The following is a 56,179-nucleotide window of genomic DNA, read 5'->3' as shown; positions in this document are numbered from 1 at the left end:
GCCCGGCCAGCGCGTCCGCCACTTCGCGGAACGCGGTCTGGATCGCGCGCTCGTACTGGGCCACGGCGATGTCGCGGCCGGCGCGGGCCGAGCCCAGCACCGCCGTGTTACGGCCATAGTCGAAGATCGGCAGGATGGCCTGCGGCGCGAAGCTCCAGCCATAGGAGCCGCTCTTGAACAGGCCGGACAGCTCGCTGCTGGCGCTGCCCACGCTGCCCGTCAGCGAAATGCGCGGGAAGAAGTTGGCGCGCGCCGCGCCGATGTTGGCGTTGGCCGCGATCAGCTGCTGCTCGGCGGAACGGATGTCCGGACGGTTGGCCAGCAGGTCCGAAGGCAGGCCGGCCGGCAGGTCGGGCAGCTCGGTCGAAGCCAGGGTGGCGCCGCCGGCCACGGTGTCCGGCACCGGGGTGCCGACCAGCAGGGTCAGGAGGTTGATGTCCTGGGCGCGCTGGCGCTGCTGCGCGGCCAGCGTGGCCAGCGCGGTTTCCACCAGCGAGCGCGCCTGCTGCAGCTCGAAGCGCGAGGCGACGCCGTTGTCGAAGCGCAGCTGGGTCAGGCGCAGCGATTCCTGGCGCGTGCCCAGGGTGCGACGCGTGATGTCCAGCAGCTCGTCGTCGGCCAGCAGCTGCAGGTAGACCCTGGCCACCGACGAGACCAGGCTGATCTGCGCCGACTTGCGCGCTTCCTCGGTCGCCAGGAACTGCGCCAGCGCGGCTTCCGACAGGTTGCGCACGCGGCCGAACAGGTCCAGCTCGAAGCTTGTGACGGACAGGCCCGACTGGTAGACGCTGGCGATCGGCTGGTCTTCGCCGGTGGTCTGGCGCGAGCCGCTGATGCCCAGGCCCACCGTCGGCAGGCGATCGGCGCGCTGGATGCGGTACTGGGCGCGCGCCTGCTCGATGTTGGCGATCGAGACGCGCAGGTCACGGTTGTTGGCGAGCGCCTGTTCGATCAGGCCGCGCAGGCGCGCGTCTGGGAAGAAGCGCTGCCATGCGATGCCGGCCGCGGCTTCGCCCGCCACCTGGGCGGAGGGCGCGCTGGCCGCCTTCGGCAGTTCGGGGAAGGCCTGGGCCACGGGTGCCTGTGGCCGCTCGTACTTCGGCGCCAGCGACATGCAGCCCGAAAGCAGCATTGCCAGCGTGAGGGCAAAGGCGGGCGGAGTCAGTGTTTTCATTGTGTGGATCATGGTTGTTTTCCTTCGACGACCGCCGCGTCGGCATGGTGCGCGTACTTGTCCTGCTGGCGCTTGCTGCCCTTGAACAGCTTGCGCACCACCACGAAGAACAGCGGCACGAACAGCACGCCCAGCGTGGAAGCCGTCATCATACCGCCCATCACGCCGGTACCAATGGCGCGTTGCGAGGCCGAACCGGCGCCGCCGGCGATCACCAACGGCAGCACGCCGAGGATGAAGGCCATCGAGGTCATGATGATCGGGCGGAAGCGAAGGTGCGCCGCCTCGATCGCCGCTTCCATCGGCGACTTGCCCTGCGCCTGCAGGTCCTTCGCGAACTCGATGATCAGGACCGCGTTCTTCGCCGCCAGGCCGACGATGGTCACCAGGCCGATCTTGAAGTACACGTCGTTCGGGTAGCCGCGCATCATCGCCGCCAGCACCGCGCCCAGGATACCGAACGGCACCACCAGCAGCACCGACACCGGGATCGACCAGCTTTCATACAGCGCCGCCAGGGCCAGGAAGATCGCCAGCAGCGAGAAGGCCATCAGGATGCCCATGGTGCCGCTGGAGAGCTGTTCCTCGCGCGACTGGCCGGTCCACTCGAAGGCGAAGCCGGCCGGCAGCTTGCCCGCCAGGCGCTCCATCTCGGCCAGTGCGTCGCCGGTCGAATAACCCGGCTTGGCGTCGCCCGAGATGCTCATCGCCGGGTAGCCGTTGTAGCGCAGGGTCTGCATCGGACCGGTCACCCAGCGGGTGGTCGCGAACGCGGACAGTGGCACCGGCTGGCCCTGGACGTTGAGCGCGTTGATGCGCAGCAGGTCGTCCGGCTGCATGCGGTCCTTCGCATCGGCCTGTACCACGACGCGTTGCAGGCGGCCGGCGTTCGGGAAGTCGTTCACGTAGCTCGACCCGAGCGAGGTCGAGATCGCGGAGTTGATCGCGTCGAAGCTGACGCCCAGCGCCTGCGCCTTGTCGCGGTCGATGTCCAGGCGAACCTGCGGCGCGTCTTCCAGGCCTTCCGGACGCACGCCGGCCAGGACCGGGCTCTGCGCCGCCATGCCGAGCAGCTGGTTGCGGGCCGCCAGCAGGGCTTCGTGGCCGTTGCCGCCGCGGTCCTGCAGGCGGAAGCTGAAGCCGGTGCCACGGCCCAGTTCGGGAATCGGCGGTGGCGACAGCGCGAAGATGAAGGCGTCGCGGATGCCAGATAAGCCGCCGATGATGCGGTTGGCGACCGACTGTGCGTCGGAACCTGCGCCCTTGCGCTCGTCCCAGTCCTTCAGCGGGATGAAGGCCAGCGCCATGTTCTGGCCGGCGCCTGAGAACGAGAAGCCCAGCACGCTGACCATGTTGGCCACTTCCGGCTGCTTCATGATGAAGTTTTCGGCCGCCGTCATCACCTCGTTGGTGCGTTCCAGCGTCGCGCCTGGCGGCAGCTGGATGTTGGCGATGACGTAGCCCTGGTCTTCGTTCGGCAGGAAGGAATTCGGCATGCGGGTGAAGAACAGCGCCACCAGGCCGCAGACCAGCACGAAGGCCACCAGGCCGCGGCCCGAGTTGCGGATCAGCTTGCCGACCCAGCCTTCATAGCCCTTGGCGGTAGCGCCGAACTTGCGGTTGAACCAGCCGAAGAAGCCGCGCTTGTCGTGGTGGTGGCCGGCCGCGACCGGTTTGAGGAAGTGCGCGCACAGCGCCGGGGTCAAGGAAAGCGCCAGGAAGGCCGAGAAGGCGATCGACGACACCATGACGACGGAGAACTGGCGGTAGATATTGCCCACCGCGCCGCCGAAGAAGGCCAGCGGCACGAACACCGACATCAGCACCACGGTCACACCGACGATGGCGCCGGAGATCTGGCCCATGGCCTTGCGGGTCGCTTCGAGCGGGGGCAGGCCTTCCTCCGACATGATGCGCTCGACGTTCTCGACCACCACGATGGCGTCGTCGACCACGATACCGATCACGAGCACCATGCCGAACATGGTCAGCACGTTGATCGAGTAGCCCAGCGCCAGCAGCGTGCCGAGCGAACCGAGCAGCGCCACCGGCACCACGATCGTTGGAATGATCGTGTAGCGGAAGTTCTGCAGGAACAGGTACATCACCAGGAACACCAGCACCAGCGCCTCGACCAGGGTATGCAGCACCTGCTCGATCGAGATGTCGATGAACTTCGAGCTGTCGAAGGGCACGGTGGCTTTCACGCCGGCCGGGAAGAACTTCGACAGTTCATCCATGCGCTCGCGCACCAGGCGCGCCGTCTCCAGCGCATTGCCGGACGGCGCCAGCTGCACGCCGATACCGGTGGACGGCTTGCCGTTCAGGCGAGCCGAGGTGCCGTAGCCCTGGGCGCCGATTTCGATGCGCGCCACGTCCTTCAGGCGCACGGCCGAGCCGTCCGGGTTCGCGCGCAGCACGATGTTGCCGAACTGTTCGACGGTGGAGAGCTGGCCGGTGACGACCACGGTGGCGGTGATTTCCTGGCCTTGCGCCAGCGGCAGTTCGCCGATGGTGCCGGAGGCCACCTGGGCGTTCTGGCTGCGGATCGCGTTGTTGACGTCGGCCGGGGACAGGCGGAAGCCCACCAGCTTGGCCGGGTCGATCCAGACGCGCATGGCGCGCTCGGTACCGAACAGCTGCGCGGTGCCGACGCCCTTGATGCGCTGGATTTCAGGCAGCACCGTGCGCGAGGCGTAGTCGCCCAGCGCGATCGGGTCCCACTTCGGATCGCTTGATGAGAGGATGGTAAACAGCAGGAAGTTCGCGCGCACCTTGTCGACGCGCACGCCCTGCTGGTTCACCGCCGCCGGCAGGCGCGGGCTTGCCCTCGACAGGCGGTTCTGGACATCCACCTGGGCCAGCTCCGGATCGGTGCCGGTTTCAAAGGTCAGGGTGATCGAGCCGCTGCCGTTGGCGGTGCTGCTCGATTCCATGTAGACGAGGCCTGGCGAACCGTTCATCTCGCGTTCGATGACGGAGATGACCGAGTCTTCCAGGGTTTGTGCCGAGGCGCCCGGGTAGGCGGCATTGATCACGATCGATGGCGGCGCCACGTTCGGATACTGGGCGACCGGCAGCTGGGTGATCGAGACCGCGCCGATCACCATGATGAACAGCGCGATCACCCAGGCGAAAATAGGGCGGTCAATGAAGAAACGTGCCATGAATTAGTCCTGTTCTTTCCTGACCGCTCAGTTGCGCGCCGGGGCGGTGGCCGGTGCTGCAGCCGGTGCCGCGCCGGCCTTGCCGGCAGCCTGCCAGGGCACGGTCTTGACCGGGGTGCCTGGCGGCAGCATCTGCAGCTTCTGGAAGCCATCGACCATCACGCGTTCGCCTTCCTTCAGGCCTTCGGTAACGATCCAGTTCGAGCCCTGCTGCGAGGCGATCTTGACGGTGCGTGGGGTCGGCTTGTTGTCCGCGCCGACCACCATCAGGGTGTCGCCCTGCGGGCCGCCGCGGGTGACGGCCTGCTGCGGCACCACGATGCCGTTCGGCAGCTGGGCCTGGGCCAGGCGCACGCGCACGTACTGGCCCGGCAGCAGGCTGTTGTCCGCATTCGGGACCGTGGCGCGCAGGGTCACCTGCCCGGTGCCCGGATCGACCGTGATGTCGGAGAACTGCAGGCTGCCCTTGGCGGCCAGCTCGCTACCGTCGTCGAGGATCACGCTGACCGGCGCATCCTTGACCTTGCCGCCAGCCTGCCTGCGCAGGCGCTGCAGTTCGCTGGCCGACTGGGTGATGTTCAGGTACATCGGGTTGGTTTGCTGGATTACTGCCATCTCGGTGGCCTGGGCGCTCGAGACCAGCGCGCCTTCGGTCACCAGCGCGCGGCCGATGCGGCCCGAGATCGGGGCGTACACGTTGGCGTAGCTGGAATTGATCTGGGCGATGCGCACCTGGGCGCGGGCCGCTGCGACGGCCGCTTCGGCCTGCTTCTGGGCGGCCACGGCATTGGTGTATTCCTGCTTGCTGATGGCGTTCGCTTCGACCAGCGGCTTGTAGCGCTCGGCCTGGGCGGTGGCCTGGTTCAGGGTCGCCACCGCGCTGCCGACGTCGGCCTGGGCCGCCGCGAGGCGGGCCTGGTAGGGCGCCGGGTCGATCTGGAACAGGGACTGGCCCTGCTTGACCTCGCTGCCTTCGGTAAACAGGCGCTTGAGCACCACGCCATCCACGCGCGCGCGCACCTGCGAGGTGCGGACCGGCTCGGCACGCGCCGGCAGTTCGGTCAGCAGCGCAACCGGTTCATACTTGGTGGTGATGACGCCGACTTCCGGCGCCGGCATGGCGCCGCCGGCGCCAGCGGCCGGGGCGCCGTCTTTCTTGCCGCAGCCCGACAGTAGCGCGAGCGCGACCAGCGTGCCGGCGGCGATCCGGCTGAGTGAAGGGGTCCTGGTCAGGGAGGATGGGTCTGAGCGCATTTACGTATGCTTCCTTCTCGTTGTTGTTTCGACATCCTGCGCAGCTTCCGGAAGCGTACGCGAAATGCCACTGGCTTTTACGAATGGTTTTATATACTATCACGGCTGTATGTTTATTGCTGGAGCAGCCCCTCAAACGGGAGGGCAGACAAAAAATGGCACGTAAAACCAAGGCGGAAGCTGCTGTGACCCGCGACAGCATTCTTGACGCTGCTGAAAGATTGTTCGCTGAACAAGGCGTATCACGCACGACTTTACAGCATATTGCAACTGCGGCGGGCGTGACGCGCGGTGCGATCTACTGGCATTTCCTGGACAAGGGCGCGCTGTTCAATGCCATGTTCGACCGTGCCAAGATGCCGATGGACGAGGCGATGCAGGTGCTGGACAACCAGCGCGACGTCAAGGATCCCCTGTTGTGCCTGCGCGACGACATGATGACGGTGCTGCGCATCGTGGTCGAGGACGAGAAGGCGCGCCGCGTGTTCGAGATCGCCACGCTCAAGACCGAGTTCATCGACGAAGTCGATTCAGTGCGCGCACGCCGGCGCGAGTCGATCGCCCTGTGGCAGGACCGCATGGAAGGGCACCTGAAGCAGGCGCAGGAGAAGGGCATGCTGCGCGCCGGCGTCGGCACGCTGGCGGCCGCACAGGGCGGCTGGATCCTGGTCGACGGCCTGATCCGCAACTGGATCTTCGAGCCGACCTTGTTCGACCTGCTGGAGCTGGGCGGGACCGTGATCGATACCTACCTGGCCGGCCTGCGCGCGTAACCTGGGCGGCTCCATGGGGGGCGCGATAGCACCTGTGCCGCATGCGCCGCCCACGCTGTGGAAAAGCGCACCGTCGTGCGCTTTTCCTTTACTTCATCATTTCTTCGATCATCTTCTTCAGCTTGAGCGAATCCGCCACGAAGGCGCGGATCCCTTCGGCCAGCTTCTCGGTGGTCATCGCATCCTCGTTGAGCATGAAGCGGAAGCTCTTCTCGTCCACCGCGATCTTTGCGATGTCGGCATTCGCATCGGCCACCAGCTTGCGCTCGACCGGCGCGTCGCTGTCGGCCAGCTTCTGCAGCAGGTCAGGCGAGATGGTGAGCAGGTCGCAGCCGCTGAGTTCGAGGATCTGCGAGGTGTTGCGGAAGCTCGCACCCATCACTTCAGTGTCGTAGCCGAACTTGCGGTAGTACTGGTAGATGCGCTTGACCGACTGCACGCCCGGATCGTCCGCGCCGGTATAGTCGGTGCCGGTCGACTTCTTGTACCAGTCGTAGATGCGGCCGACGAACGGTGAGATCAGCTGTACGCCCGCCTCGGCGCAGGCCACGGCCTGGCACAGCGAGAACAGCAGGGTCAGGTTGCAGCGGATGCCTTCCTTCTCCAGGATCTCGGCGGCACGGATGCCTTCCCAGGTCGAGGCGATCTTGATCAGGACGCGCTCGCGCGCGACGCCGTTCTTTTCGTACAGGGCGATCAGCTCGCGGCCCTTGGCGACGGTGGCTTCGGTATCGAACGACAGGGCGGCATCGATCTCGGTCGAGACGCGGCCCGGCACATATTTCAGGATCTCGACGCCAAAGGCGATCAGCAGGCTGTCGACGATGGCCTCGGTCGAGGCGCCGTTGGCATCGGCGACGGCTTTTTCCAGCAGCGGACGGTATTCCGGCTTCTGCACGGCCTTCAGGATCAGCGACGGATTGGTGGTCGCATCCTGCGGCGCGTAGGCCTTGATCGACTGGAAATCGCCGGTGTCGGCGACGACGGTGGTGTACTGCTTGAGCTGTTCGAGTTGGTTCATGGTAGTGAGGCGGGAAGGTTGATCAGGAAGTCTGCGTGGTTCAATCGAAAAACCGCATGCCGGCGTAGGGCCGGTCGCGGCAAGTGGCCAGGCGGCTGGCGAGGTTGCCAACATGGGCCTCCAGCTGGTGCCCGTCCGGGTCGAGGAAATAGAAGGAATCGCCTTCGCTGCTGTTGCGCTTCCATTCGATTACGCCGGCTTCGAGCAGGCGGGTACGAAAGGGCGTGAAGTCGTGCGGCGCAATGGCGAACGCATAATGCGTGTAATCGGGTTGGGCGGATGATCTGCGTGACCGGTCCAGCGACACGCACAGCCACAGGTCGCCCAGGGTGAGGTAGGCGCCGGTATCCCATCTGGCAGCCGGTTTGAAGCCCAGCAGGCCGACGTAGAAGCCGAAGCTGCGCTCGACGTCGCTCACGGCCAGGGTCAGGTGGTTCAGCGCGGTCAGCATGGCCCGGTCAGCGCAGCGGGCTGCCATGTGCGACGTGGAAGTGCAGGTGTTTCGAGTCCTGGTACTTGCCGAGGTTGGTGACGACCCGGCAGGCGCCGTGGTCATGCTCGACGTCGGCGGCGACCTGGCGCACGACGTCCAACAGGCGATAGACGAGCTCCGGAGAGTGGCCGCCCAGGTCGGTCAGCGAAGGAACGTGTGCCTTGGGCACGACTACGATGTGCACCGGGTAGAACGGACGCGTGTGGTGAAAGGCGAGGACGTCCTCGGTTTCCCTCACCACCTCGACCGGTGTCCGGCCGCTCAGGGCCTCATCGCAATAGAAGTCGCTTGACATCGGTCTCTCAGGCGAAATCGGTGCCATCCATGAACGCGGCCAGCATGCGCTCCAGCCCTTCACGGTCTTCGTCGGAAAAACGGTCCGGCAACGGGCTGTCGATGTCGAACACGCCGAGCACTTCGCCATCCTTGACCAGCGGGATCACGATTTCCGAATTCGAGGCCGAATCGCAGGCGATGTGGCCCGGGAAGGCGTGCACGTCTGGCACCACGATGGTCTTGCGCTCGGCGGCGCTGGCGCCGCATACGCCGCGCCCGAAAGGAATGCGGGCGCAGGCCGGCTTGCCCTGGAAGGGGCCGACCAGCAGGTCCTGGCCGTCGCCCTTGCGCGCCGGGACGGTGAAGTAGAAGCCGGCCCAGTTCAGGTCGGCCAGGGTGTCGTAGACGAGGGCGGAGAACTGGGCGGCGTTCGCCATCAGCTTGCGTTCGCCTTCGAGGACGCTCTCGACCTGGCGCTCCAGCAGGGCGTAGTCGGGACGGGAGCTGCGTTCAGGATTGATGTGCATTGGCGTGGCCCGTGGTGCGATGGAAACCGGGTATTTTACACCTGTGGCGGATTTGCTTCGCGCCGCTTCAGCCGATGAAGGAATCGAACTGCATGTCGAACTCCTGCAGCGCCTTCTGCGCGTTCTGCATCTTCTTGCGGAACTCCGGCCCGCGCCGCAGCGCCAGGCCGACCGCCAGCACGTCGATCACGACCAGGTAGGCCAGGCGCGCCGAGATCGGCGTATACGGGTCGATTGCGAACACCAGGTCGATCGGGATGAACAGGGTGGCCACTTCCGCCAGCGGGGTTCCCGAAGGCGCCAGCACGATCACATCGGCCCCGCCGCGCCGCGCCAGCTTGGCCGAGCGGGTCAGGGACGGGTTGTTGCCGCGCTGCGAGATCGCCACCACGGCGTCGCCCTCGCGCAGCAACGCCGCGGCGATCGAATGGATCGCCGGGTCGGCATAGGCCACGGTCGGCACGCCCGAGCGGAAGAACTTGTGCTGGGCATCGGCGGCAACGAAGCCCGACGAGCCCTGGCCGTAGAACTCGATCTTGTTGGCGCGCGACAGGATGTCGAGCGCTTTCTGGATCAGCTCCGGCTTGAGGTTGTTGCGCAGGTCGAGCAGGGTATTGATCGAGCGGCTGCAGATCTTGTTCACCAGGTCGGCCGCCAGGTCGTCCGGCGCCGGCTGCTCGTTCGCGCCCGGCAGCGCCAGCGCCAGGCCCTGCGCCAGTTTCAGCTTGAACTCGTGCCAGCCGTCGTAGCCGAGGGTGCGGCAAAAGCGCACCACGGTCGGCTCCGACACCTGCGCGCTTTTCGCCAGCGCCGTGATGTTCTGGCTGACCGTGTTGGCGGGTGCGGCCAGCACCGCGAGCGCCACCTTGCGCTCGGATTTCGAGAGCGAGTCGAGCTGGGTGCGGATGGAATCGAGCAGCATGGGCGCTCCGTCAGGAATCAGTCTTCGGGCAGCGCTTCTTCGCGCCACTGCAGGCCATCGCGCCCGATCAGGGCGCTCGCGGCGGCCGGGCCCCAGGTGCCGGAGGTGTAGGGCAGCGGCGCGCTGTCGTTCTGCTCCCAGTATTCGAGGATGGGCTCGACCCATTCCCAGGCCGCTTCGAGCTCGTCGCCGCGCATGAACAGGGTCAGCTGGCCACGCAGCACGTCCACCAGCAGGCGCTCGTAGGCTTCCATGCGCGGGCTGGTGAACTGTTCGCGGAAGTCGAGCTCGAGCTCTGCCTGCTTCAGGCGCATCGAGTCGCCCGGGGTCTTGGCCATCAGGTTCATCGACAGGCCTTCGTCGGGCTGCAGGCGGATGACCAGGCTGTTCGGCTGGAAGCTCGACGTCGGCTGCTTGAAGATCGAATGCGGGATGGGCTTGAAGCGCACCACGATCTCGGCCAGGCGGTCGGCCATGCGCTTGCCGGTGCGCAGGTAGAAGGGCACGCCGGCCCAGCGCCAGGTGTCGATTTCGGCCTTCATGGCGACGAAGGTTTCCGTCCGCGAGCCTTTCGGTGCGTCCGGTTCGTCGCGGTAGCCCGGCACCGCCTGGCCGTCGATGTGGCCGGAGCGGTATTGGCCGCGCACGATGTTCTGCGCCAGCGTGGTGGGCGTGAAACGCTTCAGCGAGCGCAGCACCTGCAGCTTGGCGTCGCGCACCGCGTCCGGCGCGATCGAGGTTGGCGGCTCCATCGCCACGATGCACAGCAGCTGCAGCAGGTGGTTCTGCAGCATGTCGCGCAGGGCGCCCGAGGTGTCGTAGTAGCCGAGGCGGTTGCCGACCCCGATCTTCTCGGCGATGGTGATCTGCACGTCGGAGATCCACTCGCGGCGCCACAGCGGCTCGAACAGGATGTTCCCGAAGCGCAGGGCCAGCAGGTTCTGCACGGTCTCCTTGCCCAGGTAGTGGTCGATCCGGTAGATCTGCGACTCGGCGAAGACCTTGCCGACGTCGAGGTTGATCTGGCGCGCCGAGGCCAGGTCGCGGCCGAGCGGCTTTTCCAGCACCACGCGCGAGTTCGGCGTGGCCAGGCCGGTCCTGGCCAGGTTGTCGCAGATGGTGGCGAACAGGTGCGGCGGCGTGGCCAGGTAGTAGACCCGGGTCAGCGCCGCGTCCTGGCGCAGCGCCTCGACCAGCGGGCCGAAGCTGGCGGCGTCGGTGGCGTCCAGCGCCACGTAGACGATACGCTGCAGGAAACGCGCCCAGGTGGCGTCCGCCGGCACTTCCTTGATGTGCGGCTTCGAGTTCTTCTCGACGAAGCGCAGGAACTCCTCCTGCGAGAACCTGTCGCGGCCCACGCAGACGATACGGGCGGTGGCGGGCAGGTCGTCGCAGACGTCGCGCGCATACATCGCGGGGAGCAGCTTGCGCATCGCGAGGTCGCCGCTGCCGCCAAAGAAAACGAGGTCGAAATCGGAAAGGGCCATGAAAGTACCGGAACTGGATGGATAGCTGATTGTGTAAATTTACTACACAGATACCTGCTTAGCAAGAAAATCTACTACGTGACCGGACTGTTGGGGGGGGCGGCGCTTCCCACACCACCGAGGAACCCACTGCCTTTGCGCCGCCCACGCCGTGATTGCTCACGGCAAGATCATCCGGCGCACGAGCGGAGCCGCCGCATATCGCCGCGTGGGCGGCATTCGCGCCGTCGCCATGCACCTCATGCGGTGCAGGCGCCCACCCTACGTGGCGGGCACGCCCTTCAGCGGTGCAGGTACTCCGGCTCGACGCGTCCGGCGATGTCGAGCCTGATCGACAGCAGCTTGCCGCTGAGCGGATAGCGCGCCAGCTCCTCGGCCGGGCGGCCATGGCTGGCGCTGGTGATGTACAAGGTGCGCAGGTCGGGGCCGCCGAAGGCGACCGAGGTCGGGCAGCGCACCGGCAGCGCGATCTCGCGCAGCACGGTGCCGTCGGGCGCCAGGCGCAGCACCCGGCCGCCTTCGAACATCGCGACCCAGTAGGCGCCTTCGCTGTCGACGGTGGCGCCATCCGGGCGGCCGCCGTAGTCAGGCGCGCTCTTGTCGGTGGCGAAGGTCTTGATCGTGCGCCCCGCGCCATGCGTGCCGGTGGCCGGGTCGTAGTCGTAGCAGTCGATTCGGTGCGAGGTGGTATCGGCATGGAACATGGTGCGCCCGTCCAGGCTCCAGGCCAGGCCGTTCGAGTTGGTCATGCCGCCCTGCCAGGCGCGGCGCAACTGGCCGCGTTCGAGCACGTACATCTCGGCCAGCGCCTGGTCGCGTGGTTCGTACATGGTGCCGACCCAGAAGCGCCCGGCCGGATCGACGCGGCCGTCGTTGAAGCGCACGATGCGGGTGTCGTAGGGCGCGTCGGCGATCGGGGTTTCCTTGCCGCTGGTCGTGTTCAGGCAGATCAGGCCCGTGCGCAGCGAGACCACCAGGTTGTTGTCGCCGTCGACCGCCAGGGCCGAGGGCTCGGAACCCATCTTCCAGCTCGAATACTTGCCGCTGGCCGGGTGCACGCGGTGCACGCTGCGGCCGTTGATGTCCACCCAGTACAGCGCCGACTCGACTTCATGCCAAGTCGCCGCTTCGCCGACCAGCATCGGCGCTTCATGCACCACTTCGAATTTATCCGTTGCCATGTAATAGAAAAGGTAAGGTTCAGAACGCGTCCCTGGCGCGGGCGACCAGGCCGTTGGTGGAGCTGTCGTGCAGGTCCGGCTGGGGCTCGCCCGCCAGCTCGGCCTCGATTCTCTTCGCCAGCACCTTGCCCAGTTCGACGCCCCACTGGTCGAAGCTGTTGAGGTTCCAGAGCACGCCCTGCACGAAGGTCTTGTGCTCGTACAGCGCGATCAGGGCGCCCAGGGTGGACGGGGTCAGGCGCTCCATCAGGATCGTGTTGCTCGGGCGGTTGCCGGGGAAGGTCTTGTGCGGGGCCAGGCGTTCCACTTCTTCCGGCGGCAGGCCCTGCGCCTGCAGGTCGGCGCGCACTTCGTCGATCGTCTTGCCCTTCATGAAGGCTTCCGACTGGGCGAAGCAGTTGGCCAGCAGGGCGCGGTGATGCTGTTCCATCTCGTGCGCCGGGCGCAGCGCGGCAATGAAGTCGATCGGGGTCAGGTCGGTGCCCTGGTGCAGCAGCTGGAAATAGGCGTGCTGGCCGTTGGTGCCCGGTTCGCCCCAGATCGCCGGGCAGGTCGGGGTGTCGACCGGATCGCCGTCGCGCGTGACCGACTTGCCGTTGCTCTCCATGTCGAGCTGTTGCAGGTAGGCCGGGAAGCGGTTCAGGTCCTGGTGGTAGGGCGCGATCGTGACCGAGTGTGCGTCCAGGAACTCGCGGTTCCAGAAACCGACCAGGGCCAGGATCATCGGCATGTTCTGCTCGATGGGCGCGTTGCGGAAATGCTGGTCCATCTCGTGGGCGCCGGCCAGGAAGTCGGAAAAATAGCCAAAGCCCACCGCCAGCGCGACCGGCAGGCCGATCGCCGACCAGACCGAGTAGCGGCCGCCCACCCAGTCCCAGAACGGGAACATGTTGGCAGGGTCGATGCCAAAGGTTTTAATCGCCTCCACGTTGGTCGACACCGCCACGAAATGCTTCGCCAGCGCGGCATCGGCCGACTCGGCCGGCACGCGCTCGAGGAACCAGCGGCGCGCGGTCTGCGCGTTCATCATGGTTTCGGCGGTGGTGAAGGTCTTCGAGGCCACGATGAACAGCGTGGTTTCCGGATCCACCTGCGACAGGGTGGCATCCATGTCGTGGCCGTCGACGTTGGACACGAAATGCAGCGCCAGGCGCGGATGGGCGTAGTGGCGCAGCGCCAGCACCACCATCTTCGGCCCCAGGTCGGAGCCGCCGATGCCGATGTTGACGATGTCCGTGATCGGCTTGCCGGTATGGCCCAGCCATTCGCCGCCGCGTACCGCGTCGGTGAAGCTGCGGATGCGGTCGAGCACCGCGTGCACCTCGGCGTCGACGTCCTGGCCATCGAGCACCAGGGTGCTGCCGCGCGGGGCGCGCAGCGCGGTGTGCAGGACAGCCCGGTTTTCGGTGTTGTTGATGCGTTCGCCGGCGAACATGGCGTCGCGCTGGCGCTCCACGCCACGCTCGCGCGCCAGCGCGGCCAGCAGTTCAAGCGTGCGCCCGTCGAGGCGATTTTTTGAATAGTCTAGGAACAGCCCCGCCGCCTCGCTAGAGAAGCGCTCGAAGCGCTGCGGATCGGCGGCAAACAGCTTGCGCATCTCCCAGTCTTCGGCCTCGAGGGCGTGGTTTTCAAGGGCCTGGAAGCTGGCGGTACTGGTCAGGGAAGGCTGGCGCATAAGAGGGTGTCGATGAGCGATGCCGATGGCACAATGTTGTCAATAGCAGATTAGCGAATAATACAGGAAGACGCCGTAAATTCACTACACAAAGATGCCGGCGCCGGTTCCTGGATGCCGTAGGGTGGGCAGATTTTCTGCCCACGCGGTCAGCGGCGCGAGTGAGTGGCGGAAATCCGGCAGCACGGCAAACGGCCGTTGTCCGCGTGGGCGGGAGACCCGCCCACCCTACGGCCAGGCCGACGACCCGATCAAAAAACCGGCGCCTTGGATGCATCCCTGCCCAATCTGTAGTAAAATTTCAGATACAAAATTCACGAAGGAACGATCATGGCGCTCCACCCCGTAGTCGAACAGGTAACGAACCGGATCATCCAGCGCAGCCGCGCCTCGCGCGCGGCCTATCTCGCGCACCTGGAAGCCGCCCGCGTGCAGGGCGTGCAGCGCGGTTCCCTGTCCTGTACCAACCTGGCCCACGGCTTCGCCGCCTTCCCGGCCAACGACAAGCTCAAGCTGAAGGAATACAAGAAGCCTTCGGTGGCGATCGTCTCGTCGTACAACGACATGCTGTCGGCGCACCAGCCGTTCGAGACCTACCCGCAGCTGATCAAGGACGCCGTGCGCGAAGTCGATGCCGTGGCCCAGTTCGCGGGCGGCGTGCCCGCCATGTGCGACGGCGTCACGCAGGGCCAGCCGGGCATGGAACTGTCGCTGTTCTCGCGCGACACGATCGCGATGGCGACCGCGGTCGCGATGTCGCACAACATGTTCGATGCCGCCCTCTACCTGGGCATCTGCGACAAGATCGTGCCGGGCCTCCTGATTGGCGCGCTGCACTTCGGCCACATCCCGGGCATTTTCGTTCCGGGCGGCCCGATGACCACCGGGATCTCGAACAAGGAAAAGGCGGCCATCCGCCAGCGCTACGCCAAGGGTGAGGCGAGCCGCGAGGAACTGCTCGAAGGCGAATCGAAGTCCTACCACGGCGCCGGCACCTGCACCTTCTACGGCACCGCCAACAGCAACCAGATGCTGATGGAGATGATGGGCCTGCACCTGCCGGGCGCCGCCTTCATCACCCCGGGCACGCCGCTGCGCGACGCGCTCACGCGCGCGGCCTCGCGCCAGGCGGTGCGCATCTCGCAGCAGGGCGGCGAATACATGCCGATCGGCCGCATCGTCGACGAAAAGAGCATCGTCAATGCCATCGTGGCGCTGCACGCGACCGGCGGCTCGACCAACCACACCCTGCACCTGGTGGCGATCGCGCGCGCGGCCGGCATCGTGATCGACTGGAACGACTTCGACGCCTTGTCGAAGGTCGTGCCCTCGCTGACCCGGATCTATCCGAACGGGGAAGCGGATGTGAACCATTTCCAGGCCGCCGGCGGGCCCGGCTTCGTCATCCGCGAACTGCTCGACGCCGGCCTGGCGCACGAGGACGTCAACACCATCCTCGGCCACGGCCTGCGCGCCCATTGCCAGGAACCCTTCCTCGGCGCGGACGGCAAGGTCGTGTGGCGCGACGCGCCTACGACATCGGGCGACGAAGCCGTGCTGCGTCCGGCCGCCAATCCCTTCGCCAACAATGGCGGCATGGTGCTGGTGCAGGGCAACCTGGGGCGCGCGGTGATGAAGATCTCGGCCGTGAAGCCGGAATACCACGTGATCGAAGCGCCGGCCATCACCTTCGACTCGCAGGAAGACTTCATGGAGCGCTACAAGACCGGCGAGCTGGAACGCGACTTCGTGGCCGTGATCCGCTTCCAGGGCCCGCGCGCGAACGGCATGCCGGAACTGCATGCGCTCACCCCGGCGCTGTCGAACCTGCAGGATGCCGGCTACAAGGTGGCGATGGTGACCGACGGCCGCATGTCGGGCGCGTCCGGCAAGGTGCCGGCGGCGATCCACGTCTCGCCCGAGATCCTGGCCGGTGGCCCGCTCGGGCTGGTGCGCGACGGCGACATCATCCGCGTCGACGCCAGCAATGGCACGCTGGAGGCGCTGGTGACCGACTCGGTCTGGGCGGCGCGCCGCATGGCCAGCGCCGACCTGTCGACGAGCCACATCGGCATGGGCCGCGAACTGTTCGCCATGTTCCGCAACCACGCCAGCCCGGCGGAGGAGGGCGCGGCGAGCTTCCCGCTGCCGTCGCCGATCGATACCACGGTGCCGCTGCACGAGGGCGCGCATGTGGAAGAGGGCCAGCCCGGCTCGGACGAAGACTTTCTTTTCAGGACGCAAAAATGACTTTACTTGAGATCATGCGCTCGGCGAGCGTCATCCCCGTCATCGCCATCGACGACCCGGCCCATGCGGTGCCGCTGGCCCGCGCCCTGGTGGCGGGCGGCATCCGGGTGCTGGAGGTGACGCTGCGCACCGAGCATGGCCTGCAGGCGATCCGCGACATGAGCGGCGTCGAAGGCGCCATCGTCGGCGTCGGTACCCTGACCCAGGCGCACGAATTCGTGGCGGCGCGCGATGCGGGCGCCGTGTTCGGCGTGTCGCCCGGCCTGACCCCGGCCATGATCGAGGCCGCGAAAACCAGCGGACTGCCCTTGCTGCCGGGCGTGATGACCCCGTCCGAGGTGATGGCCGCGCGCGAGCACGGCTTCAGGCAACTGAAACTGTTCCCGGCGGTGCCGGCGGGCGGCGTCGGCATGCTCAATGCGATCGCCGGCCCGCTGCCCGACGTTACCTTCTGCCCGACCGGCGGCATCTCGATCGAGAGCGCGCCAAAGTTCCTGGCCTGCAAGAACGTGGCCTGCGTGGGCGGCTCCTGGCTGACGCCGAAGGACCTGATCGCCAACGGCGACTGGGCCGGCATCACCGAGCTGGCCAAGGCCGCCTCCGCGCTGCGCGCCGCCTGAGCGGCACCGTATCATGCTGCGCGCGCGATCCCGTCCTTTGACCGAGGCCGAGATCGCGCTAGCGTCGCAGCTGTTCCGCGACGCCATCGACTACCGGCGCGTGCGCGTCCATGGGCGGCGCTACCTGCCGTTCCAGCCGAAGAACTGCTGCATGACGCCCAACGGCAGCATGTACTTCCACCATTCCTGCTTCCTGCCCGACTATACCCGCGGCGACCCCGGCGCGATTCACTGGTTCATGCACGAGCTGGTGCACGTGTGGCAGCACCAGCTCGGCTATCCGGTGCGTCTGCGTGGCGCGATCCGCTTCGGCCTTCCGTATGCCTATTCCCTGCACGCCGGCGCCCGGCTTGCCGACTACAACATGGAAGCGCAGGGAGACCTGCTGGCCGATTACTTCGTACTGAAATTCCTGCGCAAGCCGGACGCCATGCGCCAGGGACAGCATCGCGGCAGCCTGGCGCTGTACGAAGCCGTGCTCGCCGGTTTCCTGGCCGACCCGTCCGATCCACGCAGCCTGCCCAGCGGCCCGGCCGCCTGGCTGGCCCGCCCGCGCAGGATCGCCGCGTGAATCCTGGGGGGGGGGGCGGCCGTTGCGCTATCGACGGGGATCAAGGCGGTGACCGCCCATCATGCAACACTCTGCTCGCCCGAAACGCAGCGGCGCAGCCAGGAGCCAGAGCGCCCGAAGGGACATCTTTTATTGATAGACATTGCAAAGTATCAATATTATGATGACTTTCAGGAACGCTATCCGGCTGACCATCCCTCACATCCCTACCCATCACCTTGCTGAAAAACGGAGAACAAGAATGCAGAATACGGAAGCGGTCGGCACCTACGCCGGCGACAAGACCCTGGCCATCCTGGTGCACCTGAGCGGTATCTTCTTTGGCTGGGTCGTGCCCCTGGTGCTGTACCTGATCAAGAAGGACGATAGCGACCGCTTCACGGCCGAGAATGCGCGCGAAGCCCTGAACTACCAGATCACGGTGATGTTCCTGTATATCGGCTGCGCCGTGCTGTCCATCGTCCTGATCGGCATCTTCCTGATCTGGGTCGTCATGCTGGCCAACCTGGCACTGTGCATCGTCGCCGCCGTCAAGGCCAGCAATGGCGTGAGCTACCGCTATCCGATGACCCTGCGCCTGGTGAACTGAGTGTCCACGGGCCGGCCCCAGGCGCGTGGGGCTGGCCGCTTTCCTAGATGCCGCTGCCGCTCAGCGTCACGATACTGAGCGGGCCGATGAAGGCGATGCCGGCGGCGCCGTCCCGCGCCACCTGCGCGTCGTACCTCAGCACCTGGCACTTGCCCTCGGCCCGAGTCGCGGCAGCCTGTCCGCCGACCTCGATGCGTCCGCCATCGGCCAGGAAGCAGGCCCTGAGCCCGGTGTAGTCGATGGCGCGCACCTCTTCCAGTCCCCGGTGGTAGAAGGGGATCTTGCGCTGCACCGATCTGACCTGCTCGATCGCCTTGCCGAAATCGGCATACGACAGCTGCTGCGCCGCATCCGTCTTCAGCTTCCATTCGAGCGCGATGCGCCCCTCGCGGGTCGGCGTATTGAACATCAGTGTCGCGTTTTCCTGCGCCGCCTGGCGCAGCTCGGGCAGCACGAAATAGCCGCCGCGCGTGACGGGAATGACCTGGTCCACCGATTCGCCGACAATGGCCACGGCCCAGGTCTTCGGCTGGAACTCGTCGTAGGCCGGGCCCTTGTCGCTGGCAAAATTGACGCGCAGGCGAAGCTCGACCACGCGCTGGCCAAGCGGCATCAGCGACTGCAGGAAGCTCTGGATCTGGAAAAAGCTCTTGTAGGGCAGGTCGCCCGGATTGGTCTTGCGGTGGACCTTGACCGCAGGGATGTCCCGGGCACCCGTTGCCGCTGCCTCCTGGGCCGCTGCCACCCGGGCCGTGGCTCCCGCGCTCGCCAGCGCCAGCGCGGCCGCCAGGACCGGTGCGCACAGGCCGCGGCGCGCGACGGATTGTGTGCTGCTCATCCTTGGTTTCTCCTTTTTCGAGTCCATCTTAGCGAACGGTTTCATGCAGGGTCACCGTGTCGAGCGGCCCGACGAAGGCGATCTTTGCCTGGCCGGTCTTCGCGACCGCGGGATCGAAGCGCAGCACGCTGCAGGCGCCGACACTGGTGGCCGGCGCCGGCTGGCCGTCGATCTCGATGCGGCCACCACCTGGGTGAAAACAGGCTTTCAGGCCGTCGAAGCGGGCAAGGCGCTCGTCGCGCAGGCTGATCCGGTACAGCGGGATGTTCTTCTGGACGAACGCGACCTCGTCGAAGGCTTTCGCGAAGTCGGCATAGGCCAGCGTCTGTCCCGGGGCAACCCGGAACTTCCAGGCGACCTGCATGTAGTCCTTGCGGGTCTGCGCATTGAACATGATGGTCGCCCCTTCGCTCGCCGCCTGCGGCAGCTCGGGCAGCAGGAAGTAGCCGCCGCGCTCGACCGCTACCGGATGGTCGAGCGTATCGCCGACGATGGCCACCGCCCAGGTATCCGGCAGGTAGGCATCGCGTTCGGCTTCGCCCAGCCCGGTGAACGACAGCCGCAGCCGCAGGTCGAGCACGCGCGGTTCGGGTGGCAGGTAGGATTGCAGGCGCCGGATGGATTGCAGGAAGCCGGCGTAGGGCAGGTCTCCCGGATTCCTGACCCGGTTGATCGTGACCGGCGCCAGTTCCGGGAGCGCGTCCTTGCCGGCGTCCGGTCCGGTTCCACCCGCTTCCACGCCGCCCGGCAGGCAGGCGGCAAGCGCGGCAAGCACGGCCGGCAGGGCGGGGCGGATGCGGGGGCGCCTGACGCGCGACATGGCGAGAGGCCCGTTCATGCGCTCAAGCCGGCGCGGGGGGATGTGGCCGCGCCGGCGGACTGCCCATGCCGGTCGAGCCGGTATGCGATCTCGCGCCCGTCCCCGGCGATCCTGGTCCACCCCTGGGCCGCGTAGAAGCCGTCGGCCCGGGTTCCGGGCCCGGTGCCCAGCGTGATGCGTTCGTGGCCCAGATCGAACAGCCACGCGACCGCCAGCGCCAGCAAGGCTTTTCCCAGGCCACGCCCTTCGTAAGGCGGGCTGACGAACAGCGCCCAGATCGAGGCCTGCGCGCGGTCGGCATAGCAGAAGGCGGCAAGCACGCCGTCGACCTCGGCCACCCAGCCGCGGCCCGCCCTGTCGAGATAGTCCTCGTACATCTGCGGGGTCACCCGCGCCGGATCGGACAACACGTTCTCGCGCACCGCCAGCCGGATGGCCGACATTGCCGGGATGTCGGCGCTGCGGGCCCGGCGCAGGCATACGCGTCCGTCCATGGCAGGGGCCTTACTCATAGCGCAGGCAGTCCACCGGCAGCAAACGCGAGGCGCGGCGCGCCGGATAGAAGCCGAAGAACACGCCCACCGCGCTGGCGAAGCCGCAGGCCACCAGCACGCCCTGGAAAGTGAGGTAGACCTCGAACTTGCCGGTGGCGGTGATCGCCGCCGCCCCGGCCATCGCGATCGCCACGCCCAGCAGGCCGCCGGCCACGCAGATCACCACCGACTCGGCCAGAAACTGCAGCAGCACCGCGCCCGGCCGCGCGCCGATTGCCATCCGGATCCCGATTTCCCGGGTGCGCTCGGTGACCGACACCAGCATGATGTTCATGATGCCGATGCCGCCCACCAGCAGCGAGATCGCGCCGATCAGGCCGAGCAGCAGGGCGACGCCGGCGCTGATGGTGTTGGCCGTCTCCGCGAACGAGGCCATGTTCTGCACCTTGAAGTCGTCCGGGCTCTCGGGGCGGATGCGGTGGCGCGCGCGCAGGGTTTCCTTGACGTCTTCCTCGGCCTCCTTGAGCGACATGTCGGGCCGTCCCTGGGCCGCGATGTAGTGCACGTTCTGCGGGAAGGGCATCTTGATCAGGTTGGCGCTGGCGGCCGTGATCGGCACCAGCACCAGTTCCGCGATGTCGGAGCCGTCGATCTGCTTGCCTTCGCCGGCGAGCACGCCGATCACCTGGAAGGCGACGTTCTCGATGCGGATGTACTGCCCGAGCGGGTCGGCCTTGTAGAAGAACTGGTCCGCCACCTTCTGGCCGATCACCACCATGCGGCTCGAGGCGCGCACGTCGGCTTCGCTGAACAGGTTGCCCTGGTCGAGCTTCCAGTTGCGGATCTTGAACATGGCCGGGGTCACCCCGTGCACCTGGCTGTTCAGGCTTTCGTTGCCCGCGCTGAGCTTGAAGCCGCCCTGCAGCGCCGGCGCCGCGCCGGTCAGGCTGGGCAGTTCGTTGAGGGCGGCCGCATCGTGGATCGAGAGCGAGGGCACGGCGCCGGCGCGTGCGCGCTGGGCGCTGGTGCGGTCACCGCCGGGGAACACGTACAGCATGTTGGTGCCCAGCTGCTGCAGCTCCTTGCCGATGAAGCGCTGCATGCTGTCGCCGATGGCTAGCAGCAGCACCACCGAGGCGATACCGATCACGATGCCGAGCATGGTGAGCGCCGTGCGCAGGCGGTTGGCCGCCATCGAGCGGAAGGATTCGATCAATACCTGGAGGAAGTTCATGCCGGTACCTCCATGTGGCTTGCATTGTGCTGGCGCAGTCCTTCCGCCGACGGGCCGTCGTACAGCACCCGGCCATCCTTCAGGCGCACCAGGCGGCGGCTGTAGGCGGCGACGTCGGCTTCGTGGGTGACGAGCACGATGGTGATGCCGCGTTCCCGGTTCAGATCACGGAAGCTGTGCATGATGTCGTCGCTGGTCTGCGTATCGAGGTTGCCGGTCGGTTCGTCCGCCAGCAGCAGCGGCGGATCGGTGGCCAGCGCGCGGGCGATCGCCACGCGCTGCTGCTGGCCGCCGGACAGCTGGCTCGGGGTACGCCTGGCCAGCCCGCCCAGTCCCACGCGTTCCAGCTCCTGCAACGCGCGCGCGTGCGCCTTGCCGCGGCTGGCGCCGCCGTAGATCAGCGGTAGCGCCACGTTCTCGGCCACGCTCATGCGCTTGATGAGATTAAAACTCTGGAACACGAAGCCAATCGTGCGGTTGCGGATGTCGGCCAGCTGGGCGCGCGACAGCGACAGCGTATCGACGCCATCGAGCAGGTAGCTGCCGCCGGTGGCCTGGTCGAGGCAGCCGAGGATGTTCATCAGGGTCGACTTGCCCGAGCCCGACTGGCCCATGATGGAGACGAAGTCGCCGCGCGTCACCTGCAGGTCGATCCCGTGCAGCACGCGGGTCTCGACGCTGCCGCTGACATAGGTCTTGGTAACGCCGCGAATATCGATCAGCTGAGCGATCGTGGAAGAAGTCACGGCCGCGCTCACATGTCGTCTTTCGGCTGGGCCAGCGTGCGCGTGACGACCTGGTCGCCCACTTTCAGGCCGCCAGCCACCACTTCGGTATAGCGGAAGTTCGACAGGCCGACGCGGATGTCGACGGGCTGCGGCTGGTTTCTCGCATCGAGGCGATACACCTTGTACTGGCGCGCGGTTTCGCTGGCGCTGCGAAAGGCCAGGTCGTCATCCTGGGCCGGGGCGGCCGGCTTTTGCGCCACCTGCCGCACTGTTCCATCCTTGTTGCCGTTCTTCGCCGCTTCCTGTTCCCGCTTGCGCAGTTTTTCCTGTTCCTCTTCCGGCAGCTGGAAGCGCAGCGCCGTGGTCGGGATGCGCATCACGTTCGGGCGGTTGGCCACGACCAGGCGCACCTGGGCCGTCATGCCGGGTTTCAGCATCTCGTCGCTGTTGTCGACGTCGAGCACGACGTTGTAGGTGACGACGTTCTGCACCACGTTGGCGGCCAGGCGGAACTGGCGCATGGTGGCGTGGAATTCGCGGTCCGGATAGGCGTCGACCACGAAGCGCGCCGGCAGGCCGTCCTTCAGGGCGCCGACGTCGGCTTCCGAGACGCTGGTGTCGATCTGCATCTTGGTGAGGTCGCGCGCGATCTGGAACAGGTTCGGCGTGTTGAACGAAGCCGCCACGGTCTGGCCCAGGTCGATGGTGCGCTTGATGACCACGCCGTCGATCGGCGAGCGGATCACGCTGTTGTTCAGGTCCGCCCTGGCGCGATCGAGCTGGGCCTGGGCCAGCTGCACGTTGGCGCGCGCCACGTCCATCTCGCGCCGCGCCTGGTCGACCACGGTGCCGGAGACGAAGCGCTGCGCCATCAGCTGCTGGTTGCGCTGGTAGTTGGCCTCGGCCAGGCGCAGGTTGGCCAGGGCGGAAGCCTTGCTGGCTTCGAACTGGCGGATCTGGGCGTTGAAGATGGTCGGGTCGAGCTTGAGCAGCACCTGGCCCTTGGTCACGCGGTCGTTGAAGTCGGCGTTCAGCTCGACCACGGTGCCGGATACCTGCGAGCCGACGTTCACCAGCGCCACCGGGTTGATGGTGCCGGTGGCGGTGACGGTCTGGTTGATGGCGCCCATGTCGACTTGCGCGGTGCGGTATTTCGACGGCGGTACTTTCGGTTCGCCCCTGGGCATGAACCATGCGGCGGCCGCGCCGCCCACCACCAGTATCGCGGCGGCGATCGCCACCCGCTTCTTCGTCCAGCGTTTCATTGTGTTCTCTATATGCCTGCGAAAACATGCAGTGTGCTGCACGGATATCTGCTTGGCAATGCATTTTGCATCGACTGGCGCCGGGCTGCGACGAAGCGTCGTTTTTGCGGATTGAACGGTGCGATCCGCTAAAATGGCGGCTTCCTTTCTCTTACTGACAGTATCATGACCCAGGACGAACTCAAGCAAGCCGTGGCGCGCGCCGCGATCGATTACGTGGTGGACGGCGAAATCATCGGCGTCGGCACCGGCTCCACGGCCAACTTCTTCATCGACGAACTGGCCAGGATCAAGGACCGCATCAAGGGCACCGTGGCCTCGTCGGAAGCGACGGCGAGCCGCCTGCGCGGCCACGGCATTCCGGTATTCGACCTGAACGACGTCACCTCGATGGCGGTCTACATCGACGGCGCCGACGAGATCACCGCCAGCGGCGCGATGATCAAGGGCGGCGGCGCGGCCCTGACCCGCGAGAAGATCGTGGCCTCGGTGGCGCAGAAGTTCGTCTGCATCGCCGACGGTTCGAAACTGGTCGAGACACTGGGCAAGTTCCCGCTGCCGGTGGAAGTGATCCCGATGGCGCGCGCCTCGGTGATGCGCCAGCTGGCGCTGCTTGGCGGCCAGCCGCGCCTGCGCACCAAGCCAGGTTCGGATGACGCCTTCATCACCGACAATGGCGGCGAGATCATCGACGTGGTCGGCCTGTCGATTACCGATCCGGTGGCGCTGGAAGAGCGGATCAACCAGATCGTGGGCGTGATCGCGGTCGGCCTGTTCGCCAGGGCGGGCGCGAATGTGTGCCTGCTGGGCACGTCCGAGGGCGTCAAGACCCTGACGTTCTGAGCGGAGAAACGCACATGAAGCACGCGCTGGCGCCCTTGACCGTTCTTGTCGCTGTCCTTGTCGCCCTGCTGCTGGCCGGCTGCACGCTGTCCAGGAGCGCGCCGGCGCCGCAGCCCGCACCGGTGGCGCTTGCCAAGCCGGCGGCGCCCGGCCTGGTCGATCCGGACGGCGCGCCGATCGAGCGCGTGCCCTTCAGGCTGGGCGTGTCCTCGGCCACGGTCGAGAAGCTGGCGAAGCAGCAGGGCTGCACGAGCGGGCAGGGCGCGGGGCTGGTGACGGCGGCGGGGCCGGTGGAGGTGTACCGGATGCGCTGCGAAGAAGGGGCGATGCGGGGGAAGGTGTTCATGGCGCGCTGTGAATTGCGCCAGTGCGTGAAGATGTAGTTTGCTGGCGCTGGGCGTAGGGTGGGCAGATTTTCTGCCCACGTGGTGATGGCCGACGATGAATGCACCGCACAGGCTGTTCTTGCCTGGCTTGAACGCGTGGGTGGGAAACCCGCCCACCCTACAACAGCGTCAGAGCAGACTCAGGCCGCCGGCGGCACGTAACCCTGGGCCTGGTCGGCCGCGCCGTCACCGAAGAAATGACGTTCCATCTGCGCGGCCAGGTACTTGCGCGCGCGGTCGTCCGCCAGGTTCAGGCGGTTTTCGTTGATCAGCATGGTCTGGTGCTTCAGCCATGCCTGCCAGGCCTCCTTCGAGACCGACAGGTACAGCTTCTTGCCCATTTCGCCTGGGACCGGCGGGAAGTCCAGCCCTTCGGCTTCCTTCTTCAGTTTGATGCATTGGACGGTGCGGGCCATGGCGTACTCCTGTATCTGTATGAAAGCGGTGAAAGCGGTGAAAGCGGTGAAACCGGCATTATAAGGTCTTGATGAAAACCTGTGACCGGCGCTGCCAGTTGTACATGTGCTGGCGGTCCTTGGGCAGGTCGTCCACCGTGGCCGGCACGAAGCCGCGCTTCTTGAACCAGTGCGCCGTGCGGGTGGTCAGCACGAACAGCTTGGTGAGACCGGCGGCGCGGGCGCGGTTCTCGATGTGCTTCAGGATGCGTTCGCCGTCGCCCTGGGTCTGGGCGTCCGGGCTCACCGTCAGGCAGGCCATCTCGCCCATCTTCGCTTCCGGGAAGGGGTAGAGCGCGGCGCAGCCGAAGATCACGCCGTCGTGGTCGATCACCGAGAACTGGTCGATCTCGCGTTCGATCAGTTCGCGGCCACGGTAGACCAGGGTGCCGTCGGCTTCCAGCGGCTCGATCAGCTTGATAATTCCGCCGACGTCCTCAATTGTGGCCTGGCGCAGGCTTTCCAGGTTCTCGTGGCTGATCATGGTGCCGACGCCATCGTGGGTAAACAGCTCGAGCAGGGCCGAACCGTCCATCTCGAAGGGCACGATGTGGGCGCGGTCCACGCCGCTGTTGCAGGCCTTGATGGCGTGCCGCAGGTAGAACGCGGCGTCCGGCGGCAGGAAGCCCGCCTGCAGCACGGCTTCGGCCTGGTGCGAGGACAATTCGCGGATCTCGGTACCGGCCACGTCGCTCATCATGCCGGTCTCGGTAATGAAGATCAGCTTGTCGGCGTGCAGGGCGATCGCGGCCGATGCGGCCACGTCTTCCATGGTGAGGTTGAAGATCTCGCCGGTGGGCGAGAAGCCCAGCGGCGACAGCAGCACCAGGCTGTCCTCGGTCTGCAGGATCGGCTGAATCTTGTCGGCCGCGATCTTGCGGGTCATGCCGGTGAGCTCGAAGTCGACGCCATCGATCACGCCGAGCGGGCGGGCGACGACGAAGTTGCCCGACACGATGCTGATCTGGGCGTGCGACATCGGGGTGTTCGGCAGGCCCTGGCTGAAGGCGGCTTCGATATCGAGACGCAATTCGCCGGCGGCTTCCTTCGCGCACTCGAGGGCGGCGGTATCGGTGATGCGGATGCCGTTGTGGAAGCGGCCCTCGACGTTACGCAGGGCCAGCTGCTCGGCCACCTGGGGGCGCGAGCCGTGCACCAGCACCAGGCGGATGCCCAGGCCGAGCAGCAGGGACAGGTCCTGGGCCAGCACCGGCAGGGCGCCGGAGGCGACCAGTTCGCCCGGGAAGGCAACGACGAAAGTCTTGCCGCCAAAGGTGTGAATATATGGCGCGACAGAGCGCAGCCACTGGACGAATTGGGTAGGGTTTTCCATTTGCCGCATTATAATTCGCTGCGCGACGTGCGCACCAAATACCTTGTAAAAATCAATGTCTGAACAGAGTAACAAGCCTGCGCCGCAGCAGGCGCGCACCGCATCCGACCAGCCTTCCGCCAGGGAGCCACGCAGGCGGCAGCCCGCGGGTGAATTGCGCGCGCCTACGACGCGGACGCGCGATGGCGAACTGCAGACGAAGAAGGAAGGCGGACCGCGCCGCGCGCAGCCGCAGCCGCAGCCGCAGCGTGAACGGGGAGCGCACAAGGAACGCAGCGAGCGTCCCGCGCGCGACGAGGCGCGCACGCCGCCCGCCAGGAATCCGCTCCCGCCGATCACCTTCCCCGAAGACCTGCCGGTGTCCAGCCGCCGTGGCGAGATCGCGAGGGCGATCCAGGAAAACCAGGTGGTCATCGTCTCGGGCGAAACCGGTTCCGGCAAGACCACCCAGCTGCCGAAGATCTGCCTGGAACTCGGCCGCGGCGCGCAAGGCCTGATCGGTCACACCCAGCCGCGCCGGATCGCCGCCTCCAGCACCGCCAAGCGCATCGCGCAGGAACTCGGTTCGCCATTGGGCGAGCACGTGGGCTTCAAGGTGCGCTTCAACGACACGCTCTCGAAAGGCGCCTCGGTCAAGCTGATGACCGACGGTATCCTGCTGGCCGAGACGCAGACCGATCCGTGGCTAGCAGCCTACGACACCATCATCATCGACGAGGCGCACGAGCGCAGCCTGAACATCGACTTCCTGCTCGGCTACCTGAAGGGGCTGCTGCCGCGCCGTCCGGACCTGAAGATCATCATCACCTCGGCCACCATCGATGCCGAGCGCTTCGCGCGCCATTTCGGCACGCTTGACAAGCCCGCGCCCGTCATCGAGGTCTCGGGCCGCCTGTACAAGGTGGAAGTGCGCTACCGTCCGGTGGACCGCGACCCGGTCGCGGCCACCAATGCCAAGCCCGGCGAACCCTTGCCGAAAGCGCAGGCAGCGCGCGACAAGCGCGACCTGATGGACGCGGTGGTCGACGCCGTCGATGAGCTGTGCCGCATCGGCCCGGGCGACGTGCTGGTGTTCCTGCCGGGCGAACGCGAGATCCGCGACTGCGCCGAAGCGCTGCGCAAGCACCATCCGCCGCACGTCGAGATCCTGCCCCTGTTCGCGCGCCTGTCGGTGGAAGAACAGGACCGCGTGTTCAAGACCACCAATGCGCGCCGCATCGTGCTGGCCACCAACGTGGCCGAGACGTCCTTGACCGTGCCGGGCATCCGCTACGTGGTCGACACGGGTCTTGCGCGCGTAAAACGCTACAGCTTCCGCAACAAGGTCGAGCAGCTGCAGATCGAGCCGGTGGCGCAGTCTTCGGCCAACCAGCGCGCCGGCCGTTGCGGCCGCGTGGCCGACGGCGTCTGCATCCGCCTCTACGAGGAAGACGATTTCAACAAGCGTCCGAAGTTCGCGGACCCCGAGATCCTGCGCTCCTCGCTGGCCTCGGTCATCCTGCGCATGAAATCGCTGCACCTGACCGACGTCGAGACCTTCCCCTTCATCGAGCCGCCCCAGGGCCGCGCGATCGCGGACGGCTACCAGCTGCTGCAGGAAGTCGGCGCGGTCGACGACAGCAACGCGCTGACCGCGCTTGGTAAAAAACTGGCCAAGCTGCCGCTCGACCCGCGCGTGGGCCGCATGATCCTGGCGGCGGTGGACAACGACTGCCTGAGCGAGATGCTGATCGTGGCCTCGGCGCTGTCGACGCAGGACCCGCGCGACCGCCCGATCGAGTACCAGCAGCAGGCCGACGAAAAGCACAAGAAATTCGCCGACGAGAAGTCCGAGTTCCTCAGCTACCTGAAGATCTGGGCCTGGTTCGAGGATGCGATCCAGCACAAGAAATCGAACCGCCAGCTGCAGGAGAACTGCCGCGCCAACTTCCTGTCGCAGCTGCGCCTGCGCGAGTGGCGCGACGTGCATTCGCAGCTGCTGACCGTGGCGCGCGAACAGGGCTGGCGCCTCAATAGCGCAGCGGCCACCTACGACCAGCTGCACATGGCCCTGCTCACCGGCCTGCTGGGCAACATCGGCTTCAAGGCCGAGGACGAGCCGGTGTTCCTGGGCGCACGCGGCATCAAGTTCCACATCTGGCCGGGGTCGTATCTGGCCAAGAAGCCGGGACGCTGGGTGATGGCGGCCGAGCTGGTCGAAACCACGCGCCTGTATGCCCGCACCATCGCGCAGATCCAGCCGGAGTGGGTGGAGAAGATCGGCGCGCACCTGTTGAAGAAGTCCTGGGGCGAGCCGCGCTGGGAAAAGCGCCAGGCGCAGGTGACGGCGCTCGAGCGCGCGACCCTGTACGGCATCGTCGTGTACAGCAACCGCCGCATCAACTACAGCCAGCACAACCCGGTGGAAGCGCGGGAGATCTTCATCCGTGACGCCCTGGTGGCGGGCGACTACGAGACGCGCGCGCCCTTCTATGCGCACAACCACAAGCTGGTGCGCGAGATCGAAAACCTCGAGCACAAGTCGCGCCGCCTGGATGTGCTGGTGGACGAGCAGCTGATCGCCGCCTTCTACGACAAGGAAATCCCGCACACGGTGGTGAACGGCGCCGGCTTCGAGAAGTGGTACAAGGACGCGGCGCGCGACAACCCGAAGCTCCTGTACCTGAACCGCGAAGAGCTGATGCGCCACGAGGCGGCCGGCGTCACCACCGAGCTGTTCCCGAAGACGATGAACGTCACCGGCATCGAGATGGGCCTGAGTTACCATTTCGAGCCGGGCAGCGCGCGCGACGGCGTGACACTCAGCGTGCCGCTGTTCGCCCTGAACCAGATTCCCCAGGAGCGCGCCGGCTGGCTGGTGCCGGGCATGCTGAAGGAGAAGGTGCACCTGCTGCTGAAATCGCTGCCGCAGAAGCTGCGCCGCCACTGCGTGCCGCTGCCGGAATACGCCGCCAACTTCTTCGAGCGCCACCAGGACCCGCTGCGTTTCGCCAGGGGCGACCTGATCGACGCGCTGATCGCCGACATCCACATGCACACCAGCGCGCGGGTGCTCACCACCGACTTCAAGCTGGAGACCCTGCCCGCGCACCTGTTCATGAATTTCAAGGTGATCGACGAGCACGGGCGCCAGCTCGACATGGGCCGCAACCTGGCGACCCTGCAGGCCGAGCTGGGCGGGCAGGCGCGCCAGAGCTTCCAGAAGATGGCGGAAACGACGCCGGCCGCGCCGGCAAAGCTGCAGGCCGCGGCCCCGGCCTCGACCTCGCTGGCGACGAAAGGAAAGGGCAATGCGGCAGGCACGAAGCCGGCTGGCCAGGCATCGGGCGCCGCGCCGGCCGCGGCTGCGCCGGGCGCGATCCAGCACACGGGCCTGACCGGCTGGAGCTTCGGCGAGCTGCCGGAACTGCTGGAGATCACCCAGGGCAAGCTGACCCTGATCGGCTTCCCGGCGCTGGTGGACAAGGGAGCGCACTGCGACCTGGAAGTGTTCGACGACCCGAACGTGGCGGCGCGCACCCACCGCATCGGCCTGCGCCGCCTGTTCGCGCTGCAGCTGAAGGACCAGCTCAAGTTCGCCGAGAAGAACATCCCCGGCCTGCAAGGGATGGGCATGCAGTTCATGAGCGTGGGCACGCAGGAAGACCTGCGCGACCAGATCATCGCCAAGGCGATCGACATCGCCTGCCTGCAGGACCCGCTGCCGGTCAACGCCGGGGAGTTCAACCAGCGCAAGGACGCGGGCAAGGGCCGCATCGGTCTCCTGATCAACGAGATCGCGCGCCTGGCCGGGTCCATCCTGGCCGAGTTCCACGGCATGCCGAAGCGCATCCAGAGCCTGCCGCCGGCGGTCCAGCAGGACATTCAGGCGCAGCTGCAGGGCCTGATCCACAAGCGCTTCATCGCCGACAACGAGTACAGCCAGCTGGCGCACTTCCCGCGCTACCTGAAGGCGATCAACGTGCGCATCGAAAAGCTGCGCGGGAACCCCGCGCGCGATGCGCAGCTGATGGCGGAGTGGCAGGGCGCGGCCAGCCAGTTCCAGCGCACGCTGAAAAACGGGGCCGGCAAGAACAACGATCCGCGCATGACGGAGTTCCGCTGGATGCTGGAAGAATTGCGGGTGTCGCTGTTCGCGCAGGAGCTGAGGACGCCCATGCCGGTGTCGGCCAAGCGCCTGCAGAAGGTATGGGAATCGATGATCCGCTGACGCGGTCTTCGTTGCGTGGGCAAGTTCCTTGCCCACGCATCAACCGGGCCTGCCTTCACGCGGCGTCATTAATGAAGGCAAAAAAGCGTCCATCATTCACGTTTTCGTGGAGATTCACCCGTGCGTTGACCGCGTGGGCGGGAAACCCACCCACCCTACGTCAGCCGATATTGCTGCCGCGGATCCTGCTGAGGTCCTTGTCGTCCCCATCATGCCCCGGACGCGGATCGGGGCTGGCGCCTACCCCATACGAATCTCCATGCAGGCTGCCCACGCGCGGTCCCGGCCCGCCCATGCCGGCCGTCCCGCCCGGTCCCGGGCCCATGCTCGGCGCCCCAGCGCGCTGCGGATCGGTGCCGTAGAAGCCGTGCACGCTGCTGGCCCAGCCCACGTCGCCCATGTCGGGCCAGGCATCCTTGTCGAAGCCGGGTGCCTGTTTCAGCCGCTCCTTGTCGATGTTCAGCACCATGCGCTTGTTGGCGGTATCGAGGTGCAGCGCCTGCCAGGGCACGGCGAACAGCTTCTCGCCGATGCCGAGGAACCCCCCGAAAGCCAGCACCGCATAGGCCACCTGGCCCGTCTGCATGTCCAGCATGATTTCCTTGATGTCTCCCAGATCTTCTTCGTGGGCGTTGACGACACTGTCGCCGATCAGCGTCTCGGCGCCCATCAGTGCCGGTCCGGGGCCGGTGCCGCGCGTGTTCCTGTACATGCCATACCTGTCACGGTCTGCGTAGCTCATCGTCCACCTCCTTCGTGTTCGTTCGTACCGCTGAGACTCGTCTGCAAGGAATGCCTACCCGGCGCGGGTAGAAACCGTCTTTGCCCTCCCATCATATGGCGTAAAAACGACAGGGCGCGCGCGGCAGACGGCCTGCCTGCACGCAATGCGAGCTAGCGCACAGAGTGCTACTTGCAAGGTGGTTATTGTGCCAAGTAATGTTTCGGAGAGATAAGAGATGACTGTCAATTCGCGCTGCAACTACACCGGCCTGTTCAGCAAACGTATCCCGACCCGTTCGATGTCGGCCGTGCTCGCATCCGGCATCGCTAACGCTTTCGCTACCACTTTCGCCCGCCTGAGCTGGTTCGGCCGCCGCTGAACCGGGGCGCAGCGCGCGGGCTGGCCCCGGCCCGCGCGCAGTCTCAGGGTCCGGGACCTGGCCCGGTTCCCTTCATTGGATCCCTCCCGCGCCGCCAGCGCCTCCCGCCGCTTGCCTTGCGCACGCCTCGCGGCCCATGCCTGGGCCATCCTGTAAAGCGCTTGTATTTTCGCACATGTGTGCTAAAGTTCGTCCATGAACAGCACCGCAAAGAGCGAAGCCACCTACGCCACGATCCTCGCGGCGGCCTACGACATGGCGGCCGCCGAAGGCATCGGCAAGGTATCGCTGGGCGAGCTGGCCAAGCGCACCGGCATCAGTAAAAGCGGGATTTTTTCGCGCGTCGGTTCGCTCGAGGCGCTGCAGTCGGCCGTGCTGGACGAATACGACCGCCGCTTCGGGGAAGAAGTGTTCCTGCCTTCGATGGCGGTGCCGAAAGGCTTGCCCCGGCTGGCGCTGCAGGTCGACCTGTGGCTGCGCAAGATCGGCAACGAGACGGCGCGCGGCGGCTGCCTGTACACGGCCGGCGCCTTCGAGTTCGACGACGTGCCCGGCCCGCTGCGCGACCGCATCGAGGCCGGCGTGACCCGCTGGCGCGGCTCGCTGCGCAAGACCGTGCTGCAGGCGATGGAAGCCGGCCACCTGCGGCCCGACACCGAGCCCGAACAGCTGGTGTTCGAGGTCTACAGCCTGGCCATCGGGGTGATGCACGATGCCCGCTTCCTGCACGAGGACGCGGTGCCGCGCCGGGCGCAGCGGGCGTTCAAGCGCCTGATTTCGACCTACAAGCGTTTCAACGACCTGGAGTAGGACGTTGGCGGAGCGGGGCGGACATGCCCGTCCCTTTTTTTCGATAAATTTCGCACAGGTGTGCGAAATAAGCTGTGCGCAAGGAGTCGATCATGTCTGCGTTCTGGTTGCTGGTGGTACCCGTTGCGGGGTTTGCCTGGGTTGCGGTGCGCGGCGTCCTGTGCGCTTTGCCGCGTTCGAACGAGGATTTCGTGTTTTGCTGAATCGAACCTGCCCGCAGGGTGGGCGGCGATGCCGGCGGAAGGCGCACCGCCGCACACCGGGTGCCGCCCGCGCGTTGGGCCGGCGCGTCAGCGCAGCAGCTTGAGTCCCGGCGGCAGCGCGTCGCCCAGCATGCGCGTCTCGACCGCCTGGTCGAGTTCGACCACCTCGCGCACCATGGCGGACCAGCTTGGCGGCGCGCCGCTGGCGGACAGGCGCCGCAGTACCTCGTCGCGCACCGGCTGGCCGATGTCGCGCGAGCGGTCGCCGGTCATGCGCGCGATGTGGGCGGCGGCGAAACCGGCCGGCTCGATCTTCTTCCAGTCGAGCTGGAACAGCTGCCCCAGCCAGGCCTCGGCCGAGGCGGCGGGCGCCACTTCGTGCGCGGCGCCATGGAAGGACTGGCGCGCGCCCACCCGCCCCAGGGCCCACAGGTAGCGCGCATGGCGTGCGGCGGCGCGCGCGTCGATCCGGGCGCCGGCCGGCATGGCCAGGATCTGCTGCACCAGCCAGTCGCCGATCTCGGCCTTGTAGGCGGAAGGAATGCGTTCCAGCGAGGCGCCCATGCGCAGCATGTCGTCCTCGCTGCCGTCCACCAGCGTGACCGGGCGGCGCCCGCGCTCCGCGGCGTCGGCCTGCAGGTTGAAGGCGAAGTCGTCGAGCAGGCGCAGCTGCGCCTCGGTGGACAGGCCGCCGGCCACGCGCCGCCACAGCGTCCACCATTCGGCGCGCGCCTGGCCGTCCTTGTGGTACTGGAGGCCGGTGTCGAACAGCGCCCATAGCTGCTCGATGCGCCATTCGTCGAGCGCATGGCCGAAGCCGGGACGCAGGCAGTAGCCGGCCAGGTTCAGCCACACGCGCTCGTGTTCGGCCGACCTGCGGCGCCCCTTGGCGCGCGCCAGCAGGGCATCGAACAGGCCGCGCAGCAGCGGCGTGGTCCAGCGCTCGCGCGCGCCCAGCAGGTGTTCCAGCGTGGCGCGCAGCTGGCGCACCTCGCGCGGCTCGACCTGCTGCGAACGGCTGCCGAAGATGCGCTCGATGCGCGCGATCGCGTCAAGCAGCTCGGGCGGCAGCGCGTCTTCTCCGGGGCCGGCTTCCTCTTCCCCGCGCAGCTGGAATTCGAGACGCCAGCGCTGGCCGGCATCCGCACCGCCGTCCTGCTCCGCGACGCAGAACACGTCCAGCGTGCCCACTTCCGACAGGACGGTCGCCAGCTGCACCGGTATCTCGCTGCTGCCCTTGCCATCGCGGCTGCGCAGGACGGTCGCGATGGCCGGCAGGCGCACGACGTCCGCGGCCGGCAGCGCCAGCAGTTCGCCCGGCTGCGGCAGCCTGCCGCCCGGGTCGGCGGTGGAGGAGACCAGGTGGAAGCGCACCGGCCGCCCGATCCGCAGGGCGAAGCTGCGCTCGGCCAGGCGGACTTCCTCGCCGGCCGGGGCGCCGCGCGGCAGCAGGCAGACCGCGCGCAGCGTCTCGCCCGTGGCCTGCGCATCGAGCAGCAGGTAGTAGTTGCGCGCCGAGCCGCTTTCGATGGCCGGGGCCTGGCCGGCGCGCGCCAGCGAATAGGCGACGCCGCCGCGCGCCACGGCCACGTCCGGGTCCTCGTTGTGCAGCACCCGCACCGGCGCGCCGCGCCAGCTTGACAGCACTCCGGCCAGGCGCTCCGCCAGCGCCGCGCCGCGGAACACGCCGCCGTTGAGCAGCAGGGCATCGGGCACCGGCAGCCTGCCATCGTCGGCGTCCTCGTCCAGGCCCAGCGCCGCGCGCGCGGCCGCCGCATGCTGGCGCAGGAAGGCGGCCAGGTGGCGCGTGATGGCCGGGTCGCTGGCGTAGGGCAGGCCCAAGCCGACCAGGCCGGCGCGGGCGCGCTGCGGTCCTTCCTGCGCCTGGTTCGGCGGCAGGAAGCCGTCCAGCACGATGCGCTGCACGTCCTCGCGCGTGATGGTGGCCGAACGGCTGGCGCCGACCAGGCGCGCGCCGCTGCCGAGCAGGGTGACGCTCACCTGTTCCGGCGCGTCCGGCGCCAGCAGCTGTTCCTTTGCCGCGCGGCAGCGCTCCGTCAGCTGCGCCAGGCGGCCGGCCGACAACCGTTCGCCCGCATTGCCTCCCGCCAGGCGCGACTCGGCCAGGTGGGCCAGCGCCAGGTCCATGTTGTCGCCGCCCAGGATCAGGTGGTTGCCGACCCCGATCCGGGTGAGCCTGGGCTCGCCGTCCGGCGCCAGCGCCACCTTCACCAGGCTGAAGTCGGTGGTGCCGCCGCCGACGTCGGCCACCAGTACCAGGCGCGTATCAAGCAGGTCGGCGGCCAGGCTGGCGCGGTGGCGGTACAGCCAGTCGTACAGGGCCGCCTGCGGTTCTTCCAGCAGGCGCAGCGCCGGCAGGCCGGCCATGCGCGCCGCTTCCAGGGTGAGCGCGCGCGCTCCTTCGTCGAAGGAGGCCGGTACGGTCAGGACGATCTGCTGGCGCTCCAGCGGCGCCGCGGGAAAGCGCAGGTTCCAGGCTGCGCGCAGGTGCGCCAGGTAGCTGGCGCTGGCCGCCACCGGCGAGACTTTCGGGATGCCCGGATCGTCGGCGCCCCAGGGCAGGATGGGCGCCACGCGGTCCACGCCCGCATGCGAGAGCCAGCTCTTGGCGCTGGCCACCAGCCGGCCCGGGGTCTGGGCGCCGAGCACGCGCGCCAGGCGCCCGACGGCGACCCGTTCGACGCCGGCCGGGTCGCTTGCCACCCAGGGCAGCTGGAGTTCGCCGGGCGCGAGTTCCTCCGGCGCCGGGTGGTAGCGCATCGAGGGCAGCAGGGCGCTGGCGCCGACTTCGCCCGGCGCCACCAGCTGTTCCACCACCAGCAGGTCGACCCGGGCCGCACCCGGCGCGGCATAGGCCAGCACCGTATTGGTGGTGCCCAGGTCGATGCTGACGAAGTAGTTCACTGCTGGCGGACGTCGAACTCGATCTTCCAGCGCTGGCCTGCGCGCGACACCGCCACCAGTTCCAGCGTGCCGGCATCGGTAGCCAGCGCATGCAGTTTCACCTGCACCACGTCGCCCGCCGCGCGGCCATCGGCCGGCAGGGTGCCCTGGATCGCGTTCATCTCCTGCAGTTCGTCCGGGCCCCAGAAGTCGAGCACCTCGCCGATGCGGTCCTGGCGGCGGGTGGTGGAGCCGAAGAAGCGGAAGGTGACCGGCTCGCCCACCACCAGGCCGAATTCCTGGCCCGGCAGTTCGAGTTCCGTGCCTTCTTCCATGCCGAACGGCGCCACGCACAGCGCTTCGATCGGCGGCTCCATGCCGGGGATGGCCGGCATCGAGGATTCCACGCCCACGTAGTAGGAACGGGCGGTGCCGCCGCGGATGCGCACGCCGCCGCCGCGCCGCGCATAGCTGAAGTAGGCGGCGCCGCGCGCCACGGCCAGGTCGAGGTCGGCCCCTTCCAGCATGCGCGCGGGCTGCGCGCCTTCCATGTAGAGCCAGTCGTTGATGGTGTCCATCACGCGCTGGGCCAGGATGCCGGACTTGAACACGCCGCCGTTGAACAGCACCGCGCTCGGGTGCAGGAAGGTCGGTCCGCCGTCGCGGTGTTCGGCGCTTGCAGCTCCACCGGTGCCGGCGAAGCCTTCGAGCTCGGCGGTCGCGCCCGTCTGGCGCGCCAGGAAGGCGGCCAGGTGTTTGGTGATGGCGGCATCCTGCGCGTACGGCAGGCCGACCTGGGTCAGGCCGGCGCGGGTGCGGGTCGCCGGACGCGCGGAGGCTTCCACGCGTGGGAAGAAGCCGTCGGTAATGAAGGCCGTGACTTCGTCGCGCGTCAGTTCGGTGCGGATCGAGCCGCCGATGAGTTTCGAGCCGCGGCTCGGCACCACGATCGGCCACACGGTCGCCTCGGGATCGGCCAGCAGGTGCTCCTTGGCGCTGCGGCAGCCGTAGGTGAGGGCGCGCATCTGCCAGGAGTCTAACTGGGTGCCGTTCGCCTGGAGTTTTCGCGCCACGAAGTGGGCCAGGGCCAGGTCCATGTTGTCGCCGCCCAGCAGGATATGGTCGCCCACGGCCACGCGGTGCGGCTCCAGGGTGCCGTCGCGTTCGAGGATGGCGATCAGCGAGAAGTCGCTGGTGCCGCCGCCCACGTCCACCACCAGCACGATGTCGCCGGCCTTGACCTGCTTGCGCCAGCTGCCCTTGCTTCCCTGGATCCAGCTGTACAGGGCGGCCTGCGGCTCTTCCAGCAGGGTGGGGTGGATGCCGGCGTTGCGCGCCGCTTCCGCGGTGAGTTCGCGCGCGCCCGGGTCGAACGAGGCCGGGATGGTGACCGTGACCTGCTGCTGCTCGAACGGCGCTTCCGGATGGGCCGCGTCCCATGCCTGGCGCAGGTGCGCCAGGTAGCGGGTGGAGGCTTCCAGGGGCGAGATGCGCGTGACTTCTTCCGGCGCGTCGTGCGGCAGGATGGCGGCGCGCCGGTCCACGCTCGGGTGGCTCAGCCAGCTTTTGGCCGAGGACACCAGGCGGATGGGCGTCGTGGCGCCGCGGCTGCGCGCCATGTCACCGGCGATGAAACCTTCCCCCCCTGGGCTCCAGGGCAGCGCGGTCTCTCCCGGCGCCAGTTCGTCCGGGTGCGGCAGGTAGAGGAAGGACGGCAGCAGCGGCAGCGCCTCGACCGTGCCCGGGCCGCTCAGCTGCGGTACCGGCAGCACGCCGTCGACGGTCTTTTCGCCATCGCTGGCCTGCAGGTCGACATAGGACAGGGCGCTGTGGGTGGTGCCGAGGTCGATGCCGATCGCGTAGCGCGGATTCGCTTGCTCGCTCACAGTTCTACCTCCGCCGGCGCCAGCACGCGCGCATCGTGTTGTTCAGCGAGCTGCGGCAGCTGCACTTTGGTGGCGCGCCAGCCGCGGTGCGACAGGGTGCCCTTGAACGGGGCCTGTCCGACCACGTTGCCGGTCAGGCGCACGCTGGCGGCGTCGAAACCTTCTTCCAGCGTGAGACGTGCTCCTTCCGCTTCGCTGCGCACCGGCTCGATGCTGAAGTGCTCGCGCAGCACGCGCGCGCAGCCTTCGTGCACGACGCGGGCGGCGGCGCCGATGTCGGCGTCGGAATAGGCGGCAAGGTTTTCCTGGGTGAAGTCGATCAGGCGTGCTTCGCGCTGGAACAGGCTCAGCAGCTGCAGGGCCGATTCGGTGCTCGGGGCGCGCAGGGGCGCCGGGGCTGGTGTCGGAGCCGCGGCCGGAGCGACGGTGGGTGCGGGTGCAGGGGCGGCGACGGGACCGATGCCGTCATCGCGCACGCGCGCGGCGAACTCGGCATCGCCGAGCGATTTGAAGAAGGCGCCGAAGGCGATCGACAGCCGGCTGAAGAAGCCCGGCAATTGGCTTGGAGTGTTCATTCTTGATGTTCTGTAGGGTAAGGGAGGGCGCGCTGTCGGACAGCGCCGGGCCATGCTCCGGAAAACGCGCATGATACCAGTTCGGCCACGGGCGGGGCACGCGCCGGCCCGGTCCGGGCCGGTGGCCGGGCCACCACCCCCAGGCTAGCGCGCCGCCATGTCGCGCATCTGGCGCCGCAGCGCCCGTTCGCGGCGCTGCTCTTCGCGCCAGTCTTCGCCCAGGGCGCGCCACAGCGCGATCACCATCAGCACGATCACCACGGCGAAGGGCAGGGCGAACAGGATGGTGGCGGTCTGCACGGCGTCGATGCCGCCCGCCAGCAGCAGGCTGATGGCGATGCCGGCGATCAGGGTGCCCCAGATGATCTTGGTGCGGGCGTTCGGGTTCGGGTCGCCGCCCTGGCTCATCATGCCGAGCACCAGCACGGCCGAGTCGCCCGAGGTCACGAAGAACACCACCACCAGCAGGGTGGCGACCACCGACATGAGCTGGCCGAAGGGCATGGCGTCGAACATCGCGAACAGGGCCGTGGCCAGGTCGGCCTTGACCGCCTCGGCCAGCGGCACGTGCTGCCAGATCTCCAGGTAGAGCGCGGTGCCGCCGAAGATCGAGAACCAGACGAAGGCCGCCAGCGAGGGCGCCAGCACGGTGCCGAGGATGAATTCGCGGATCGTGCGCCCGCGCGAGACGCGCGCGATGAACAGGCCGACGAAGGGCGACCACGCGATCCACCAGGCCCAGTAGAAGATGGTCCAGTTGCCGACCCAGCTGCTGTCGCGGAAGGGCGTGGAGCGCAGGCTCATGCGCACGAACTCGCTGGCGTAGCTGCCCAGGGTATTCGTGAAGGTGTCGATGATCGCCACCGTCGGGCCGAGCAGGAACACGGCCAGCGCCAGCAGGGCCGCCACGATCATGTTGGCGTTCGACAGCAGCTTGACGCCCCGTTCGACGCCGCTGACGGCCGAACCGATGAACATGGCGGCGGTCACGACGATGATGGTGACCTGGGCCGCGGGGCTGATCCCGATGCCGAATACGGCGTTCAGCCCGCTGTTGATCTGCAGGGCGCCCACGCCGAGCGAAGCGGCCACGCCGAAGGCGGTGGCCACGATCGCCAGGCCGTTGAACAGGCCGGACATGGCGCGCACCGGGCGCCAGGGCAGGGAAGCGGTGACGGTGCTGATCAGGGGGCTGCCGGCGCGGCGGTACTGGAAGAAGGCGATCGCCAGCGCCACCACGCTGTACACGGCCCAGGGATGGAAGCCCCAGTGGAAGAACACGTAGCGCATGGCGGCGTTGGCCGCTTCCGGGGTGCCGGCCGTGATGCCGGGCGGCGCCGTCACGTAGTGCGACACCGGTTCGGCCACGCCCCAGAACACCAGGCCGATGCCCATGCCGGCGGCAAACAGCATGGCGAACCAGCTGCCCACGGTGAATTCCGGTTCCTCGTCCTCGTCGCCGAGCTTGAGGTTGCCGTAGCGGCCAAAGGCGACGAAGGCGGCGAACAGCACCAGGCCCAGCACCACCCACAGGTAGAACCAGCCGAAGTTGCGGGTGAGTGCGGCCAGCATGGTGCTGAACACGGAGGCCATGCTGTCGGGGGCAAGAATGCCCCATAGCACGACCAGAAAAATAAGGCCCGCAGAGCAGATCAGTTGCATGGATTCTCCTTGTTGCCGCTTGCGGGGGAAGCCGGTCGGCAGGCCGGATCGTCGCCACAGGCGGGACAGGCCGGCCCCGGATTCGGGCGCGCAACGCCGCCCGGCCCGCAGGACCTGCCTGGTACTTTGGTGGATCGCCTGCGTCACAGGCTTCAGTATGGGGCAGCCGCTGCGCGATCGTCGCACCGCTTTCGTGGCCCCTGCTGGCAAGAGGATAGTCGGCTGGCCGTGGCCAGCGGGCCACAGTGTAACACATCATGCATTTGCACAAATGTATGAGCAGAAAGCCATGCCATTCTGGCTGCGCTTTGCTGAATGACGATCATCACGGATCGCAATTTTCTTTCTATCTGCGGCGGGCGCATACTGGTCCTATTCAAGAGTCCTCTTCAAGAACGCTTTCAGGAACCAAGACCATGTCCACTCTTCTCGCATTCATCCGCAGCCTGTTCCTCGTGCCGGCGCCTGCCCCTGCCCGCAGTAGCGGGACCGACCTGCGCACCCTGTACCGGCTGAGCCGCGGACGCGATTCCGTCTCGCCCGCCGTGTTGCGCAGGCTGGCCGAAGCCGCGCGCAAATAAGCGGCAAGCCCGCCCCGTCCGTCTCATCGAGCCCTGCCGCGAGCAGGGTTTTTTCCTGGATGTGCGGGATCCATTGAACGGCTCAGGAGACCGGGCCGATCATGCCTGCATAGATGATGCGCGCCACGATGGCAAGCAGGAACAGCCACACGGCCCAGCGCAGGATGCGGTTGCGCCTGGCGAGGAGTTCGCCGAACACGTTCAGGATCAATTCAGCAAGCATCCGGCTACCTCTGCATGGTTGGAAGTGGTGCCATTGTACGCGCAGCGGGCACCTTACCGCCTGGGGGCGGCAGCCTTACTCGAGCGCGATCACCTCGTCGCCCGGGGCGGCTTCGCAGGCCGCGCCCAGCGGCTCCCAGCCGCGGCGCACGACGATGTGTTCGCGCGTATGGCACAGCTCGACGCGGCGCGCCTGCGGCGCCCGGCCGCGCACGAAGGCTTCGATCGCGGCCGGTACGCTCACGTGCAGGGCCAGCGCGCCGGTGTCCGCGCCCGGGTGGTCGTCCAGGTGTACCAGCGGCACGAAGCGGCCGGCGAACATCAGCCAGTGCGAGGGCACCCGCACCGGCCCGGCGACATAGCCCTGCTCGCGCAGCCAGGCCTGGGCCGTTTCACGCGGCGCGTCGCCGCCCTCGAGCCGGCCCCAGGCAGTGGCAAGCAGTTCCGCCAGCCACTGGTTGCAGTTCTGGTAGCGGGTGCCATAGGCATAGGCATTCGCGCTGTAGCTCCCGCCCAGCAGCGCCAGCGCCAGTCGCTTGTCGAGCGCGGCCTGTTCCAGCAGGACGCTGTCCTCATCCGCCGGGAACAGCAGCGAGACATGGCCACGCGCGGGCGTGTCGGCCGCCAGCGCAAAGCCGGCGATGCCCTGGTCGAACAGGCGCGGACGTCCCTCGTCGCAAGCATAGTAGAGCTGGCGCACGGCCCAGGGACCGCCCGGATTGTCGCGCAGGGCGACCCCGGCGTGCGAATACAGCAGGCCGAAGCGGCTCAGGTCGAGACCGGCGCGGGCGACGAGGGCGACGCGCGCACCGGAGCGTTCCAGTTCGTTCTTGACGGCGCCGGCGAAGCGCAGTACCCGGTCCTGGTCGGCGGCGCCGATCTCGTTCGCACGTTCGCAAAAGGCCGGCAGTCCGGCCGAGGCGCCGGCGCTGGCGCACAGCAGGACCAGGGACAACAGCGGCGCGGGCCGGCGTGGCATCAGATGGTGACTTTGCGCGAGGCCAGGTCGCGGTACCAGTCGTCCTGCAGCGCCAGGAAAAAGGCACGCCTGGTATCGGCGTGGGCGAATTCGAAGCCGTAGGCGCGCTCGTTGACGCGCACCAGTTCGCCCTTGCCCAGGCCGCGTTCGGCCAGCGCGCGGTTGGGCACGTCGAGGGTGAACTCGCGCGCGGCGCCGATGGCGTCGGTAGCCACGGCGCGCAGGGTCAGGCGGGTGGTGTCCGCCTTGGCCGGGGCCTGGGCCAGGTCGATCACGCGGTAGTCGCCGGCGGCCACCTTGCGCTCGCCGCCGGAGCTGTTGCTGGAGGCGCCGATCGAATCGGATACGCTGCCGGACGAGGCCGAACCGGCGCTGGAGGCGGACGAGGCAGAGCTGGTGGCGTGGACAGGTGCGGCGCAGGCGGCGGTGAAGGCGGCCAGGCAGAGCGCGCGCAACAGAATGCTTGAGGTCATGGATGTCTTTCGGGATCGTCGGGGTGGCGCAAGGGCGAATGACGCTATGGTACAAGTCCGCCGAACCGCTGAGAAGGCGCCAGTGGCAGGAATTCTGTAAGTTCTTGTAATGCCGCCCTGGCCCGCAGTCCGGCCCGTTCGTTCAATATCTTGCTTTCAAGCCTGCCTTTCCTTCCCGGCGAAAACCGGGCGGGACAAAAGTGCGACACCTCATGCGCTGCTCATGCTACGGTTGTACGCACATGTCGTGGCTGCCGTCGCAAATGTCGAGCGTGGAGGGTAACTTGAAGCCTCTGGGAATTGTCTTCGCACTTTTCTTGCTGCTGGGTGGACTGGCGCCCCTGGCCCGGGCGCAATCCCCGGGTGGAAGCGCCGATCGGGTGCCGGACACCATGGAAGCGCGCGTGGCCGCCTGCGTCGGCTGCCACGGCCTTGCCGGACGCGGGGTCGAGAACGTGTATTTCCCGCGCCTGGCCGGCAAGCCTGCGGGCTACCTCTACAACCAGCTGGTCGCCTTCCGCGACGGCCGGCGCAAGTACGTGCCGATGAACTACCTGCTGGCCTACCTGCCCGACAGCTACCTCTACAAGATGGCGGAATACTTCGCCGCCCAGAACCCGCCGCCGCTGGTGGTGGCCGGCCCGGCGCCGGACGCGCAGCTGGTGCGCGAGGGCCAGCGGATCGTGACGGGCGGCGTGCCGGCGCGCCGCATCCCGGCCTGCGCCACCTGCCACGGCGGCGACCTGGCGGGACGCGAGCCCGGCATCCCGGGCCTGCTGGGCCTGCGCGCGGACTACGTCAGCGCGCAACTGGGCGCCTGGCGCTATGGCGTACGCACCGCGCTGGCGCCGGACTGCATGCAGGTGATCGCGTCCAGCCTCACCGAGCCGGAAGTGGCCGCCGTCGCCGCTTACCTGAGTTCCCTGCCCGTGACCAATGCCAGGCCCGCGAAAGGCGGTCCGGTGGCGCTGCCCATGCCCTGCGGCAGCCAGGCCCAGCCGAAGTGAGAGGCACGCATCCATGAGCACATCTGCCATCTTCAAGCGGCCGGCACTGTGGGCAGTCGCCGCGATCCTGGTGGGCGCGGTACTGGCCTTCACGCTCGGCCGCGGGTTCCGCCCGCCGGAATTGCTGGGCGCTGGCGCCCGCTCGGGCAGCGCCGCGTCGCAGGAAGTGATCGCGCGCGGCAAGTACCTGGCGCAGGCGGGCGACTGCATCGCCTGCCATACGGTTCCCGGCGGGAAGATCTTCTCGGGCAACCGGGGCATGCCGACGCCCTTCGGCACCCTGTATGCGCCGAACATCACGCCGGACCCGGAAACCGGTATCGGCGCCTGGACGGCCGAGGACTTCTTCCGGATGATGCGGACCGGGAAGTCGCGCAATGGCGAGCTCCTGTACCCTGCCATGCCGTTCGCGAGCTACACCAAGGTGACGCGCGCCGACAGCGATGCGATCTACGCCTACCTGCGCTCGGTGCCGCCGGTGCGCCTGAAGTCGCGCGAACACGATCTGCGCTTCCCCTACAACAACCGCTCGCTGCTGATCGGCTGGCGCACGCTGTACTTCCAGGAGGGCGAATACGTGCCCGACCGCGGCAAGTCCGCCGAATGGAACCGCGGCGCCTACCTGGTGCAAGGCCTGGGCCATTGCGCGATGTGCCATACGCCGATCAATGCGCTCGGTGGCTCGTCCGAGGAGGAGGCGTTCCGCGGCGGTTTGATCCCCATGCAGAACTGGTATGCGCCTTCGCTGACCTCGAACAAGGAGGCTGGCCTGGGCAACTGGGAAATCCAGGACATCGTCGACCTGCTGCAAAAGGGCGTGTCGAACCGCGGCACCGTGTACGGGCCGATGGCCGAGGTGACCTTCAACAGCCTGCAGTTCATGAGCGACGAGGACGTGCGGGCCATGGCCGTCTATTTGAAAAGCCTGCCGGCCGACCAGCCGGTCAATGCCGATCCGGCCCTGGCGCCGGCCCGTGCCGACATGAGCCAGCAGCATTCCCAGGGGCGCCGCATCTACGAGGCCAAGTGCGCGAGCTGCCATGGCGAGGCCGGACGCGGCATGCTGCCGCACTATCCGCCGCTGGCCAGCAATCAGTCGATCACCATGACCTCGGCCGTGAACCCGATCCGGATGGTGCTCAACGGCGGCTATCCGCCGGGTACCCGGCGCAATCCGATGCCCTACGGGATGCCGCCGTTCTTCCACGAGATGTCGGACGAGGAGATCGCGGCGGTGGTGACCTATATCCGTACCGCCTGGGGCAACCGCGGCGCGCCGGTGACGGCGCGCGAGGTGAGCAACCTGCGGGCGGCAACGGTGGAATGAGCCCTGGCGGCCGGGCAGTATCGAACAAGGAGATCCCATGATCCTGGAACCGATGGACAGCGATGGCAGCGCCGACCAGCAGCGCGTGGATGCCATCGTGGCGCAGGGACCGCGCGGCGCCTTTGCCGTGGCCGGGCTGGCGGTGGCGATCGTGATGGCGATCTGGCTGGCGTTCTATGTGCTGGTCTACCTGGCGCGCGGAGGGAACTGAGATGGCCAATCCCGCGCCGGGCCTGCCGCACGCCGACAACGACGCCGTCGCCCACGCCGCCGAGGCACGCTGGGCCTGGCTGGTGGGAGCGATCATCGCTTTCCTGGTCGGGATGCTCGTCTACATGAGCGTGCACTGGGCCGCCATGCCGCCGGTACGCACCGAGACCATCGATCCCGGCACCCTGCACCTGTCGGGCGAATTCGTGGAAGCCAACCTGGGCTCGGTCATGGAGAGCGATGGCAGCGTCACCGTGCGCGTGCTGGCCAACCAGTATTCGTTCACGCCCTCGTGCGTGCTGGTGCCGGCCGATACGCCAGTACGCATCCGTGGCACCGCGGCCGACGTGGTGCACGGCTTTTCGATCGCCCAGGGCAACGTGAATGTCATGCTGATCCCGGGCTATATCTCGAACTTCAGCACGCGCTTCGAGAAACCGGGGGAGCATGTGTTTCCGTGCCACGAATACTGCGGAGTCGGACACGCTGCGATGTGGGCGCGCGTAAAGATTGTCGACAAGGCAGAATTCATGCGCCAGGCGCGCGGCGGAAGGAGGGCGAGCTGTGTACAGCAATGATTCCAGGCGGCTGGTGCTGGCCCATTTCTGGGTCGCCTTCGCCGCTTTCTTCGTCGCCCTCGTGTTGGGCGAGTGGCAGATGTACATCCGCAGTCCGCTGCGCGACTGGATCGGCAACCCCGAGCTGTACTACCGCGCCGTCACCGCGCACGGTTCGGCGATGGGCTATGTGTTCCCGACCCTGGTGGCGATGGGCTTCGGCTATGCCATTGTCGAGCTCTCGCTGAAGCAGGCGCTGGTCGGGCGGCGCTGGGCCTGGGCCGGTTTCATCCTGGTCGTGGTCGGCACGGTAACGGCGATGGTGCCGGTCTCGATGGGCCTGGCCACCGTGCTGTACACCTTCTATCCGCCGTTGGTGGGCAACGCCTTCTACTACATCGGTGTGGTGCTGGTGGTGGTGGGCTCCTGGATCTGGGTGGCGCTGATGTCGGTCAACCTGCGGATCTGGAAAGCCGCCAATCCGGGTGCCACGGTGCCGCTGCCGATGTTCGCCAACCTGGCCGGGGCCTACCTGTGGGCCTGGACTTCGCTCGGGGCCGCCATCGAGATCCTGTTCATGATCCTGCCGGTGGCGCTCGGCTTCAAGTCCACCATCGATGCCGGCCTGGCGCGCGTGTTCTTCTCCTGGACCCTGCACGCGATCGTCTACTTCTGGCTGATGCCGGCCTATATCGCCTTCTACACCCTGGTGCCGCGCGCGATCGGCGGGCGCCTCTACAGCGACAAGATGGCGCGCATCTCCTTCGTGCTGTTCCTGGTGTTCTCGATGCCGATCGGCGTGCACCACCTGTTCCAGGACCCGCAGGTCGGTTCGGGGGTAAAGTTCCTGCATGCCGTCTTTACCGGCATGGTGTCGGTACCGACCCTGCTGACCATTTTCACGATCACTGCTTCGGTCGAGATCGCCGGGCGCTTGCGCGGCGGCACCGGCGCCTTCGGCTGGGTCAGGCGGCTGCCCTGGAAGAACCCGATGATGCTGGCGGTGGCGTTCTCATTCATCCTGCTTGGCTTCGGTGGCGCGGGTGGCCTGATCAACATGAGCTACCAGCTCGACTTTGCCGTCCACAACACGCAATGGATCACTGGCCACTTCCACCTGATCTTCGGCGGCGCCATCGTGATCATGTATTTTGCCCTCGCCTATGACCTGTGGCCGCACCTGACCGGCAAGGCGCTGGTGGCCGGGCGCATGATGCGCGCCCAGTTGTGGCTATGGTTCGTCGGTATGATCGTGCTGACCTTCCCCTGGCACCTTACCGGCATCCTCGGCATGCCGCGCCGGATGGCGTATTTCGACTACAGCCATCCCGAGATCGCGCCCCAGGCGATCACGGTGATCATCACCTTCTTCGGCGGCCTGCTGCTGGTGCTGTCTGGCCTGCTGTTCCTGCTGGTGCTGCTGCGCGGCCACCGCAGCGAAGCCATCGTGCTGCCGGAATTCCGCTTCAGCCAGCCGGTGCAGGCGGGCGGGCGCCTGCCGGCCGCACTGAACGGCTATGCGCTGTGGCTGGCGCTGATGATCGGGCTATCGGTGGTGAACTATGGCTACCCGATCAGCCAGTTGATGGCGCTGAAGCAAACCTCGGTGCCGGCGGTGCCAGTGGGAGCACAGCCATGAACATGGAAAAGACCTTTTCGTTCCGCAACCGCTGGTTCACCTGGAGCGTGGCGATCCTGGTGGCGATCGCGTTTGCGGCGGCACTGGTGGGCTTCGTCTGGGTGCCGCGGGCCCATGCGCGCGCCACCATGGAAAGCCTGTGGGAAGCGATCTGCAGCGCCGCCGGCGCCCCGGCACCCTACCAGGGTGCGGCGCTGCCGGAGGATGCGCGCCAGTATCCCAGCAGGGTCATCGTGAACGCGACCATGATGGGCGGCGCGCAAGGCGCATCGGTGGGAAAGGGCGCGAGCCTGGCGATGGCCTGCACCATGTGCCATGGCGCGCGTGGTACCAGCCCGGCCGGCACGCCGCACCTGGCGGGACAGCCCGCCTCGGCCACGTACAAGCAGCTGCGCGACTTCGCTTCCGGCCACCGGCCGAGCGCCATCATGCAGCCACTGGTCAGAGAGCTGAGCGACCAGGACATGCGCGACCTGGCCGCCTACTATGCCTCGCTCGAGCGCGAGCGCATCGCCGCGGTAGCGCCAGTGGCGGAACAGACGCCGCGCCTGGTGCGCAATGGCGATCCGATGCGCTCGATCGGGGCCTGCGCATCCTGCCACAGCCCGCATGCACTGCGCCCGGCCACGCCGGTGCTGGAAGGGCTGTCGGAAACCTATCTGCACGACCAGCTGAAGGCGTTTCGCGACGGCCGGCGCCGCAACGACATCAATCGCCAGATGCGCAACGCCGCGCACGGCCTGAGCGACGCGGAGATCGTGGAACTCAGCCGCTACTATGCGGCGCGCTGAGGCGGCAGCGCACGCCGGCGCCCCTTCCGCTCAGCGCAGCAGGAGATACACGGCGCCGTAGGCCAGCACGGCAGTCAGGACGACCAGGCAAATGCCCAGCAGGGGATAGAAGGCACAACGCGGCTTGCGTGGCGGGGGTAGCGTTCGGCGCTTGACGCCATGCCTTGCAGATGTTGCTCGGATGGTATTCATGATGCCCACCGTGTCGATCCCAGTTATGGATCACATTACGGTGAGGCCTGGAACTTTCAAGCGCCGGCATCAAACTGAAACGAATATTTACAAATTCGCGTTTGGGGTGTTGATCCGGTCCCCCGTGACGAGGGCCTGGGCATACAGGGTGAAATCGTCCAGTCCGCGCTTGAGGATGGTTACCAGGGCCGGTAGCGGCGCCTGCTGGTAGTCCCATTCGGCGCGGCAGAATTCGCCGGTACGCTTGAGGTCTTCGGCCAGGGTGGGTGCGATCCAGCCATGCTCGGCCAGCAGGCTGATGACTTCGCGCTCGTCCTGCGGCAGGCCGAGACGGGCGTTGCCGATCACGTAGTCGCCCATCTCGATCGCCGCTTCCCAGGCGCGGATCACGTTCAGGGTAGCGGCGTCCTGGCGCGTGAGGTCGCTGGAAAACGTGGTCGGATCCTTCTCGTACTCCTCGCGCGCGCGCCGGCAGCAGCGCGCGATGGTGCCACTCTTGTGCACCAGGATGTCATCCGTCATCGCCTCGTCCATCGCATCCTCCATTTGCCCGCACCCGCCGCGGGTGGATCACACCAGGAACAGCGCCGCCGCCACGCAGGTCGGCCCCAACGCCCCCAGGAACAGCCCGCCCATGCCGATCGAGCCGTCCTCGAAACCTTCGCGCAGCAGGGCGGCGCCGGCCGGATTCGGTGCGTTGGCGATGACGGTCAGCCCGCCGCCGCCGACCGCGCCGGCCACCAGCATGTACTTGGCATGGTCGGACAGCCCCTCGATCAGCGAACCAAGGTAGGTCAAGGCCGCATTATCGGTGATTGCCGTCAGGGCCAGCGCGCCGAAGAACAGCGCGGTCGGCTCCAGGCTCGACACCAGCGGCTGCAGCCACCACTGCTGCATGCCGCCCAGCACCACCAGCCCGGCCAGGAAGAAGCCGACCAGCAGGCCTTCCTTCAGGATCAGCGGCGACTGGTGCTTCGGATAGGCCTGGGTATACCCGAGGAAGAACAGGAACAGGCCGATGAACAGCACCGGATGGTGGGCCGCCAGCACCACCCCGGCCAGGAGCAGCAGGTGGACGGCGGACACGATGCGGGGCATGCGCACGTCCTGCACCATATTGCCGGGAGCGAGGTGGCGGCGCAGCAGCAGGGTGACCACGGTGGCATTGCACAGCACCGCCAGCGCGGCGCGCCAGCCGAAGGTGGAGGCCATGAAGGCGCTGTCCCAGCCCCAGGTGCCGGCCACCATCAGCACCGGCGGCGCGGCATAGGAGGTGAGGGTGCCGCCGATCGAGACGTTGACGAACAGGACGCCGAGCGCGCCGTACTTGAGCCATTCGGGCACGCCGGGGCGGAACACCTGCGGCGCCAGCATCAGGGCGGCCAGGGTCATCGCGGCCGGTTCGGTGATCAGGGAGCCGGCGAGCGGCACCAGGGCCAGGCCGAGCCAGCACAGGGCGACCTCGGTGCGCACCGGCGCCAGCCGCGCGATCAGGGCCAGCAGGTCGCGCACGGCGTCGAGCACCGGCTGCGAGGCCGCGATCACCATCACCACGAACACGAACAGGGGCTCGGTGTACTGGCGCGATTCGGCATAGGCGACGGCCTCGCTGCCGCCGGCCAGCAGGGCCATGGCCAGGATCAGCACGAAGGCCCAGAAGCCGAACACGACTTCGACCTCGCCCAGCAGGTGGAACAGCCCTGCATGGCGCGGATGGCGCCGCGCGAGCGTATGGAACAGCTTGGTGGAGAAAGTATGGACGAGGGCGATCGCGAACAGGATGGCGCCGGTGAGCTGGAGCGTCGTCACAGGCGGACTCCGTGGCGTGCGGGAGACAGGTTGTGCATTGGCTGGATAAAAATTGAAGAGCCAGCATTATTCCACGATTTGCCAGCGCGGCCCGCATGCTTCTGCATTGCGGCAGCTTTAGCTTCTGTCAATACCAGTGCCCTGACTGGTATGTCCAGAATGAATACATCTTGCCAAATCACGGCCCAGCGAGTACTGTATGTTTATACAGTATTTGTTTGCCAACTCCCATGAACCTCTCATCCAACGCGGGGGCCTGCGCCCCTGTTGCGCCGGAGGCCCTGCACCCTTCGCTATGGCGCGCTTCGCAGCTGGCGCGCGCCGGCACGCGCTGCGTCGATACCGGCCATGCGCCGCTCTCGTCCCAGCTGCCGGGCGGCGGCTGGCCGGTCGGCAGCCTGGTCGAGCTCCTGCAGCAGCAGCCCGGCATCGGCGAGATGCGCCTGCTGCGTCCGGCGCTGCAAGCCTGCGCCGCGCGCCGCATCGTCCTGCTGCAGCCACCCCATCCGCCCCAGGCCCTGGCGCTGGCCGCGCTGGGACTGCCGCCTTCGCAGCTGCTGTGGCTGCGCACCGAACGTGGCGCCGACGCGCTGTGGGCGGCCGAGCAGGTGCTGCGCAGCGGCAGCTGCGGCGCACTGCTGTTCTGGGCCTGCCATGCGCGCGGCGAAAGCCTGCGCCGCCTGCACCTGGCGGCCCAGGGCGGCGAAACCCTGTTCTTCATGCTGCGTCCGCTGGCCGCGGCGCAAGACGCCTCGCCGGCCCCGCTGCGCCTGGCGCTGCGCCCGGCGGCGGGCGGTTTGCACATCGATTTCCTCAAGCGCCGCGGCCCGCGGCGCGAGGCGCCCCTGTTCCTGCCGCTTGGCCTGCCCCTTACTTCTTCTCTCTTGCAACGACATGCGTTTGTGGATCGGCCTGCACCTGCCCCAGCTGGCACTCGACGTCTTCAGCCCCAGCTGGCTCAGTGACGCGTCCGGCGGGGAACGCACCGCCCCCGGCAGCGTCGTGCTGGAGCAGGAGCGCGTGCTGGCGATGTCGCCGGCGGCGCGCGCCGCCGGGATCCGTCCCGGCATGCGGCGTGGCGGCGTGCTGATGCTGATGCCCGGGGCGCGCCTGCACGAGCGCAGCCCGGCGCGTGAAGCCGAGGCGCTCGATGCGGTCGCGCTGGCGATGCTGCAATTCACGCCCCAGGTCGCGCAGCAGGAAGAAGCGACGCTACTACTCGACATTGGCGCCAGCCTGCGCCTGTTCGGCGGCATCCGCGCCCTGTGCGCACGGGTGCGCGCCAGCCTGCGCACGCTCGGCTTCAGCGCCGCCATCAGCTGCGCGCCGACGGCGCGCGGCGCCTGGCTGCTGGCGCGCGCCGGCTCACCAGGCTGGTCCCATGATGGGGCGCAGGGCGGACGGAGCGGCCGTCCCCGCCGCTCCCTGCGCGCGCTGCGCATGGCCTCGCTCGAGCGCCACCTGGCGCGCCTGCCGGTGGCGCTGTTGCCGCCGGCGCGGCCGTATCTGGCCTGGTTCGAAGGCATCGGCTGCGAGCGCCTGGGCGAACTGCGGCGCCTGCCGCGCCCGGGCCTGCAGCGGCGTTGCGGGCGCGCGCTGCTCGACATGCTCGACGCCGCCCACGGCCTGCAGCCCGAACTGTTCGACTGGGTGGTCGCGCCCGACAGTTTCCGCGCCCGGCTGGAACTGTTCGACCGCATCGAGCAGGCCGAGCTGCTGCTGGCCGGCGCCCACCACCTGGTGCTGCAGCTGACCGGCTGGCTGTGCGCGCGCCAGCTGGCGGTGGAGCGCATCACGCTGCTGATGGAGCACGAGCGCGGACGGGTGGCGATGGCGCCGACCGCGCTCGAGATTGCCCTGGCCGAGCCCGGCTGGCGCGACGAGCACCTGGTGCGCCTCCTGAAGGAAAGGCTGGCGCGCCAGGCCTTGCCGGCGCCGGTGATCGGGCTCGGCCTGGAAGCGCGGCAGCTGCGGCCGATGGCGCCGCCGACCGCCTCGCTGTTCCCCGAGCCCGGCGGCAGCGAGGAAGACCGCATGCGCATGCTCGAGCTGCTGGTGGCGCGGCTGGGGCCGGAAAACGTGCTGCAGGCCCTGCCGCAGGCCGACTACCGGCCCGAGGTCGCCAACGAATGGGTGCCGGTGCAGGAACTGCGCGCGGCAGGGCAGGGCGCGCGCAGCCAGGCCCGCCTGCCGCCGGACCTGGCCAGCCTGCCGCGTCCGAGCTGGCTGCTGGCCAAGCCGATCGCGCTGCTGATGCGCAACCACCGGCCCTTCTATGGTTCGCCGCTGCGGGTGGCCTCCACGCCCGAGCGCATCGAAGCCGGCTGGTGGAGCGAGACCCAGACCCGCGACTACTTCATCGCCGAAGGGCAGGACCACGCGCTGTACTGGATCTACCGCGAACGCATCGTCGGCGCTGGCGAGGACGCCGAGCCGCGCTGGTACCTGCACGGCCTGTTCGGCTGAGCCGGTGGCGCGGCCGTCCTGGTTCGGTCGGCCTTAGTCGAGGACCTTGCCGCGCAGGGCCTTGACCCGCCCGCTGCGGGCCTTGCCATCCAGCCGGCGCAGCTGCGAGCCGCGCGTGGGGCGGGTCGGGCGGCGCGCCAGCGGCACCGTGGCGGCCTGGTCGACCAGCGCCTGCAGGCGCTGCAGGGCGTCCAGCCGGTTCTGTTCCAGGCTGCGCGAGCCCTGGGCCTTGAGCACGATCACGCCTTCGCGCGTGATGCGGGCGTCGCGCAGCGCCAGCAGGCGTTCCTTGACCGCCGCCGGCAGCGAGGAAGCGGCCACGTCGAAGCGCGCGTGCACCGCGCACGACACCTTGTTGACGTTCTGCCCGCCCGGACCCTGCGCCCGGATCGCGCTGAACTCGACTTCTCCCGGATCGATGACCACCATTGCCGCTCCCCTGCCTGGCCAGGCGGCCAGGACTGCATTGTAAGCCTCTGCGGCGCACGCCGGCCAGGCAGGCGTGCGTCCCGGTACTGGCCGCTGCGCTATCATGCTGCGTATTTACGCGCTCGCGGCGTTCTGCAAGCGGCCGGGCGCCGCGGGAGAAATCTTGAACCTGTCACCCATGCCTCTTGCCGTGCTGGTCGTCGATGCCGCCGGCATCGTGACGAGCTGGAACAAGGCTTGCGAGAAGCTGGCTGGCTATGGCGCGGCCGAGATCCAGGGCATGCCCCTGCTGCGCATCGTCGAGTTCGCCGACCCGCCGGATCCGCTGCCCCAGCTGGCGGCACGCGCCGAGGCCGAGAGCGACGCCGTGCTGAAATGCGCCGACGGCCGGCGCCTGCCGGTGCGCGTGATGGTGGCGCCGCGCGCGCTCGACCCCGGTCCGGCCAGCAGCTTCAGCGTCATCGTCATTCCCCGGCCCGGCCAGTTTCCGGCGCGCTACGCCCTGATCCAGGACTTGCCGGTGGCCGACATCGTCGAGGCCCTGCCTTGCGTGTTCTACGTGATCGACCCGAGCGGCCACCTGCTGCTGTGGAACCGCCTGCTCGAAGAAGCGCTCGAGATGCCGGCTGACGAACTGCCAACCGCTAACGTCCAGGGCTTCTTCGACGCGCGCGACCATGAGGTGGTGGTCGACAACATCCGGCGCGCATTCGAGCACGGCTATTCCACCCACGAGGCCGAGCTGGTCGGCAGGCAGGGCAGGCGCACCAGCCTGCTGTTCCAGTGCGCCCGCACCAGCCTGGGCAACGTGCCGGTCGTGTTCGGCACCGGGCTCGACATCAGCATGCGCAAGCAGGCCGAGCATGGCTTGCGGGTGCGCGAGCGCGCCATCTATTCAAGCCTGAACGCCATCGTCATCACCCGCTGCGAGGAGCACGAGCACCGCATCGAATACGTCAACCCGGCCTTCGAACGCATTACCGGCTACACGCTGGCCGAGATCAAGGGGCGCGACCCGCGCTTCATGCGGCTTGACGGCTGCGACGAGGACGAACGCCAGCGCATCCGCATGGCGCTCAAGCGCAAGGAAAGCGTGCGCGCCGTGCTGCGCAACCTGCGCAAGAACGGCGAGATCTTCTGGAACGACCTGCGCATCGACCCGGTGGTCAACCTGGACGGCGAGATCAGCCACTTCGTCGGGGTCATCAGCGACATCACCGAGGCGCGCCACTACGAGCGCCGGCTGCACCACCTGGCCCACCACGACCCGCTCACCGGCCTGGCCAACCGCACCCTGCTGCAGGAGCGGCTGCGCCAGGCGCTGGAAGGCGCGGCGCTGAAGGGGACGATGGTGGCGCTGGCCTTCCTCGACCTCGACAATTTCAAGCACATCAACGACCATTTCGGCCACGACGCCGGCGACGCCGTGCTGCGCGAAGTGGCCCAGCGCCTGCGCGCCGGGATGCGCGAGGACGACCTGGTGGCGCGCATGGGCGGTGACGAGTTCGTGCTGCTGCTCTGCGATCCGGCCAGCCGTGCCCAGCTGGCCGACCTGGTCGAGCGCATCCGCCTGGCCGTGATGGCGCCGCTGCGGGTCGATGGGCAGGAAATCCTGCCCGGCGCCAGCATCGGCGTCGCCCTGTTTCCCGACGATGGCGACAGTCCCGAGCAGATGATGCGCGCGGCCGACGCCGCCATGTACCACGCCAAGACCATTGGCAAGAACAATGTCCAGTTCCATTCCGCCGAGCTGAACCAGATCGTGCACGCGTACCTGATGCTCGAGGCCAATCTCGGACGCGCGATCCGCGAGCGCGAGCTGGTACTCGACTACCAGCCCAAGGTCGACCTGCGCAGCGGCCGGGTGGTGGGCGCCGAAGCCCTGGTGCGCTGGCGCCATCCGGTCGAGGGCATCATCCCGCCCGACCGCTTCATCCCGGTGGCCGAGGAGACCGGCCTGATCGTGCCGCTGGGCGAATGGGTGATCGAGGAGACCTGCATGGCGCTCAAGTCGATGGCGGCACACGGCCTGGACGACTTCGTCATCGCCATCAACCTGTCCGCCCGCCAGCTACGTCAGCGCCAGTTCGCCGAGCGCCTCGGCCAGACCCTGCGCCGCCACGGGGTCGACCCGCGCCGGCTGGAGCTCGAGGTCACCGAAAGCCAGCTCATGGACCAGCCCAACGAAGCGCGCGACGCGCTGGCCCAGCTCAAGGCCCTGGGCGTGCGCCTGTCGATCGACGATTTCGGCACCGGCTACTCGAGCCTGAGCCACCTGCAGACGTTCCCGGTCGACTACATCAAGATCGACCGCTCCTTCCTGGGCGATGTCGGCCACGACGGCCACATGGTGATCACGCGCGCCATCATCGCCCTCGGCCACAACCTCAAGTTGCAGGTCATCGCCGAGGGGGTGGAAACACGCGAGCAGCTGGCCTTCCTGCGTGCCCACGACTGCGACCAGATGCAGGGCTACTATTTCAGCCCCGCGCTGTCGCGCGACGCGCTGCAGGACCTGCTGGCGCGTGATGCCCGCCTGCCGGACTAAAGCGCCGCCGGCGCCGCCCGTAGCGTCAGCCTGAGGATCTCGCCCGGCCGCCACAGGCGCATGCGTGGCCCCCAGCTGCCGGCGCCGCGCGTGACGTACAGCCGCATGCCGCCCACCTCGTAGGCGCCGGCATAGCGGGCGAAGCGCTGCTGTACCGCATAGCCGAAAGGCCAGATCTGGCCGCCGTGCGTGTGCCCGGACAGCATCAGGCCGACCCCGCGCTCCCGCGCCGCGTCGATGAGCGCGGGAGCGGGGATGTGCGCCAACAGGATCGTCGCGCCCGGGCTGGCCGTGGAAAGCGTGCGCGCCAGTCCCTCGGTGTAGCCGCCGCCGCTGCGCATGCGGCGGCCGACGTCTTCGATCCCGGCCAGCGTCAGGCCCGGGGCCAGCTCCACCCGGCGGTCGCGCAGCCAGCGTACGCCGCCCGCCTCGAACTCGCGCACGGTGGTCTCGGCCTCGCCATAGAATTCGTGGTTGCCGGTCACCGCCCACACGCCGAGCGGCGCGCGCAGGCCGCGCAGGGCCGGCGCGAGCCAGGGCGCGCCGACCGGGTCGTCCTCGACCTGGTCGCCCAGCAGCAGTACCGCGGCCGGTTCCAGCGCGTTGATCTGCGCCACGCGCGCGGCCAGCCATGCGGAGCGGCGCTGGGCGCCGAGGTGGATGTCGCTCACGGCCGCGATCACGGTGCCGTCCAGCGCCTGCGGCAGCCCGCGCAGGTGCACTTCATGCTCGACGATCACCGGCGCGCGCATGCCCTGGAACAGGGCGAAGACCGCCAGCAGCACGCCGCCGCCGGCGCCAAGCGTGCGCAGGGTCTGCGTATGGGCGCGCCACCAGAACCCGAAGCCGCCCGCCAGGTCCGCCGCCAGCAGGCCGAGCGACATGACGAAGCTGATGCCCAGCCAGGTCAAGGCGAACTGTCCGGGCCACCAGCGCCAGTCGAGCGCCGCGTCGCCGATGTGCACCCCGGCGATATACAGCAACCACACCAGCAGGGCGCCGGTCCACCAGGCGCGCCGCGATACGCGCGCGCGCACCGCCTCGAGCGAATGCAGGCGCGCGGCCAGGTACAGATGGAACAGGGTGCCAGCGATGTTCAGGACGACGGAAAACATGGATGCAGGAAAGAACGGAGGAGCCGTACCTTAACGCAAATCCGGCTGTCCCGTGCACACGCGGACCGCCCTGAGCTGGAATGGCCATGAAGCCTCATATTGCAA

At 67.8% G+C, this 56,179-nt stretch carries 52 protein-coding genes (1 of these 52 cut by a window edge); 20 read left to right on the top strand and 32 right to left on the bottom strand.

The annotated features are described in order from the left end of the window. The 3 genes in view from LCI23_RS02275 to LCI23_RS02265 are tightly spaced (at most 27 nt apart) and all read right to left on the bottom strand, a layout consistent with a single transcriptional unit that may run on beyond the window. Positions 1-1,174, bottom strand: the 5' portion of a protein-coding gene (locus LCI23_RS02275) for an efflux transporter outer membrane subunit (RefSeq protein ID WP_224943341.1). Its footprint begins 257 nt before the window's first position; 1,174 of the gene's 1,431 nt are visible here — the first part of the coding sequence; it begins with the start codon at positions 1,172-1,174; the stop codon falls past the left edge of the window. A gap of 8 nt (positions 1,175-1,182) precedes the next feature. Continuing rightward, positions 1,183-4,341, bottom strand: coding sequence for an efflux RND transporter permease subunit (locus LCI23_RS02270; RefSeq protein ID WP_224943340.1), 3,159 nt, complete (start codon positions 4,339-4,341; stop codon positions 1,183-1,185). 27 nt (positions 4,342-4,368) lie between these two features. Beyond that, positions 4,369-5,595 carry an efflux RND transporter periplasmic adaptor subunit gene (locus LCI23_RS02265; protein WP_224943338.1) on the bottom strand — a complete coding sequence of 409 codons (1,227 nt, stop codon included), beginning with the start codon at positions 5,593-5,595 and terminating at the stop codon, positions 4,369-4,371. Here LCI23_RS02265 and LCI23_RS02260 point away from each other — a divergent pair. After that, positions 5,580-6,368, top strand: a complete 789-nt coding sequence (locus LCI23_RS02260) for a TetR family transcriptional regulator (protein WP_307727691.1) — start codon at positions 5,580-5,582, stop codon at positions 6,366-6,368. The genes LCI23_RS02265 and LCI23_RS02260 overlap by 16 nt on opposite strands. A gap of 88 nt (positions 6,369-6,456) precedes the next feature. Here the strand turns inward: LCI23_RS02260 and tal are convergent, their stop codons facing one another. The 8 genes from tal to pgi all read right to left on the bottom strand — a co-directional run bounded on the left by tal (position 6,457) and on the right by pgi (position 13,950). Then, positions 6,457-7,389, bottom strand: coding sequence for a transaldolase (gene tal, locus LCI23_RS02255; protein ID WP_224943326.1), 933 nt, complete (start codon positions 7,387-7,389; stop codon positions 6,457-6,459). A gap of 40 nt (positions 7,390-7,429) precedes the next feature. Continuing rightward, positions 7,430-7,840 (bottom strand): fosfomycin resistance glutathione transferase, encoded by a 411-nt coding sequence (gene fos / locus LCI23_RS02250; protein WP_224943323.1) that lies wholly within the window; start codon positions 7,838-7,840, stop codon positions 7,430-7,432. Between the two features lie 7 nt (positions 7,841-7,847). Beyond that, the gene (locus tag LCI23_RS02245) at positions 7,848-8,177 is read right to left on the bottom strand and encodes an HIT domain-containing protein (protein WP_224943320.1); all 330 of its coding nucleotides are present in this window, start codon (positions 8,175-8,177) and stop codon (positions 7,848-7,850) included. 7 nt (positions 8,178-8,184) lie between these two features. Continuing rightward, on the bottom strand, positions 8,185-8,685 hold the full coding sequence (locus LCI23_RS02240) for a GAF domain-containing protein (RefSeq protein ID WP_224943316.1): 501 nt from the start codon (positions 8,683-8,685) through the stop codon (positions 8,185-8,187). A 67-nt stretch (positions 8,686-8,752) separates the two neighbouring features. Beyond that, on the bottom strand, positions 8,753-9,607 hold the full coding sequence (locus LCI23_RS02235; protein ID WP_224943312.1) for an SIS domain-containing protein: 855 nt from the start codon (positions 9,605-9,607) through the stop codon (positions 8,753-8,755). Between the two features lie 17 nt (positions 9,608-9,624). Further along, positions 9,625-11,094 carry a glucose-6-phosphate dehydrogenase gene (gene zwf / locus LCI23_RS02230; RefSeq protein WP_224943309.1) on the bottom strand — a complete coding sequence of 490 codons (1,470 nt, stop codon included), beginning with the start codon at positions 11,092-11,094 and terminating at the stop codon, positions 9,625-9,627. 281 nt (positions 11,095-11,375) lie between these two features. After that, positions 11,376-12,275 carry an SMP-30/gluconolactonase/LRE family protein gene (locus tag LCI23_RS02225; protein WP_224943306.1) on the bottom strand — a complete coding sequence of 300 codons (900 nt, stop codon included), beginning with the start codon at positions 12,273-12,275 and terminating at the stop codon, positions 11,376-11,378. Between the two features lie 19 nt (positions 12,276-12,294). Then, the gene (pgi, locus tag LCI23_RS02220; protein ID WP_224943303.1) at positions 12,295-13,950 is read right to left on the bottom strand and encodes a glucose-6-phosphate isomerase; all 1,656 of its coding nucleotides are present in this window, start codon (positions 13,948-13,950) and stop codon (positions 12,295-12,297) included. Positions 13,951-14,280: 330 nt separating this feature from the next. Here pgi and edd point away from each other — a divergent pair, with 330 nt between their 5' ends. The 4 genes from edd to LCI23_RS02200 all read left to right on the top strand — a co-directional run bounded on the left by edd (position 14,281) and on the right by LCI23_RS02200 (position 17,980). Beyond that, positions 14,281-16,200: a phosphogluconate dehydratase gene (edd, locus tag LCI23_RS02215; protein WP_224943300.1), complete on the top strand. Its 1,920-nt coding sequence runs from the start codon at positions 14,281-14,283 to the stop codon at positions 16,198-16,200. After that, the gene (eda, locus tag LCI23_RS02210) at positions 16,197-16,820 is read left to right on the top strand and encodes a bifunctional 4-hydroxy-2-oxoglutarate aldolase/2-dehydro-3-deoxy-phosphogluconate aldolase (RefSeq protein ID WP_224943289.1); all 624 of its coding nucleotides are present in this window, start codon (positions 16,197-16,199) and stop codon (positions 16,818-16,820) included. Before edd ends, eda begins: the two co-directional genes overlap by 4 nt. Positions 16,821-16,833: 13 nt before the next feature. Further along, a complete protein-coding gene (locus tag LCI23_RS02205) occupies positions 16,834-17,391 on the top strand; it encodes a Rhs element Vgr protein (RefSeq protein WP_224943286.1) in 558 nt (185 codons plus the stop codon). Positions 17,392-17,632: 241 nt separating this feature from the next. Beyond that, a complete protein-coding gene (locus tag LCI23_RS02200; RefSeq protein ID WP_224943283.1) occupies positions 17,633-17,980 on the top strand; it encodes a DUF4870 domain-containing protein in 348 nt (115 codons plus the stop codon). A gap of 43 nt (positions 17,981-18,023) precedes the next feature. On the opposite strand, the gene LCI23_RS02195 is transcribed toward LCI23_RS02200, so the two are convergent. The 6 genes from LCI23_RS02195 to LCI23_RS02170 are packed head-to-tail and all read right to left on the bottom strand — an operon-like array spanning position 18,024 to position 23,359. Next, positions 18,024-18,818 carry a hypothetical protein gene (locus LCI23_RS02195; protein ID WP_224943280.1) on the bottom strand — a complete coding sequence of 265 codons (795 nt, stop codon included), beginning with the start codon at positions 18,816-18,818 and terminating at the stop codon, positions 18,024-18,026. Between the two features lie 28 nt (positions 18,819-18,846). Next, positions 18,847-19,656: a hypothetical protein gene (locus LCI23_RS02190; protein WP_224943277.1), complete on the bottom strand. Its 810-nt coding sequence runs from the start codon at positions 19,654-19,656 to the stop codon at positions 18,847-18,849. After that, positions 19,653-20,150, bottom strand: a complete 498-nt coding sequence (locus tag LCI23_RS02185; RefSeq protein ID WP_224943274.1) for a GNAT family N-acetyltransferase — start codon at positions 20,148-20,150, stop codon at positions 19,653-19,655. Before LCI23_RS02185 ends, LCI23_RS02190 begins: the two co-directional genes overlap by 4 nt. Continuing rightward, complete coding sequence (locus LCI23_RS02180) at positions 20,143-21,366, bottom strand: ABC transporter permease (protein WP_224943271.1); 1,224 nt, start codon at positions 21,364-21,366, stop codon at positions 20,143-20,145. The genes LCI23_RS02185 and LCI23_RS02180 overlap by 8 nt, the downstream gene beginning before the upstream one ends. Beyond that, entirely contained in the window at positions 21,363-22,112 is a 750-nt protein-coding gene (locus LCI23_RS02175) for an ABC transporter ATP-binding protein (RefSeq protein WP_374041136.1), read from the bottom strand. Before LCI23_RS02175 ends, LCI23_RS02180 begins: the two co-directional genes overlap by 4 nt. A gap of 8 nt (positions 22,113-22,120) precedes the next feature. Further along, positions 22,121-23,359 carry an efflux RND transporter periplasmic adaptor subunit gene (locus LCI23_RS02170; RefSeq protein ID WP_224943269.1) on the bottom strand — a complete coding sequence of 413 codons (1,239 nt, stop codon included), beginning with the start codon at positions 23,357-23,359 and terminating at the stop codon, positions 22,121-22,123. Positions 23,360-23,524: 165 nt separating this feature from the next. Between LCI23_RS02170 and rpiA the strand changes: the two genes are divergently transcribed. Continuing rightward, a complete protein-coding gene (gene rpiA / locus LCI23_RS02165) occupies positions 23,525-24,202 on the top strand; it encodes a ribose-5-phosphate isomerase RpiA (protein ID WP_224943267.1) in 678 nt (225 codons plus the stop codon). Positions 24,203-24,216: 14 nt separating this feature from the next. Continuing rightward, positions 24,217-24,585, top strand: a complete 369-nt coding sequence (locus tag LCI23_RS02160) for a hypothetical protein (protein WP_224943252.1) — start codon at positions 24,217-24,219, stop codon at positions 24,583-24,585. Between the two features lie 143 nt (positions 24,586-24,728). On the opposite strand, the gene LCI23_RS02155 is transcribed toward LCI23_RS02160, so the two are convergent. Beyond that, positions 24,729-25,004: an oxidative damage protection protein gene (locus tag LCI23_RS02155; protein ID WP_224943249.1), complete on the bottom strand. Its 276-nt coding sequence runs from the start codon at positions 25,002-25,004 to the stop codon at positions 24,729-24,731. Between the two features lie 58 nt (positions 25,005-25,062). After that, entirely contained in the window at positions 25,063-26,376 is a 1,314-nt protein-coding gene (gene argA / locus LCI23_RS02150) for an amino-acid N-acetyltransferase (protein ID WP_224943246.1), read from the bottom strand. Positions 26,377-26,431: 55 nt separating this feature from the next. On the opposite strand from argA, the gene hrpA reads away from it, so the two are divergent. Continuing rightward, complete coding sequence (gene hrpA, locus LCI23_RS02145; RefSeq protein WP_224943243.1) at positions 26,432-30,586, top strand: ATP-dependent RNA helicase HrpA; 4,155 nt, start codon at positions 26,432-26,434, stop codon at positions 30,584-30,586. A 160-nt stretch (positions 30,587-30,746) separates the two neighbouring features. Here hrpA and LCI23_RS02140 read toward each other — a convergent pair whose 3' ends face one another. Further along, positions 30,747-31,328 (bottom strand): PRC-barrel domain-containing protein, encoded by a 582-nt coding sequence (locus LCI23_RS02140; RefSeq protein WP_224943240.1) that lies wholly within the window; start codon positions 31,326-31,328, stop codon positions 30,747-30,749. A 217-nt stretch (positions 31,329-31,545) separates the two neighbouring features. Here LCI23_RS02140 and LCI23_RS02135 point away from each other — a divergent pair, with 217 nt between their 5' ends. Next, entirely contained in the window at positions 31,546-31,689 is a 144-nt protein-coding gene (locus LCI23_RS02135) for a hypothetical protein (RefSeq protein ID WP_224943237.1), read from the top strand. Positions 31,690-31,884: 195 nt separating this feature from the next. Then, positions 31,885-32,499 (top strand): TetR/AcrR family transcriptional regulator, encoded by a 615-nt coding sequence (locus LCI23_RS02130; RefSeq protein WP_224943234.1) that lies wholly within the window; start codon positions 31,885-31,887, stop codon positions 32,497-32,499. A gap of 290 nt (positions 32,500-32,789) precedes the next feature. Here LCI23_RS02130 and LCI23_RS02125 read toward each other — a convergent pair whose 3' ends face one another. The 4 genes from LCI23_RS02125 to LCI23_RS02110 form a co-directional block, all read right to left on the bottom strand. Continuing rightward, complete coding sequence (locus LCI23_RS02125; RefSeq protein WP_224943231.1) at positions 32,790-35,627, bottom strand: Hsp70 family protein; 2,838 nt, start codon at positions 35,625-35,627, stop codon at positions 32,790-32,792. After that, on the bottom strand, positions 35,624-37,492 hold the full coding sequence (locus LCI23_RS02120) for an Hsp70 family protein (protein WP_224943229.1): 1,869 nt from the start codon (positions 37,490-37,492) through the stop codon (positions 35,624-35,626). Before LCI23_RS02120 ends, LCI23_RS02125 begins: the two co-directional genes overlap by 4 nt. Continuing rightward, positions 37,489-38,067, bottom strand: coding sequence for a DUF2760 domain-containing protein (locus tag LCI23_RS02115; RefSeq protein WP_224943226.1), 579 nt, complete (start codon positions 38,065-38,067; stop codon positions 37,489-37,491). Before LCI23_RS02115 ends, LCI23_RS02120 begins: the two co-directional genes overlap by 4 nt. A gap of 144 nt (positions 38,068-38,211) precedes the next feature. Next, positions 38,212-39,729: a BCCT family transporter gene (locus tag LCI23_RS02110; RefSeq protein WP_224943223.1), complete on the bottom strand. Its 1,518-nt coding sequence runs from the start codon at positions 39,727-39,729 to the stop codon at positions 38,212-38,214. A 416-nt stretch (positions 39,730-40,145) separates the two neighbouring features. Here LCI23_RS02110 and LCI23_RS02105 point away from each other — a divergent pair, with 416 nt between their 5' ends. Next, entirely contained in the window at positions 40,146-40,310 is a 165-nt protein-coding gene (locus tag LCI23_RS02105; RefSeq protein WP_224943218.1) for a hypothetical protein, read from the top strand. Positions 40,311-40,392: 82 nt separating this feature from the next. Here LCI23_RS02105 and LCI23_RS02100 read toward each other — a convergent pair whose 3' ends face one another. The 3 genes from LCI23_RS02100 to LCI23_RS02090 all read right to left on the bottom strand — a co-directional run bounded on the left by LCI23_RS02100 (position 40,393) and on the right by LCI23_RS02090 (position 41,984). Next, positions 40,393-40,533, bottom strand: a complete 141-nt coding sequence (locus tag LCI23_RS02100) for a hypothetical protein (protein ID WP_224943215.1) — start codon at positions 40,531-40,533, stop codon at positions 40,393-40,395. Positions 40,534-40,608: 75 nt separating this feature from the next. Further along, complete coding sequence (locus tag LCI23_RS02095) at positions 40,609-41,511, bottom strand: DUF2145 domain-containing protein (RefSeq protein ID WP_224943212.1); 903 nt, start codon at positions 41,509-41,511, stop codon at positions 40,609-40,611. After that, positions 41,511-41,984: a hypothetical protein gene (locus LCI23_RS02090; RefSeq protein ID WP_224943203.1), complete on the bottom strand. Its 474-nt coding sequence runs from the start codon at positions 41,982-41,984 to the stop codon at positions 41,511-41,513. Before LCI23_RS02090 ends, LCI23_RS02095 begins: the two co-directional genes overlap by 1 nt. 392 nt (positions 41,985-42,376) lie before the next feature. Between LCI23_RS02090 and LCI23_RS02085 the strand changes: the two genes are divergently transcribed. The 6 genes from LCI23_RS02085 to LCI23_RS02060 are packed head-to-tail and all read left to right on the top strand — an operon-like array spanning position 42,377 to position 47,515. Continuing rightward, a complete protein-coding gene (locus tag LCI23_RS02085; protein ID WP_224943200.1) occupies positions 42,377-42,991 on the top strand; it encodes a c-type cytochrome in 615 nt (204 codons plus the stop codon). Between the two features lie 13 nt (positions 42,992-43,004). After that, positions 43,005-44,318: a cytochrome c gene (locus LCI23_RS02080; protein ID WP_224943197.1), complete on the top strand. Its 1,314-nt coding sequence runs from the start codon at positions 43,005-43,007 to the stop codon at positions 44,316-44,318. A 37-nt stretch (positions 44,319-44,355) separates the two neighbouring features. Beyond that, positions 44,356-44,529: a hypothetical protein gene (locus tag LCI23_RS02075; RefSeq protein WP_224943194.1), complete on the top strand. Its 174-nt coding sequence runs from the start codon at positions 44,356-44,358 to the stop codon at positions 44,527-44,529. 1 nt (position 44,530) lies between these two features. After that, positions 44,531-45,106: a cytochrome C oxidase subunit II gene (locus LCI23_RS02070; protein ID WP_224943191.1), complete on the top strand. Its 576-nt coding sequence runs from the start codon at positions 44,531-44,533 to the stop codon at positions 45,104-45,106. A 13-nt stretch (positions 45,107-45,119) separates the two neighbouring features. Then, positions 45,120-46,724, top strand: a complete 1,605-nt coding sequence (locus LCI23_RS02065; RefSeq protein WP_224943436.1) for a cbb3-type cytochrome c oxidase subunit I — start codon at positions 45,120-45,122, stop codon at positions 46,722-46,724. Beyond that, positions 46,721-47,515, top strand: coding sequence for a cytochrome c (locus LCI23_RS02060; protein ID WP_224943188.1), 795 nt, complete (start codon positions 46,721-46,723; stop codon positions 47,513-47,515). Before LCI23_RS02065 ends, LCI23_RS02060 begins: the two co-directional genes overlap by 4 nt. Before the next feature lie 30 nt (positions 47,516-47,545). Here the strand turns inward: LCI23_RS02060 and LCI23_RS02055 are convergent, their stop codons facing one another. From LCI23_RS02055 to LCI23_RS02045, 3 genes are all read right to left on the bottom strand, one after another. Further along, the gene (locus tag LCI23_RS02055; RefSeq protein WP_224943185.1) at positions 47,546-47,707 is read right to left on the bottom strand and encodes a hypothetical protein; all 162 of its coding nucleotides are present in this window, start codon (positions 47,705-47,707) and stop codon (positions 47,546-47,548) included. An 87-nt stretch (positions 47,708-47,794) separates the two neighbouring features. Continuing rightward, complete coding sequence (locus LCI23_RS02050; RefSeq protein WP_224943182.1) at positions 47,795-48,241, bottom strand: DUF86 domain-containing protein; 447 nt, start codon at positions 48,239-48,241, stop codon at positions 47,795-47,797. 36 nt (positions 48,242-48,277) lie between these two features. After that, positions 48,278-49,516: a putative Na+/H+ antiporter gene (locus LCI23_RS02045; RefSeq protein WP_224943179.1), complete on the bottom strand. Its 1,239-nt coding sequence runs from the start codon at positions 49,514-49,516 to the stop codon at positions 48,278-48,280. Between the two features lie 230 nt (positions 49,517-49,746). On the opposite strand from LCI23_RS02045, the gene imuA reads away from it, so the two are divergent. Then, positions 49,747-50,481: a translesion DNA synthesis-associated protein ImuA gene (imuA, locus tag LCI23_RS02040; protein ID WP_224943176.1), complete on the top strand. Its 735-nt coding sequence runs from the start codon at positions 49,747-49,749 to the stop codon at positions 50,479-50,481. After that, positions 50,411-51,982, top strand: coding sequence for a DNA polymerase Y family protein (locus tag LCI23_RS02035; RefSeq protein WP_224943174.1), 1,572 nt, complete (start codon positions 50,411-50,413; stop codon positions 51,980-51,982). Before imuA ends, LCI23_RS02035 begins: the two co-directional genes overlap by 71 nt. A gap of 33 nt (positions 51,983-52,015) precedes the next feature. Here the strand turns inward: LCI23_RS02035 and arfB are convergent, their stop codons facing one another. Further along, positions 52,016-52,411, bottom strand: a complete 396-nt coding sequence (arfB, locus tag LCI23_RS02030) for an alternative ribosome rescue aminoacyl-tRNA hydrolase ArfB (RefSeq protein WP_224943172.1) — start codon at positions 52,409-52,411, stop codon at positions 52,016-52,018. Positions 52,412-52,574: 163 nt separating this feature from the next. Here arfB and LCI23_RS02025 point away from each other — a divergent pair, with 163 nt between their 5' ends. Then, complete coding sequence (locus LCI23_RS02025; protein ID WP_224943170.1) at positions 52,575-54,959, top strand: bifunctional diguanylate cyclase/phosphodiesterase; 2,385 nt, start codon at positions 52,575-52,577, stop codon at positions 54,957-54,959. On the opposite strand, the gene LCI23_RS02020 is transcribed toward LCI23_RS02025, so the two are convergent. Continuing rightward, positions 54,956-56,074 carry a metallophosphoesterase gene (locus tag LCI23_RS02020; RefSeq protein ID WP_224943168.1) on the bottom strand — a complete coding sequence of 373 codons (1,119 nt, stop codon included), beginning with the start codon at positions 56,072-56,074 and terminating at the stop codon, positions 54,956-54,958. The genes LCI23_RS02025 and LCI23_RS02020 overlap by 4 nt on opposite strands. Between the last annotated feature and the right edge of the window lie 105 nt (positions 56,075-56,179).

This window comes from Massilia sp. MS-15 (assembly GCF_020176695.1).
In the GTDB taxonomy this organism is placed as follows: domain Bacteria; phylum Pseudomonadota; class Gammaproteobacteria; order Burkholderiales; family Burkholderiaceae_D; genus Telluria; species Telluria hydrophila.
Note: the sequence above shows the minus strand (reverse complement) of the source record. Positions and strands in the feature narration are given on the sequence as shown.

Bases quoted from the DNA above. Each gene is read 5' to 3' on its own strand.
- LCI23_RS02270 (WP_224943340.1), bottom strand. From the start codon at position 4,341: ATGGCACGTTTCTTCATTGACCGCCCTATTTTCGCCTGGGTGATCGCG.
- LCI23_RS02260 (WP_307727691.1), top strand. From the start codon at position 5,580: ATGGGTCTGAGCGCATTTACGTATGCTTCCTTCTCGTTGTTGTTTCGA.
- LCI23_RS02265 (WP_224943338.1), bottom strand. From the start codon at position 5,595: ATGCGCTCAGACCCATCCTCCCTGACCAGGACCCCTTCACTCAGCCGG.
- tal (WP_224943326.1), bottom strand. From the start codon at position 7,389: ATGAACCAACTCGAACAGCTCAAGCAGTACACCACCGTCGTCGCCGAC.
- fos (WP_224943323.1), bottom strand. From the start codon at position 7,840: ATGCTGACCGCGCTGAACCACCTGACCCTGGCCGTGAGCGACGTCGAG.
- LCI23_RS02245 (WP_224943320.1), bottom strand. From the start codon at position 8,177: ATGTCAAGCGACTTCTATTGCGATGAGGCCCTGAGCGGCCGGACACCG.
- LCI23_RS02240 (WP_224943316.1), bottom strand. From the start codon at position 8,685: ATGCACATCAATCCTGAACGCAGCTCCCGTCCCGACTACGCCCTGCTG.
- LCI23_RS02235 (WP_224943312.1), bottom strand. From the start codon at position 9,607: ATGCTGCTCGATTCCATCCGCACCCAGCTCGACTCGCTCTCGAAATCC.
- zwf (WP_224943309.1), bottom strand. From the start codon at position 11,094: ATGGCCCTTTCCGATTTCGACCTCGTTTTCTTTGGCGGCAGCGGCGAC.
- LCI23_RS02225 (WP_224943306.1), bottom strand. From the start codon at position 12,275: ATGGCAACGGATAAATTCGAAGTGGTGCATGAAGCGCCGATGCTGGTC.
- pgi (WP_224943303.1), bottom strand. From the start codon at position 13,950: ATGCGCCAGCCTTCCCTGACCAGTACCGCCAGCTTCCAGGCCCTTGAA.
- edd (WP_224943300.1), top strand. From the start codon at position 14,281: ATGGCGCTCCACCCCGTAGTCGAACAGGTAACGAACCGGATCATCCAG.
- eda (WP_224943289.1), top strand. From the start codon at position 16,197: ATGACTTTACTTGAGATCATGCGCTCGGCGAGCGTCATCCCCGTCATC.
- LCI23_RS02205 (WP_224943286.1), top strand. From the start codon at position 16,834: ATGCTGCGCGCGCGATCCCGTCCTTTGACCGAGGCCGAGATCGCGCTA.
- LCI23_RS02200 (WP_224943283.1), top strand. From the start codon at position 17,633: ATGCAGAATACGGAAGCGGTCGGCACCTACGCCGGCGACAAGACCCTG.
- LCI23_RS02195 (WP_224943280.1), bottom strand. From the start codon at position 18,818: ATGAGCAGCACACAATCCGTCGCGCGCCGCGGCCTGTGCGCACCGGTC.
- LCI23_RS02190 (WP_224943277.1), bottom strand. From the start codon at position 19,656: ATGAACGGGCCTCTCGCCATGTCGCGCGTCAGGCGCCCCCGCATCCGC.
- LCI23_RS02185 (WP_224943274.1), bottom strand. From the start codon at position 20,150: ATGAGTAAGGCCCCTGCCATGGACGGACGCGTATGCCTGCGCCGGGCC.
- LCI23_RS02180 (WP_224943271.1), bottom strand. From the start codon at position 21,366: ATGAACTTCCTCCAGGTATTGATCGAATCCTTCCGCTCGATGGCGGCC.
- LCI23_RS02170 (WP_224943269.1), bottom strand. From the start codon at position 23,359: ATGAAACGCTGGACGAAGAAGCGGGTGGCGATCGCCGCCGCGATACTG.
- rpiA (WP_224943267.1), top strand. From the start codon at position 23,525: ATGACCCAGGACGAACTCAAGCAAGCCGTGGCGCGCGCCGCGATCGAT.
- LCI23_RS02160 (WP_224943252.1), top strand. From the start codon at position 24,217: ATGAAGCACGCGCTGGCGCCCTTGACCGTTCTTGTCGCTGTCCTTGTC.
- LCI23_RS02155 (WP_224943249.1), bottom strand. From the start codon at position 25,004: ATGGCCCGCACCGTCCAATGCATCAAACTGAAGAAGGAAGCCGAAGGG.
- argA (WP_224943246.1), bottom strand. From the start codon at position 26,376: ATGGAAAACCCTACCCAATTCGTCCAGTGGCTGCGCTCTGTCGCGCCA.
- hrpA (WP_224943243.1), top strand. From the start codon at position 26,432: ATGTCTGAACAGAGTAACAAGCCTGCGCCGCAGCAGGCGCGCACCGCA.
- LCI23_RS02140 (WP_224943240.1), bottom strand. From the start codon at position 31,328: ATGAGCTACGCAGACCGTGACAGGTATGGCATGTACAGGAACACGCGC.
- LCI23_RS02135 (WP_224943237.1), top strand. From the start codon at position 31,546: ATGACTGTCAATTCGCGCTGCAACTACACCGGCCTGTTCAGCAAACGT.
- LCI23_RS02130 (WP_224943234.1), top strand. From the start codon at position 31,885: ATGAACAGCACCGCAAAGAGCGAAGCCACCTACGCCACGATCCTCGCG.
- LCI23_RS02115 (WP_224943226.1), bottom strand. From the start codon at position 38,067: ATGAACACTCCAAGCCAATTGCCGGGCTTCTTCAGCCGGCTGTCGATC.
- LCI23_RS02110 (WP_224943223.1), bottom strand. From the start codon at position 39,729: ATGCAACTGATCTGCTCTGCGGGCCTTATTTTTCTGGTCGTGCTATGG.
- LCI23_RS02105 (WP_224943218.1), top strand. From the start codon at position 40,146: ATGTCCACTCTTCTCGCATTCATCCGCAGCCTGTTCCTCGTGCCGGCG.
- LCI23_RS02100 (WP_224943215.1), bottom strand. From the start codon at position 40,533: ATGCTTGCTGAATTGATCCTGAACGTGTTCGGCGAACTCCTCGCCAGG.
- LCI23_RS02095 (WP_224943212.1), bottom strand. From the start codon at position 41,511: ATGCCACGCCGGCCCGCGCCGCTGTTGTCCCTGGTCCTGCTGTGCGCC.
- LCI23_RS02090 (WP_224943203.1), bottom strand. From the start codon at position 41,984: ATGACCTCAAGCATTCTGTTGCGCGCGCTCTGCCTGGCCGCCTTCACC.
- LCI23_RS02085 (WP_224943200.1), top strand. From the start codon at position 42,377: ATGGAAGCGCGCGTGGCCGCCTGCGTCGGCTGCCACGGCCTTGCCGGA.
- LCI23_RS02080 (WP_224943197.1), top strand. From the start codon at position 43,005: ATGAGCACATCTGCCATCTTCAAGCGGCCGGCACTGTGGGCAGTCGCC.
- LCI23_RS02075 (WP_224943194.1), top strand. From the start codon at position 44,356: ATGATCCTGGAACCGATGGACAGCGATGGCAGCGCCGACCAGCAGCGC.
- LCI23_RS02070 (WP_224943191.1), top strand. From the start codon at position 44,531: ATGGCCAATCCCGCGCCGGGCCTGCCGCACGCCGACAACGACGCCGTC.
- LCI23_RS02060 (WP_224943188.1), top strand. From the start codon at position 46,721: ATGAACATGGAAAAGACCTTTTCGTTCCGCAACCGCTGGTTCACCTGG.
- LCI23_RS02055 (WP_224943185.1), bottom strand. From the start codon at position 47,707: ATGAATACCATCCGAGCAACATCTGCAAGGCATGGCGTCAAGCGCCGA.
- LCI23_RS02050 (WP_224943182.1), bottom strand. From the start codon at position 48,241: ATGGACGAGGCGATGACGGATGACATCCTGGTGCACAAGAGTGGCACC.
- imuA (WP_224943176.1), top strand. From the start codon at position 49,747: ATGAACCTCTCATCCAACGCGGGGGCCTGCGCCCCTGTTGCGCCGGAG.
- LCI23_RS02035 (WP_224943174.1), top strand. From the start codon at position 50,411: ATGCGTTTGTGGATCGGCCTGCACCTGCCCCAGCTGGCACTCGACGTC.
- arfB (WP_224943172.1), bottom strand. From the start codon at position 52,411: ATGGTGGTCATCGATCCGGGAGAAGTCGAGTTCAGCGCGATCCGGGCG.
- LCI23_RS02020 (WP_224943168.1), bottom strand. From the start codon at position 56,074: ATGTTTTCCGTCGTCCTGAACATCGCTGGCACCCTGTTCCATCTGTAC.